Annotated in this window: 61 protein-coding genes; 27 read left to right on the top strand and 34 right to left on the bottom strand. The window is 60.2% G+C overall.

Annotation, left to right across the window (positions count from 1 at the left end):
• The first annotated feature begins 59 nt into the window (after positions 1–59).
• The gene (locus ACODSV_RS16870) at positions 60–350 is read left to right on the top strand and encodes a DUF2782 domain-containing protein (protein WP_024072627.1); all 291 of its coding nucleotides are present in this window, start codon (positions 60–62) and stop codon (positions 348–350) included.
• 56 nt (positions 351–406) lie between these two features.
• The gene (locus ACODSV_RS16865; protein WP_150055254.1) at positions 407–1,360 is read left to right on the top strand and encodes a homoserine kinase; all 954 of its coding nucleotides are present in this window, start codon (positions 407–409) and stop codon (positions 1,358–1,360) included.
• A 64-nt stretch (positions 1,361–1,424) separates the two neighbouring features.
• On the opposite strand, the gene ACODSV_RS16860 is transcribed toward ACODSV_RS16865, so the two are convergent.
• Positions 1,425–2,354 (bottom strand): zinc ABC transporter substrate-binding protein, encoded by a 930-nt coding sequence (locus tag ACODSV_RS16860; RefSeq protein WP_024072625.1) that lies wholly within the window; start codon positions 2,352–2,354, stop codon positions 1,425–1,427.
• Positions 2,355–2,412: 58 nt separating this feature from the next.
• Here ACODSV_RS16860 and ACODSV_RS16855 point away from each other — a divergent pair, with 58 nt between their 5' ends.
• The 4 genes from ACODSV_RS16855 to ACODSV_RS16840 are packed head-to-tail and all read left to right on the top strand — an operon-like array spanning position 2,413 to position 5,218.
• The gene (locus ACODSV_RS16855; RefSeq protein WP_069074946.1) at positions 2,413–2,895 is read left to right on the top strand and encodes a Fur family transcriptional regulator; all 483 of its coding nucleotides are present in this window, start codon (positions 2,413–2,415) and stop codon (positions 2,893–2,895) included.
• Positions 2,895–3,680, top strand: a complete 786-nt coding sequence (gene znuC / locus ACODSV_RS16850; RefSeq protein WP_102624630.1) for a zinc ABC transporter ATP-binding protein ZnuC — start codon at positions 2,895–2,897, stop codon at positions 3,678–3,680. The genes ACODSV_RS16855 and znuC overlap by 1 nt, the downstream gene beginning before the upstream one ends.
• Positions 3,673–4,461, top strand: coding sequence for a zinc ABC transporter permease subunit ZnuB (znuB, locus tag ACODSV_RS16845; protein WP_024072622.1), 789 nt, complete (start codon positions 3,673–3,675; stop codon positions 4,459–4,461). The genes znuC and znuB overlap by 8 nt, the downstream gene beginning before the upstream one ends.
• Positions 4,462–4,498: 37 nt before the next feature.
• Positions 4,499–5,218, top strand: a complete 720-nt coding sequence (locus tag ACODSV_RS16840) for a PA5502 family lipoprotein (protein ID WP_102624629.1) — start codon at positions 4,499–4,501, stop codon at positions 5,216–5,218.
• 109 nt (positions 5,219–5,327) lie between these two features.
• On the opposite strand, the gene katE is transcribed toward ACODSV_RS16840, so the two are convergent.
• Entirely contained in the window at positions 5,328–7,490 is a 2,163-nt protein-coding gene (gene katE, locus ACODSV_RS16835) for a catalase HPII (protein ID WP_263398839.1), read from the bottom strand.
• Positions 7,491–7,734: 244 nt separating this feature from the next.
• Between katE and ACODSV_RS16830 the strand changes: the two genes are divergently transcribed.
• Genes ACODSV_RS16830 through ACODSV_RS16820 form a run of 3 tightly spaced genes read left to right on the top strand, consistent with a single transcriptional unit; the run spans position 7,735 to position 10,237 of the window.
• A complete protein-coding gene (locus tag ACODSV_RS16830; protein WP_150056246.1) occupies positions 7,735–8,742 on the top strand; it encodes a methionine ABC transporter ATP-binding protein in 1,008 nt (335 codons plus the stop codon).
• Positions 8,742–9,416: a methionine ABC transporter permease gene (locus tag ACODSV_RS16825; RefSeq protein WP_024072618.1), complete on the top strand. Its 675-nt coding sequence runs from the start codon at positions 8,742–8,744 to the stop codon at positions 9,414–9,416. The genes ACODSV_RS16830 and ACODSV_RS16825 overlap by 1 nt, the downstream gene beginning before the upstream one ends.
• Before the next feature lie 50 nt (positions 9,417–9,466).
• A complete protein-coding gene (locus ACODSV_RS16820; protein ID WP_150056247.1) occupies positions 9,467–10,237 on the top strand; it encodes a MetQ/NlpA family ABC transporter substrate-binding protein in 771 nt (256 codons plus the stop codon).
• 144 nt (positions 10,238–10,381) lie between these two features.
• On the opposite strand, the gene ACODSV_RS16815 is transcribed toward ACODSV_RS16820, so the two are convergent.
• From ACODSV_RS16815 to ACODSV_RS16795, 5 genes are read right to left on the bottom strand one after another with little or no spacing between them, the layout of a single operon-like run.
• Positions 10,382–11,017, bottom strand: coding sequence for an SCO family protein (locus ACODSV_RS16815; protein WP_024072616.1), 636 nt, complete (start codon positions 11,015–11,017; stop codon positions 10,382–10,384).
• Positions 11,014–11,913: a heme o synthase gene (gene cyoE / locus ACODSV_RS16810; protein WP_024072615.1), complete on the bottom strand. Its 900-nt coding sequence runs from the start codon at positions 11,911–11,913 to the stop codon at positions 11,014–11,016. The genes ACODSV_RS16815 and cyoE overlap by 4 nt, the downstream gene beginning before the upstream one ends.
• Entirely contained in the window at positions 11,901–12,980 is a 1,080-nt protein-coding gene (locus tag ACODSV_RS16805; RefSeq protein WP_024072614.1) for a COX15/CtaA family protein, read from the bottom strand. Before ACODSV_RS16805 ends, cyoE begins: the two co-directional genes overlap by 13 nt.
• 10 nt (positions 12,981–12,990) lie before the next feature.
• The gene (locus tag ACODSV_RS16800; protein WP_024072613.1) at positions 12,991–13,575 is read right to left on the bottom strand and encodes a hypothetical protein; all 585 of its coding nucleotides are present in this window, start codon (positions 13,573–13,575) and stop codon (positions 12,991–12,993) included.
• Positions 13,541–14,305 (bottom strand): SURF1 family protein, encoded by a 765-nt coding sequence (locus ACODSV_RS16795; RefSeq protein ID WP_150056058.1) that lies wholly within the window; start codon positions 14,303–14,305, stop codon positions 13,541–13,543. Before ACODSV_RS16795 ends, ACODSV_RS16800 begins: the two co-directional genes overlap by 35 nt.
• A gap of 45 nt (positions 14,306–14,350) precedes the next feature.
• Here ACODSV_RS16795 and ACODSV_RS16790 point away from each other — a divergent pair, with 45 nt between their 5' ends.
• Positions 14,351–14,554 (top strand): twin transmembrane helix small protein, encoded by a 204-nt coding sequence (locus tag ACODSV_RS16790; protein ID WP_150056057.1) that lies wholly within the window; start codon positions 14,351–14,353, stop codon positions 14,552–14,554.
• Between the two features lie 6 nt (positions 14,555–14,560).
• Here ACODSV_RS16790 and ACODSV_RS16785 read toward each other — a convergent pair whose 3' ends face one another.
• The 4 genes from ACODSV_RS16785 to coxB all read right to left on the bottom strand — a co-directional run bounded on the left by ACODSV_RS16785 (position 14,561) and on the right by coxB (position 18,949).
• Positions 14,561–15,448, bottom strand: coding sequence for a cytochrome c oxidase subunit 3 (locus tag ACODSV_RS16785; protein ID WP_024072611.1), 888 nt, complete (start codon positions 15,446–15,448; stop codon positions 14,561–14,563).
• A 35-nt stretch (positions 15,449–15,483) separates the two neighbouring features.
• The gene (locus ACODSV_RS16780; RefSeq protein ID WP_024072610.1) at positions 15,484–16,035 is read right to left on the bottom strand and encodes a cytochrome c oxidase assembly protein; all 552 of its coding nucleotides are present in this window, start codon (positions 16,033–16,035) and stop codon (positions 15,484–15,486) included.
• A 138-nt stretch (positions 16,036–16,173) separates the two neighbouring features.
• Positions 16,174–17,763 carry a cytochrome c oxidase subunit I gene (gene ctaD / locus ACODSV_RS16775; protein WP_024072609.1) on the bottom strand — a complete coding sequence of 530 codons (1,590 nt, stop codon included), beginning with the start codon at positions 17,761–17,763 and terminating at the stop codon, positions 16,174–16,176.
• Between the two features lie 58 nt (positions 17,764–17,821).
• Positions 17,822–18,949 (bottom strand): cytochrome c oxidase subunit II, encoded by a 1,128-nt coding sequence (gene coxB / locus ACODSV_RS16770; RefSeq protein ID WP_150055201.1) that lies wholly within the window; start codon positions 18,947–18,949, stop codon positions 17,822–17,824.
• Between the two features lie 369 nt (positions 18,950–19,318).
• Here coxB and ACODSV_RS16765 point away from each other — a divergent pair, with 369 nt between their 5' ends.
• Positions 19,319–19,966 (top strand): hypothetical protein, encoded by a 648-nt coding sequence (locus ACODSV_RS16765; RefSeq protein WP_150055200.1) that lies wholly within the window; start codon positions 19,319–19,321, stop codon positions 19,964–19,966.
• 222 nt (positions 19,967–20,188) lie between these two features.
• Here ACODSV_RS16765 and ACODSV_RS16760 read toward each other — a convergent pair whose 3' ends face one another.
• From ACODSV_RS16760 to ACODSV_RS16750, 3 genes are all read right to left on the bottom strand, one after another.
• Positions 20,189–21,736 carry a SulP family inorganic anion transporter gene (locus ACODSV_RS16760; protein WP_150055494.1) on the bottom strand — a complete coding sequence of 516 codons (1,548 nt, stop codon included), beginning with the start codon at positions 21,734–21,736 and terminating at the stop codon, positions 20,189–20,191.
• Between the two features lie 85 nt (positions 21,737–21,821).
• Positions 21,822–22,553 carry a carbonic anhydrase gene (locus ACODSV_RS16755; protein ID WP_024072605.1) on the bottom strand — a complete coding sequence of 244 codons (732 nt, stop codon included), beginning with the start codon at positions 22,551–22,553 and terminating at the stop codon, positions 21,822–21,824.
• Between the two features lie 227 nt (positions 22,554–22,780).
• Positions 22,781–23,839, bottom strand: a complete 1,059-nt coding sequence (locus tag ACODSV_RS16750) for a PA0069 family radical SAM protein (RefSeq protein ID WP_150055493.1) — start codon at positions 23,837–23,839, stop codon at positions 22,781–22,783.
• A 222-nt stretch (positions 23,840–24,061) separates the two neighbouring features.
• On the opposite strand from ACODSV_RS16750, the gene ACODSV_RS16745 reads away from it, so the two are divergent.
• Positions 24,062–24,319: a hypothetical protein gene (locus ACODSV_RS16745; protein ID WP_024072603.1), complete on the top strand. Its 258-nt coding sequence runs from the start codon at positions 24,062–24,064 to the stop codon at positions 24,317–24,319.
• An 81-nt stretch (positions 24,320–24,400) separates the two neighbouring features.
• Here the strand turns inward: ACODSV_RS16745 and ACODSV_RS16740 are convergent, their stop codons facing one another.
• Genes ACODSV_RS16740 through ACODSV_RS16730 form a run of 3 tightly spaced genes read right to left on the bottom strand, consistent with a single transcriptional unit; the run spans position 24,401 to position 28,212 of the window.
• Positions 24,401–25,660: a cytochrome c gene (locus tag ACODSV_RS16740; RefSeq protein WP_150055492.1), complete on the bottom strand. Its 1,260-nt coding sequence runs from the start codon at positions 25,658–25,660 to the stop codon at positions 24,401–24,403.
• A gap of 12 nt (positions 25,661–25,672) precedes the next feature.
• Positions 25,673–27,457 carry a GMC family oxidoreductase gene (locus tag ACODSV_RS16735; RefSeq protein WP_024072601.1) on the bottom strand — a complete coding sequence of 595 codons (1,785 nt, stop codon included), beginning with the start codon at positions 27,455–27,457 and terminating at the stop codon, positions 25,673–25,675.
• A 2-nt stretch (positions 27,458–27,459) separates the two neighbouring features.
• Complete coding sequence (locus ACODSV_RS16730) at positions 27,460–28,212, bottom strand: gluconate 2-dehydrogenase subunit 3 family protein (protein ID WP_150095261.1); 753 nt, start codon at positions 28,210–28,212, stop codon at positions 27,460–27,462.
• Positions 28,213–28,486: 274 nt separating this feature from the next.
• On the opposite strand from ACODSV_RS16730, the gene ACODSV_RS16725 reads away from it, so the two are divergent.
• Positions 28,487–29,143, top strand: a complete 657-nt coding sequence (locus ACODSV_RS16725) for a phosphatase domain-containing protein (RefSeq protein WP_024072599.1) — start codon at positions 28,487–28,489, stop codon at positions 29,141–29,143.
• A gap of 110 nt (positions 29,144–29,253) precedes the next feature.
• Here ACODSV_RS16725 and ACODSV_RS16720 read toward each other — a convergent pair whose 3' ends face one another.
• Positions 29,254–29,526, bottom strand: coding sequence for a YheV family putative zinc ribbon protein (locus ACODSV_RS16720; protein WP_024072598.1), 273 nt, complete (start codon positions 29,524–29,526; stop codon positions 29,254–29,256).
• A complete protein-coding gene (gene prlC, locus ACODSV_RS16715) occupies positions 29,523–31,574 on the bottom strand; it encodes an oligopeptidase A (RefSeq protein WP_150055490.1) in 2,052 nt (683 codons plus the stop codon). The genes ACODSV_RS16720 and prlC overlap by 4 nt, the downstream gene beginning before the upstream one ends.
• 101 nt (positions 31,575–31,675) lie before the next feature.
• Here prlC and ACODSV_RS16710 point away from each other — a divergent pair, with 101 nt between their 5' ends.
• Together ACODSV_RS16710 and ACODSV_RS16705 are read left to right on the top strand one after the other, a co-directional pair.
• Positions 31,676–32,218, top strand: coding sequence for a gamma carbonic anhydrase family protein (locus ACODSV_RS16710; RefSeq protein WP_150055489.1), 543 nt, complete (start codon positions 31,676–31,678; stop codon positions 32,216–32,218).
• Positions 32,215–32,874, top strand: a complete 660-nt coding sequence (locus tag ACODSV_RS16705; protein WP_150055488.1) for an HAD family hydrolase — start codon at positions 32,215–32,217, stop codon at positions 32,872–32,874. Before ACODSV_RS16710 ends, ACODSV_RS16705 begins: the two co-directional genes overlap by 4 nt.
• A 309-nt stretch (positions 32,875–33,183) precedes the next feature.
• On the opposite strand, the gene ACODSV_RS16700 is transcribed toward ACODSV_RS16705, so the two are convergent.
• A complete protein-coding gene (locus tag ACODSV_RS16700) occupies positions 33,184–34,221 on the bottom strand; it encodes an aminopeptidase (protein ID WP_150055621.1) in 1,038 nt (345 codons plus the stop codon).
• 142 nt (positions 34,222–34,363) lie between these two features.
• Between ACODSV_RS16700 and ACODSV_RS16695 the strand changes: the two genes are divergently transcribed.
• The gene (locus ACODSV_RS16695; RefSeq protein ID WP_024072593.1) at positions 34,364–34,786 is read left to right on the top strand and encodes a PA0061/PA0062 family lipoprotein; all 423 of its coding nucleotides are present in this window, start codon (positions 34,364–34,366) and stop codon (positions 34,784–34,786) included.
• Here the strand turns inward: ACODSV_RS16695 and ACODSV_RS16690 are convergent, their stop codons facing one another.
• On the bottom strand, positions 34,787–35,026 hold the full coding sequence (locus tag ACODSV_RS16690; protein ID WP_150055620.1) for a DUF1161 domain-containing protein: 240 nt from the start codon (positions 35,024–35,026) through the stop codon (positions 34,787–34,789). It abuts the gene before it with no gap.
• A 145-nt stretch (positions 35,027–35,171) separates the two neighbouring features.
• Positions 35,172–35,603: an OsmC family protein gene (locus ACODSV_RS16685; RefSeq protein ID WP_024072591.1), complete on the bottom strand. Its 432-nt coding sequence runs from the start codon at positions 35,601–35,603 to the stop codon at positions 35,172–35,174.
• Positions 35,604–35,821: 218 nt separating this feature from the next.
• On the opposite strand from ACODSV_RS16685, the gene ACODSV_RS16680 reads away from it, so the two are divergent.
• On the top strand, positions 35,822–36,823 hold the full coding sequence (locus tag ACODSV_RS16680) for an LLM class flavin-dependent oxidoreductase (protein WP_024072590.1): 1,002 nt from the start codon (positions 35,822–35,824) through the stop codon (positions 36,821–36,823).
• Positions 36,824–36,883: 60 nt separating this feature from the next.
• Here ACODSV_RS16680 and ACODSV_RS16675 read toward each other — a convergent pair whose 3' ends face one another.
• Complete coding sequence (locus ACODSV_RS16675) at positions 36,884–37,105, bottom strand: DUF1161 domain-containing protein (protein WP_024072589.1); 222 nt, start codon at positions 37,103–37,105, stop codon at positions 36,884–36,886.
• A gap of 115 nt (positions 37,106–37,220) precedes the next feature.
• Positions 37,221–37,436, bottom strand: coding sequence for a dodecin (locus tag ACODSV_RS16670; RefSeq protein WP_003214895.1), 216 nt, complete (start codon positions 37,434–37,436; stop codon positions 37,221–37,223).
• Between the two features lie 156 nt (positions 37,437–37,592).
• Between ACODSV_RS16670 and ACODSV_RS16665 the strand changes: the two genes are divergently transcribed.
• The gene (locus tag ACODSV_RS16665) at positions 37,593–37,919 is read left to right on the top strand and encodes an ElaB/YgaM/YqjD family protein (RefSeq protein WP_003170746.1); all 327 of its coding nucleotides are present in this window, start codon (positions 37,593–37,595) and stop codon (positions 37,917–37,919) included.
• An 8-nt stretch (positions 37,920–37,927) separates the two neighbouring features.
• On the opposite strand, the gene ACODSV_RS16660 is transcribed toward ACODSV_RS16665, so the two are convergent.
• Complete coding sequence (locus ACODSV_RS16660; protein WP_069074934.1) at positions 37,928–38,824, bottom strand: LysR family transcriptional regulator; 897 nt, start codon at positions 38,822–38,824, stop codon at positions 37,928–37,930.
• Positions 38,825–38,934: 110 nt separating this feature from the next.
• Between ACODSV_RS16660 and trpB the strand changes: the two genes are divergently transcribed.
• The 3 genes from trpB to ACODSV_RS16645 all read left to right on the top strand — a co-directional run bounded on the left by trpB (position 38,935) and on the right by ACODSV_RS16645 (position 41,548).
• On the top strand, positions 38,935–40,161 hold the full coding sequence (gene trpB, locus ACODSV_RS16655; protein WP_024072587.1) for a tryptophan synthase subunit beta: 1,227 nt from the start codon (positions 38,935–38,937) through the stop codon (positions 40,159–40,161).
• Positions 40,162–40,971 carry a tryptophan synthase subunit alpha gene (gene trpA, locus ACODSV_RS16650; protein ID WP_024072586.1) on the top strand — a complete coding sequence of 270 codons (810 nt, stop codon included), beginning with the start codon at positions 40,162–40,164 and terminating at the stop codon, positions 40,969–40,971.
• 136 nt (positions 40,972–41,107) lie between these two features.
• The gene (locus tag ACODSV_RS16645) at positions 41,108–41,548 is read left to right on the top strand and encodes an anti-virulence regulator CigR family protein (RefSeq protein ID WP_024072585.1); all 441 of its coding nucleotides are present in this window, start codon (positions 41,108–41,110) and stop codon (positions 41,546–41,548) included.
• Between the two features lie 63 nt (positions 41,549–41,611).
• On the opposite strand, the gene ACODSV_RS16640 is transcribed toward ACODSV_RS16645, so the two are convergent.
• The 6 genes from ACODSV_RS16640 to ACODSV_RS16615 form a co-directional block, all read right to left on the bottom strand.
• Positions 41,612–42,916, bottom strand: a complete 1,305-nt coding sequence (locus ACODSV_RS16640) for an MFS transporter (RefSeq protein ID WP_024072584.1) — start codon at positions 42,914–42,916, stop codon at positions 41,612–41,614.
• Between the two features lie 187 nt (positions 42,917–43,103).
• Positions 43,104–44,252 (bottom strand): galactonate dehydratase, encoded by a 1,149-nt coding sequence (gene dgoD / locus ACODSV_RS16635; RefSeq protein WP_010565827.1) that lies wholly within the window; start codon positions 44,250–44,252, stop codon positions 43,104–43,106.
• Positions 44,253–44,312: 60 nt separating this feature from the next.
• A complete protein-coding gene (locus ACODSV_RS16630) occupies positions 44,313–44,933 on the bottom strand; it encodes a 2-dehydro-3-deoxy-6-phosphogalactonate aldolase (RefSeq protein WP_150054302.1) in 621 nt (206 codons plus the stop codon).
• A gap of 1 nt (position 44,934) precedes the next feature.
• Complete coding sequence (locus ACODSV_RS16625; protein ID WP_024072582.1) at positions 44,935–45,900, bottom strand: 2-dehydro-3-deoxygalactonokinase; 966 nt, start codon at positions 45,898–45,900, stop codon at positions 44,935–44,937.
• Between the two features lie 178 nt (positions 45,901–46,078).
• A complete protein-coding gene (locus tag ACODSV_RS16620; protein ID WP_041161068.1) occupies positions 46,079–46,405 on the bottom strand; it encodes a DOPA 4,5-dioxygenase family protein in 327 nt (108 codons plus the stop codon).
• Between the two features lie 31 nt (positions 46,406–46,436).
• The gene (locus ACODSV_RS16615; RefSeq protein ID WP_150054301.1) at positions 46,437–47,387 is read right to left on the bottom strand and encodes a choline sulfate utilization transcriptional regulator; all 951 of its coding nucleotides are present in this window, start codon (positions 47,385–47,387) and stop codon (positions 46,437–46,439) included.
• A 103-nt stretch (positions 47,388–47,490) separates the two neighbouring features.
• Between ACODSV_RS16615 and betC the strand changes: the two genes are divergently transcribed.
• Both betC and choX read left to right on the top strand, forming a co-directional pair.
• Positions 47,491–49,008, top strand: coding sequence for a choline-sulfatase (gene betC / locus ACODSV_RS16610; RefSeq protein WP_150095515.1), 1,518 nt, complete (start codon positions 47,491–47,493; stop codon positions 49,006–49,008).
• Between the two features lie 14 nt (positions 49,009–49,022).
• Positions 49,023–49,937: a choline ABC transporter substrate-binding protein gene (gene choX, locus ACODSV_RS16605; protein WP_024072578.1), complete on the top strand. Its 915-nt coding sequence runs from the start codon at positions 49,023–49,025 to the stop codon at positions 49,935–49,937.
• Between the two features lie 396 nt (positions 49,938–50,333).
• Here the strand turns inward: choX and ACODSV_RS16600 are convergent, their stop codons facing one another.
• Entirely contained in the window at positions 50,334–50,969 is a 636-nt protein-coding gene (locus ACODSV_RS16600) for a LysE/ArgO family amino acid transporter (RefSeq protein ID WP_150054390.1), read from the bottom strand.
• A 22-nt stretch (positions 50,970–50,991) separates the two neighbouring features.
• Positions 50,992–51,798, bottom strand: coding sequence for a 2OG-Fe(II) oxygenase (locus tag ACODSV_RS16595; protein ID WP_150054389.1), 807 nt, complete (start codon positions 51,796–51,798; stop codon positions 50,992–50,994).
• Positions 51,799–52,086: 288 nt separating this feature from the next.
• Between ACODSV_RS16595 and ACODSV_RS16590 the strand changes: the two genes are divergently transcribed.
• Positions 52,087–52,722 carry an NBR1-Ig-like domain-containing protein gene (locus ACODSV_RS16590; protein ID WP_263398847.1) on the top strand — a complete coding sequence of 212 codons (636 nt, stop codon included), beginning with the start codon at positions 52,087–52,089 and terminating at the stop codon, positions 52,720–52,722.
• A 20-nt stretch (positions 52,723–52,742) separates the two neighbouring features.
• Here the strand turns inward: ACODSV_RS16590 and ACODSV_RS16585 are convergent, their stop codons facing one another.
• Positions 52,743–53,030, bottom strand: a complete 288-nt coding sequence (locus ACODSV_RS16585) for a HigA family addiction module antitoxin (RefSeq protein ID WP_041161314.1) — start codon at positions 53,028–53,030, stop codon at positions 52,743–52,745.
• Between the two features lie 283 nt (positions 53,031–53,313).
• Here ACODSV_RS16585 and ACODSV_RS16580 point away from each other — a divergent pair, with 283 nt between their 5' ends.
• The 3 genes from ACODSV_RS16580 (at position 53,314) to ACODSV_RS16570 (ending at position 54,677) form a co-directional block, all read left to right on the top strand.
• Positions 53,314–53,697 (top strand): polymorphic toxin type 44 domain-containing protein, encoded by a 384-nt coding sequence (locus ACODSV_RS16580; protein ID WP_150054387.1) that lies wholly within the window; start codon positions 53,314–53,316, stop codon positions 53,695–53,697.
• A complete protein-coding gene (locus ACODSV_RS16575) occupies positions 53,675–54,094 on the top strand; it encodes a hypothetical protein (protein ID WP_069077205.1) in 420 nt (139 codons plus the stop codon). The genes ACODSV_RS16580 and ACODSV_RS16575 overlap by 23 nt, the downstream gene beginning before the upstream one ends.
• Positions 54,095–54,422: 328 nt before the next feature.
• The gene (locus ACODSV_RS16570; RefSeq protein WP_150095334.1) at positions 54,423–54,677 is read left to right on the top strand and encodes a DUF6124 family protein; all 255 of its coding nucleotides are present in this window, start codon (positions 54,423–54,425) and stop codon (positions 54,675–54,677) included.
• Positions 54,678–54,812: the final 135 nt, after the last annotated feature.

Here is a 54,812-nt window from a genome sequence, read left to right as displayed (position 1 = left end):
TTTCGGCGGGTCAGGCGCTAGAATAGCCGGACCAATGAAAACAAAGGGACAAGGTTATCATGCGTACATTCAATCGCCTGCTGTTGACCGGCTTGTTTGCATTCGCTCCGCTGGCCGCCATGGCGGCAGACACCGCCCCTTCGGGCGACCCGGAAGTCACCATTCGCACGGAAGGCGACCGGACTATCCAGGAGTACCGCCAAAACGGTTTCCTGTACGCAATCAAGGTGACCAAGAAAGGCTTTCCACCGTACTTCCTGGTGCGCGCGGACGGAACCGATGCGAACTTCATCCGCTCTGACCAGCCGGATATGCTGATCCCTTCATGGAAGATCTTCGAATGGAAATGATTTCTTAACTTTAATCGGCGCTGCTCCCCGCAGCGCCCGTAATGGCAGTTTTAACCATGTCTGTGTTCACCCCCCTGGCTCGGCCCGAGCTGGAAACCTTTCTTGCCCCCTATGGGCTCGGCCGCCTGCTTGACTTCCAGGGGATTGCCGCTGGTAGCGAAAACACCAATTTTTTTATCAGCCTGGAGCAAGGCGAGTTCGTCCTGACCCTGGTTGAACGCGGCCCGGTCGCAGAAATGCCGTTCTTCATCGAACTGCTCGACGTGCTCCACGACGCCGACCTGCCCGTGCCCTACGCCCTGCGCACCACCGACGGCGTAGCCTTGCGCGAACTGGCCGGTAAACCGGCGTTGCTGCAACCGCGCCTGGCCGGCAAGCACATCAAGGACGCCAACGCCCAGCACTGCGCCCAGGTCGGCGACCTGCTCGGCCATCTGCACTTGGCGACGCAAGGCGAGAAAGTGCTGGAACGCAAGACTGATCGCGGGCTGAACTGGATGCTCAGCGAAGGCGCGCAGCTGATTTCGCACTTGAACGATGCACAGCAAAGCCTGCTGCAAGCTGCATTGACTGAAATCGAGGCCCACAAGGTCGAGATCCTCGCCCTGCCGCGCGCCAACGTTCACGCCGACCTGTTCCGTGACAACGCGATGTTCGAAGGCACGCACCTGACGGGCTTGATCGACTTCTATAACGCCTGTTCGGGGCCAATGTTGTACGACGTGGCGATCGCCCTGAATGACTGGTGTTCGGATGCCGACGGCGTGATAGATGGGCAACGTGCCCGTGCGCTGCTGGGTGCCTACGCAGGGCTACGGCCGTTCACCGCCAAGGAGGCCGAGTTGTGGCCGACCATGTTGCGCGTGGCCTGCGTGCGGTTCTGGCTGTCGCGACTGATCGCCGCGGAATCCTTTGCCGGGCAGGATGTGTTGATCCACGATCCCGCCGAGTTCCAGCATCGGTTGGCGCAACGCCAGCAGGTCACCGTCCACCTGCCATTCGCGCTCTAAGGACCCACCCGGTCAAAAATGTGGGAGAGGGCTTGCCCCTCCCACATTTGATCTTCGTTAAGGCTTACAACGACTCCAGGCAACCTGCCAGGTCATTCCCCAACTTATCCAACACCTGCTCGTAACCCTGGGCCGACGCCGGGGTGTAGCCGCCCAGTGCATCCAGTTCCGCCAGTTTCACCGGCAAACCGGCCACCAAGGTCTCGGCAAGGCGCGGGCGCAAGGGTGGTTCACTGAACACGCAGGTCTTACCGACTTCCTGCAAACGCGTACGCATCGCCGCCACATGCTGGGCGCCGGGTTGCACTTCGGCCGCGACGCTGAACACACCGGCGTGCTTGAGCCCATAAGCGTCTTCAAAGTAGTCGAAGGCCTCGTGGAACACGAAGTAAGGTTTGGCACTGACGCCTGCCATACGCGCTTTCAGGCGCGCGTCCAAAGCATCCAGGCGGCCATCAAACGCTTTCACGTTGCTCTGATAACGCTCGGCATTCTCCGGGTCGACGGCGCTGAGGTCCGCAGCCATGCGCGCGGCGATGACCCGCGCGTTGACGGTCGACAGCCACAAATGTGCATCCAGGCTGCCCGGGCGGTGATCGTGGTCATGTTCGTCAGCATCATCGGCGTGAGAATGGCTATCTTCGGCGAAACGACGCAATTTCATGCCCGGCAGGTCCTGCACCGCCACGGTTGCCGCCGTACGGCCCTTGAGCACGCGGGGCAGGAAGCTTTCCATGTCCGGGCCGATCCAATAGAGCAAGTCCACCGATTGCACACGCCGTACGTCGGATGGGCGCAAGGCGTAGTTATGGGGCGACGCGCCTGGCGGCAACAGCACCTCTGGAATGGCCACACCCTCCTGCACAGCCGCGGCGATCAGTTGCAGCGGCTTGATGCTGGTCAGCACCTTGACCTCGGCCTGCGCGGCACCGGCAATGAACAAACTGGCGGCAAATACGACAAAAACGGGAAAAAGTCGGGACACGATGACCACTCAATGGCGTAGGAACGGGTAACATAATAACGTCTCTATCAAATGTCTGTCGCCGCTCATGCCTATAACACCGCTTGCCAGCCGTCCCCACGACCACTCTCACTGCGTGCATACCGCGCTGTCGGAAGCCGATACCCTGTGCGCACAGAAGGGCTTGCGCCTGACTGCTTTGCGTCGGCGGGTGCTGGAGCTGGTGTGGCAAAGCCACAAGCCACTGGGCGCCTACGACATTCTCGGCGTGCTCAGCGAGCAGGACGGGCGCCGCGCCGCGCCGCCCACGGTGTATCGCGCACTGGACTTCCTGCTGGACAACGGCCTGGTACACCGCATTGCCTCGCTCAACGCCTTTGTCGGCTGCAATCACCCGGAACACGCCCACCAGGGCCAGTTCCTGATCTGCCGCAAGTGCCACGCCGCCATCGAGCTTGAACAAAAAAGCATCAGCGACGCCATTATCACGAGTTCCGCCGATGTCGGCTTCAAGGTGGAAGGGCAAACCGTCGAAGTCGTCGGTCTCTGCTCCGGTTGCCAGGGGGCTTGATGAGCAATGCGCTAATCCGCCTGGAGCAGGTCGGGGTCACGTTCGCCGGGCAAAACGTGCTGGATAACATCGCACTGAGTGTGGAGCCGGGGCAGATCGTCACCCTGATCGGCCCCAATGGCGCCGGCAAGACTACCCTGGTGCGCGCTGTCCTCGGCCTGCTCAAGCCCGACACTGGCAGCGTGTGGCGCAAGCCCAAGCTGCGCGTCGGCTATATGCCACAAAAACTGCATGTGGACCCAACGCTGCCATTGTCCGTGCTGCGTTTCCTGCGCCTGGTACCCGGCGTGGACCGCACCCGCGCGCAGGCGGCGCTCAAGGAAGTCGGCGCTGAACACGTGATCGACAGCCCGGTGCAAAGCATCTCCGGGGGCGAAATGCAGCGCGTCTTGCTGGCCCGCGCCCTGTTGCGCGAGCCTGAACTGCTGGTGCTCGATGAGCCGGTACAAGGCGTCGACGTCGCTGGCCAGGCCGAGCTGTACAGCCTGATCACCCGCCTGCGCGACCGCCATGGCTGCGGTGTGCTGATGGTTTCCCACGACCTGCACCTGGTGATGAGTACCACTGACCAGGTGGTGTGCCTCAACCGTCATGTGTGCTGCTCCGGCCACCCGGAACAGGTCAGCGGCGATCCGGCGTTTGTCGAACTGTTCGGCAAGAACGCACAGAGCCTGGCGATCTACCACCACCATCACGACCACGCCCATGACCTGCATGGCGCCGTGGTCGACGATCCCGCGACACCTCACACCCACGTTCATGGAGATAGCTGCAAGCATGGCTGATTTTCTGCTCTACGCCCTGCTGGCAGGCTTGGCTCTGGCGCTGGTGGCGGGCCCCCTGGGTTCGTTCGTGGTCTGGCGGCGCATGGCTTACTTCGGCGACACGTTGTCGCATGCCGCGCTGCTGGGCGTAGCCATGGGTTTCCTGCTGGACGTCAGCCCGACCATCGCCGTGACGGCAGGCTGCCTGCTGCTGGCGGTACTGCTCGTGACCCTGCAACAGCGCCAACCGCTGGCCTCCGACACGCTGCTGGGCATCCTGGCGCCGAGCACGCTGTCCCTGGGCCTGGTGGTGCTGAGCTTCATGCATGAAGTGCGCATCGACCTGATGGCCTACCTGTTCGGTGACTTGCTGGCAATCAGCCCAACCGACCTGGCCTGGATCCTCGGCGGCAGCGCAGCCGTGCTGGTGCTGCTGGTGAGCCTGTGGCGGCCACTGCTGGCGATCACCGTGCATGAGGAGCTGGCCACCGTCGAAGGCTTGCCCGTCCCCGCTCTGCGCATGGCGCTGATGTTGTTGATCGCAGTGGTGATCGCTGTCGCGATGAAGATTGTCGGCGTATTGTTGATCACATCGCTGCTGATCATCCCCGCAGCCGCCGCCCAGCGTCACGCCCGCTCACCGGAGCAGATGGCGCTCGGCGCCAGCCTGTTGGGGATGCTTGCGGTATGCGGGGGCCTGGCGCTGTCCTGGTTCAAGGACACCCCGGCAGGACCGTCGATTGTGGTCACGGCCGCCGCCCTGTTTCTGCTGAGTTTTGTCCTGCCCCGTCGAGGGGTGTAGACTTGCTCGCTTTTTGCGCAAATAGAGAGTCGCAGGAATGAAGCCGTTCACCTCCCGTTATCTGCTCCTTGCCGCATTTTCCCTGCTGCTGGGCGCCTGTCAAAGCACACCGCCCGCCGCCCCAGAGGCACCTGACGCGCGCGCTGCGGCCATCGCACAGCTGGAGCAAAACCTCGCCAGCAGTGAGCTGGCCACCGCCGAAGACCAGCTCGCCGCATTGCAGGCCGAGTCGCCCAACGACCCAGCGCTGGAGGCGTACCAGCGCCAATTGGCCGAAGCCTATCTGCAACGCAGTCAAATCGTATTGCAAAAAGGCGATGTCAACGCCGCCGCCACCGCCCTGAGCCGTGCCCGTGCATTGATGCCCAAGGCCCCGGCGCTGACGGGTGGGGTAAACAGCGCCATCACCCACGCCCGCAAAGCCGAGCTGGACAAAGCCGAGGCCGCCCTGAAAGCCGCCGAAACCAAACCCGTCGCCAAGGTCATCGACCCGTCCGCCCAAAGCACTACCGTAGCGCTGAACCTCACCGATATCGAAGAACTGCGCCATCAACTGGACGCCATCGCTACCGATGTCGTGAATTACCAGTGTGAAGTCAGCCTCCAGGTGCCGCGCACCCAGGATTACCCGTGGCTGGCCACGTTGCTGACCAAACGGGTGAAGCGGATTGATTCGGGGTATGACCTGAAGATTCAACGGCAGATTCTGAAGAACATCTCGGCGCAGGTTGTGCTGACTCCGCGTAAGGCGGAATGACGCATCGGGGGCAAGTCGAATCGTCGCACCGTCCCTCCCACATTTGAAATGTATTCCAAATGTGGGAGGGCGCTTGCCTCCGATGACGATCTAACAAACAACCAAAAAATCAGGCCGGGATCGCCTTGGCCTTCGGCTCACGATCCCAAACCCGATGCTGGGCAATCGCGGCAAAAAACGCCTTGAACGCTTTCGCATCCGAACCAACGATCAACCCCGCATCCGCCTCAAGCTTGAGCAAATCCAGAAATGGCTTCGCGTCACTGGCCACCGTGATCGCTTTCAGATGCTTGTAGGCTTCCAGCAGGAAGTGCAACGCCACACCATCACCGCTCAAGGCTTTCACCGAGTCTTTCCCGCCAGGCACGAACACCGCATCAAACGCAATGGACGGCATGCCTTCCATCGACGCATCCACCTTCAGGCGCTTGCCATCAGCCGTCTTCACCGGCGCCGAAGTCGGCCCCAACAGCTTGGCATGGGCACCCTCAGCTTCCAGCGCCTTCTTCAGCGCATCAATCGCTGTGCCATCCACGCCATCAGCGGCAAGGATCGCCACTTTGCGCGTCTTGATATCGCCCGACAGCAGGTTCACCTGGCTCAGCGCCGGCGACTCTTTCAATGACGTCTTGCGTGGCGGTACCGTGCCCTTGGTCGGCGCCGGTAAACCGAGGTTCTGCGCCACGCGCTTGGCCAGTTCCAGATCGATATTGGCCAGAATCTCGTTGACCTGGCGCGCACGGATAAACTCACGCTCCACCTTACCCAACTCGAAGCTGTACGCCGCGATGATGTGCTCTTTCTCATGGTGGCTCATGCTGTTGAAGAACAGCGTGGCTTGGGAAAAGTGATCGCCAAACGACTCACTGCGTTCACGGACCTTGTTCGCGTCGACCCGCTCGTAGTAGGTCTCAAAACCGCCATCCTGAGCAGCTGCCGGGGTTTCTTTGGGCCAGCCGCCGTCAATCGAGTTCGGCTCGTAGGCCGCACGGCCCTTGTCGATCACCGTGCGATGCTGGGCGTCGCGCTGACCATTATGGAAAGGCACTACCGGCCGGTTGATCGGCAGCTCATGGAAGTTCGGCCCTCCCAGTCGGCTGATCTGGGTATCCGTGTAGGAAAACAGACGGCCTTGCAGCAGAGGGTCATTGGTGAAGTCGATACCTGGGACGATATGGCCAGGGCAGAACGCAACTTGCTCGACTTCAGCGAAGAAGTTGTCCGGGTTGCGGTTAAGCACCATCTTGCCCAGCGGGGTGATGGGCACCAGCTCCTCGGGGATGATCTTGGTCGGGTCCAGCAGGTCGAAGTCGAACTTATGCTCATCTTCTTCGGCGACGATTTGTACACCCAGCTCCCACTCAGGGTAATCGCCACTTTCGATGGCTTCCCACAGGTCGCGGCGGTGGTAGTCGGTGTCTTTACCGGCAAGCTTTTGCGCCTCGTCCCACACCAGCGAGCAGGTGCCGACCTTTGGATGCCAGTGGAATTTCACGAAGCTCGACTTACCTTCGGTATTGATCAAGCGGAAGGTATGAATACCGAACCCCTGCATGGCGCGCAGGCTTTTTGGAATGGCACGGTCGGACATTGCCCACAGCACCATGTGTGCCGACTCCGGCTGCAGCGAGACAAAATCCCAAAACGTATCGTGCGCCGAGCCGCCGGTAGGAATCTCGTTGTGCGGCTCAGGTTTTACCGCGTGCACAAAGTCAGGAAACTTGATCGCATCCTGGATGAAAAATACCGGCATGTTGTTGCCCACCAGGTCGAAGTTGCCTTCGTCGGTGAAGAACTTCACGGCAAAGCCCCGCACGTCGCGCACGGTATCGCCCGAACCACGCGGGCCCTGCACCGTAGAAAAGCGCACGAACACCGGGGTTTTATGCTCGGGGTTCCGCAGGAAGCCAGCCTTACTCAGCGCTGAATGGTTTGCATAGGTCTGGAAATACCCATGGGCGCCCGTACCACGGGCATGCACGATGCGCTCCGGGATACGTTCGTGATCGAAGTGCGTGATTTTCTCACGCATGATGAAGTCTTCCAGCAGCGACGGGCCGCGGGCGCCGACTTTCAACGTGTTCTGGTTATCGGAAATCTTTACGCCTTGGTTGGTACGCAGCGCCTGGCCGGTCGCGTCGGAACGGAATGCCTCCAGGGCCTGCAGCTTGGCGTTGGTGTTGCCACGGTCCAGGGTATCGGTACCCGCGAGTTCACTCTTCGGCGGGGTAGCTGGCTTCTTGGTACTCATCAGACAAAACTCCTTATTCAAAGTGGCCAGAGCGGTCCCCGGCTCGTTTGAGCAAAACCCCAGGCACGGCACCTGGGAAATCGCGTTGCTTAAGTAGTGACTGACGCAGTTTTGTACCGTTCCTTTTTTATGACCTTTGATCGCGTTATTGCCAAATCGCTGGATGAATGCGAAATAAATGCTAAGAAACGCTATACGGACAGGCTAAAATGCGCGCCCGGCTAACCGCTGATCCCTTTTCCATGCGCCCCACAAGGTTCGCTACGTGATCGAGTTTCATAACGTCCATAAAACCTACCGCGTCGCCGGTAAGGATATCCCCGCACTGCACCCCACCAGCCTGCGCGTAGAGAACGGCCAGGTGTTTGGCCTGATCGGCCATTCGGGTGCGGGTAAAAGCACCCTGCTGCGCCTGATCAACCGCCTGGAAGAACCCAGCGGCGGCCAGATCAATGTCGACGGTGAAGAAGTCACGGCCCTGGACGCCAACGGCCTGCGTCGTTTCCGCCAGCAGGTCGGGATGATCTTCCAGCACTTCAATCTGCTGGCCTCCAAGACCGTTGCCGACAACGTGGCACTGCCGCTGACCCTGGCCGGCGAATTGTCCCGCAGGGAAATCGACCAGCGCGTGGCCGAATTGCTCGCTCGTGTCGGGCTGTCGGACCATGCCAGGAAATACCCGGCGCAGTTGTCCGGCGGCCAGAAGCAGCGCGTCGGTATCGCCCGCGCCCTGGCGACCAAACCCAAGATTCTGCTGTGCGACGAAGCCACCAGCGCCCTCGACCCGCAGACCACCGCCTCGGTCCTGCAATTGCTGGCCGAGATCAACCGCGAGTTGAAACTGACCATCGTGCTGATCACCCATGAAATGGATGTGATCCGCCGCGTGTGCGACCAGGTCGCCGTGATGGATACCGGCGTGATCGTCGAGCAAGGCTCGGTGGCCGATGTGTTCCTGCACCCCAAGCACGCGACCACCAAGCGCTTCGTGCAGGAAGCCGAGCAGGTCGATGAAGGCGAGCAGCGCGATGACTTCGCCCACGTACCAGGCCGTATCGTTCGCCTGACATTCCAGGGCGAAGCGACCTACGCGCCCCTGCTGGGTACCGTCGCTCGCGAAACGGGGGTGGACTACAGCATCCTCGCCGGGCGTATCGACCGCATCAAAGACATCCCCTACGGGCAACTGACCCTCGCCGTCACCGGCGGCGACATGGAAGCGGCCTTTGCGCGCTTCACCGCCGCAGACGTCCATATGGAGGTCCTGCGCTAATGGAAGTCCTGTTGAGTTTCTTCGCCAATATCGACTGGTCCGAAATCTGGCTCGCCACCGGCGACACCATGATCATGTTATTTGGCTCGCTGTTCTTCACTGTGCTTCTCGGCCTGCCACTGGGCGTGCTGTTGTTCCTGTGCAGCCCGCGCCAGTTGTTCGAACAAAAAGGTGTATACGCGCTGCTGTCGCTGATCGTGAACATCCTGCGTTCGCTGCCGTTCATCATCCTGTTGATCGTGATGATCCCGTTCACGGTACTGATCACCGGCACATCGCTGGGCGTGGCCGGCGCTATCCCGCCACTCGTCGTCGGGGCAACGCCATTTTTTGCACGGCTGGTGGAAACCGCCTTGCGCGAAGTCGACCGCGGCATCATCGAAGCCACCCAGTCCATGGGTGCCAGCACGCGTCAGATCATTACCAACGCCCTGCTGCCCGAAGCCCGCCCCGGCATTTTCGCGGCGATCACGGTGACGGCGATTACATTGGTGTCCTACACCGCCATGGCCGGTGTGGTCGGCGCCGGTGGCCTGGGTGACTTGGCGATCCGCTTCGGTTACCAGCGTTTCCAAACCGACGTGATGGTGGTCACCGTGGTGATGCTGTTGGTTCTGGTGCAAATTCTGCAAACCGTCGGCGACAAGCTGGTGGTGCACTTTTCTCGAAAATAACGGCCATTGCCGGCCCCCGCCGGCACATGCCCGAACAAGGAGCTTGCTGGATGAAAAAACTACTGGTTGCTTTCGCCGCCGTCGCCGCGCTTTCCGCCCACGCCGAGACAATTACCGTCGCTGCGTCGCCGGTACCCCATGCGGAAATCCTCGAATTCGTGAAGCCTGCACTCGCCAAAGAGGGCGTGGACCTGCAAGTCAAAGTCTTCACCGACTACGTGCAGCCCAACGTGCAAGTGGCTGAAAAACGCCTGGACGCCAACTTCTTCCAGCACCAGCCGTACCTTGATGAGTTCAACAAAGCCAAGGGCACTCAGCTGGTGAGCGTCGGTGCCGTGCACCTGGAGCCCCTGGGTGCTTACTCGAGCAAGTACAAAAAGCTGGAAGACCTGCCGGACGGTGCCAACGTAGTGATCCCGAACGACGCCACCAATGGCGGCCGCGCGCTGTTGCTGCTGGCCAAGCACAACCTGATCACCCTGAAGGACCCGACCAACATCCTGTCGACCATCAAGGACATCACCGGCAACCCGAAAAAACTCAAGTTCCGTGAACTGGAAGCCGCCACCCTGCCGCGTGTGCTGACCCAGGTCGACCTGGCGCTGATCAACACCAACTACGCGCTGGAAGCCAAGCTGGACCCATCCAAGGACGCCCTGGTGATCGAAGGCAATGACTCGCCTTACGTGAACATCCTGGTAACCCGCGAAGACAACAAGGATTCGGACGCCGTGAAAAAGCTGGTTGCCGCCCTGCACACGCCTGAGGTGAAGCAGTTCATCCAAGAGAAGTACAAAGGCGCAATCCTGCCGGCGTTCTGATCCGACTCGGTCTCCAACACTCTGGAGATCAAAAAATGTGGGAGGGGGCTTGCCCCCGATGGCGGCAGATCAGTCAGCTTATGCAGCGACCGATACTCCGCAATCGGGGGCAAGCCCCCTCCCACATGTGTTTTGTATTACCTGTTACTTGCGCTGCAACAACCCCGGCAACTGCGCCACCAGCTTCTGGTTGTTCAGCGGCGCGCGGATAAAGCCACGCTGGGTGCCATCCGGGCCAATCAGCGCGAGGTTACCGCTGTGGTCGACGGTGTAGTTGGGCTTGCTGGTATCCGCCGGAATGAACGGAATGCTCACCGCATTCGACACCTTCTGCACATCGTCCACATTCGCGCCGGTCAAGCCCTGGAACTGCGGGTCGAAGTAGCCCAAGTACTGTTTGAGCTGGGTCGGTGTATCGCGGTTCGGGTCGACACTGACCAGGATCACCTGCAACTTATCCACAGCCTCCTTGGGCAGCTCGCTCTTGATCTGGCGCAGTTGGGCGAGCGTGGTGGGGCAGATGTCCGGGCAGAAGGTGTAGCCGAAGAACAGCAGGCTCCACTTGCCTTTCAATTCATTGACCAGCACCGGCTGGCCTTCCTGGTTAGTCATGCTCACCGACGGCAGCTGGCGGCTTTGCGGCAGCAGGATGATGCCTGCGTCGATCAAGGCGGTGGGGTCACCCTGGCCCTTGCCCGAGAGCACCTTGTTGACGGTCAGGCCCATGATCAACGCGACAATGGCCACCAGAATGAAGACAGTTTTTTGAGTTCGAGTCATAGGTTCAACAGTAAGTAGTGATCTACGAGCAGGGCGATAAACAGCAGGAACAAGTACCAGATAGAGTACTTGAAGGTGTTGATCGCCGCGTGCGGCTGAGCGCCACGGTACAGCACCCAGGCCCATTGCAGAAAGCGTGCGCCCAAAACCAGCGCGCACGCCAGGTAGAGCAGGCCACTCATATGGATCACATAGGGCATCAAGCTCACCGCCAGCAGCGCGAAGGTGTAGAGCAGGATATGCACCTTGGTGTAGTGCTCACCATGGGTAACCGGCAGCATCGGGATATCGGCCTTGGCGTACTCCTCTTTGCGATGAATGGCCAGGGCCCAGAAATGCGGCGGGGTCCAGGCAAAGATGATCAGCACCAGCAGCAACGGTTCGGCGCTGATATGGCCGGTGACCGCAACCCATCCCAACAGCGGCGGAGCGGCGCCGGCCAGGCCGCCAATCACGATATTCTGTGGGGTCGCACGCTTGAGAAAACCGGTGTAGATCACCGCGTAGCCGAGCAGAGAGGCCAGCGTCAACCAGGCCGCCAGCGGGTTGGTGAAGGCCAGCAACAGCGCGAGCCCTGCAACCGCCAGAAACAACGCAAAAGCCAACGCCGCAATAGGCGACACGCGCCCTTCCGCCATCGGCCGCTTGTGGGTGCGGGCCATCACCGCATCAATCCGCCGATCCACCACATGGTTGACCGCCGCCGCACCGCCGGCACACAGGGCAATGCCCAGGTTGCCGAACACCAGCACCGTCCACGGCACCCCTGCACGGGTGGCAAGGAACATGCCCACCAGGGAGGTGATGAGCATCAGCACCACCACTTTCGGTTTGGTCAGCTCCAGGTAGTCGCGCCAGACTGCCTGGCCGTGACGCGCGCCGATCAAGGTCGCCATGGCATCTCTCCTTTAAGGGTGGTGAGGCCGGATACCGGCTTGCGCGGAAGGAAGCGCCAGCCGAACGGCAGTTGATGACGCACCCGAACCAGGCTGGTGCGGGCGTGGTAATTGACCAATACCAGGGTCAGCAACAATGCTGCGCCGCCAGCATTGTGAGCGACTGCAACCGGCAGCGGCAGGTGGAAATACACGTTGCTCAGGCCCAGGCTGATTTGCGCCGCCAAAGCGATCAGCAACAGCCCCGCGAGCCGGGTCATGCCAACGACGCGCAACTGCCAGGCCAAGCCCAGCAGAACCAGGGTGACCAGCACCGCACCCACGCGGTGGGTCAGGTGAATGGCGGTGCGCGCGTCGCTGTCGAGCTGCCCGCCGAGATAATTGGGACCGATATGCTGGGTGAGGTGAAAACCATTGGCAAAGTCCGCCGCCGGCCACCACTGGCCATGGCAGGTGGGCAGGTCGATACAAGCCACCGCTGCGTAGTTGGAGCTGACCCAGCCGCCGAGCGCAATCTGCGCGATGACCAGCACCAACCCCGCGGTCGCCCAATATTGCAGGCGCCTGGGCACGATCAGCGCGGGCAGCACGCCGGACAGCCGCAGGGTCAGCAGGAACAACAGACTCAAGGTTGCGAAGCCGCCCAACAAATGTCCGGTCACGACTTGCGGCCAAAGTTTCAACGTGACCGTCCACATGCCAAACGCCGCCTGGGCAAACACCACCGCCAATAAAAACAGCGGCAACTTCACCGGCTGGCCCGGATCACGCCGATGGCTCCAGGCGCGCGCCGCCAGCAACACGATCAGCACGCCCAGGGTGCCAGCAAAGTAACGGTGGACCATCTCGCTCCAGCCCTTTTCCGCCTCCACCGGCGTATCAGGGAAATGCAGTTCGGCATGGGCCAACTGGGCCTCGCTTTGCGGCACGCTGATAAAGCCGTAGCAACCCGGCCAATCCGGACAACCCAGGCCGGCGTGTGTGAGGCGGGTATAGGCGCCGAGCAGCACAACGATCAGTGCCAGCAAGGTGGCAAACAACGCGAGGCGAAATCCAGGTTTGGCCATGACGATGCCCTTATCCGATGTTCGACAGTTTCAACAGGTGGCGCAGGTCGTTGAGCAAGTCCTTGCCCTTGACCTTGGCGTCGTAGCGCAGCACCAGGTTGCCGTGGGGGTCGACGATCCACAGTTGCGCGTCGCCCGGTGCGGCGGCGTTTTTGGTGAACGTCGAGAGATCCAGCGAGTAGCGCTGCAATTGCGGGTATTCGACCTTCAACTTGGCGTCATAGTCGGCACCGACCGGCTGTGCACTGGCCAGGGCATGGCTGGCGCGCGACGCATCGCGCCCGAGGCCGATCTGCAATTGGCGCGCGAGGTACACCAGTTGCTGGCAATCGGCGGCGCAGGCGGCGGGCGCGGTCACCAGCAACTGCCAACGCTGTTCATCGGCCTGCACGCCAATATCGGCGCGGGTCTGACCATTACCGATCAGTTCTCCGTGATAGCTGCGACTGTCCGGCACCCAGAACTGCAGTTTGTACATAAAGGTGGCCAGCGCCATCGGGCCGATCACCATCAGCAGGATCAGCATCAGTTGCCAGCGGCCTTTGCGCCGATCAGGCACCTCAGACATGTTGGGTGGATTCATGGCCGTTCCCATGGGGCTTCTCCTTTGTGGTGTGCCATCCGAGGTAGAGGTAAAGCGCCAGTAGCGCCAGCGCCATGGCGAACCACTGCACCGCGTAGGCCAGGTGTTTCTCCGGGCCCATCGCAACGATGGGCCAGGTGGTTTCGTACGTACCGGGGCCGGCTTCGGTGCGCAGTTCGTAGGCAAAACCGCTGCGTCCGAGCTCAGCCCATAGCGCAGCGGGGTGCAGCGCGGTCAACAGGCGCGGCCATTGCGCGGTCGTGGGGTCTGCATGCAACTGGAATGTTTCGCCGGGCGCGACATACACCCAGGCGTCGAGACTCAAAGGCTGGTCGGGTGTGGTGAAGGCGGGAAGGGTGCGCCGATCCGGCCACGGCAACCAACCGCGATTGAGCAACAGCCACAGGCCGCTGGCCTGGTCATGAAAGGGTTGCAGTAACTCGACACCGGCCTTCCCGTCGCGCATGCGGTTATCCAGCAACACACTGTGCTCGGCATCGAATTGCCCGCGCAGATGCACGCGGCGAAAGGCCGGGTCGGCCATGTCAGCGAGCTGCACACTGCTGATCGGCTCAGCCACGCGGCGTTCGGCATAGCTGTCCACCAGCAACTGCTTCTCATGGCCGCGCGACAGTTGCCAGAAACCCAAGCCCACCATCAACGGCAGCAGAATCATCACCACCAAGGTCGGTGCGATACCTGGACGAAAGCGTTTCATGGCGCTGGCTATACTTGTTTTCATTGCCCGCCCATCCCCTCAATGCCCACCGAAGCCAGGAACCAGACCATGCTCAAAGCCGCCATTGTCCTGATGCTGATCGCGACCGTCGTGAGCCTGTTCAGTGGCTTGTTCTTCCTGGTCAAGGACGAAGGCAACTCCAACCGCCTCGTCACTGCCTTGACCGTGCGTGTCGTACTGGCCGTGATCACCGTGGCATTGATCGCCTGGGGCTTTTTCAGCGGCCAACTGGTGTCTCACGCGCCTTGGTAAGTCGCCTCACAGCACATAGACGAAGAAAAACAGCCCGATCCACACCACATCCACAAAGTGCCAATACCAACTGGCCGCCTCGAAACCGAACTGATGCTCGGCATTGAAGTGCCCGCGCAGGATGCGCATCAGCATCACAAACAAAATGATGGTGCCGATGGTCACGTGGGCACCGTGAAAGCCCGTGAGCATGAAGAAGGTCGCGCCGTACACGCCCGAGCCCAGGGTCAGGCCCAGCTCTTTATAGGCATGGATGTATTCCTCGGCCTGGAACCCGAGAAATCCCAACCCCAACAGTACGGTGATCGCCAACCAGAGCTTCAGCGCGCCACGGTGCCCTTTACGCAAGGCATGGTGGGCAATGGTGATGGTCACGCTGGAGCTCACCAGCAGGATGGTGTTGACCAGCGGCAGGCCCCACGGGCTGATGGTGCCCTCGGGCGCGGGATACAGCTTGGGATCAGGGTTATTGAGCAACGGCCAGGTGAACTCGAAGTTCGGCCACAGCATGTGCGCGATGCCCTTATGACCTTCGCCGCCCAACCAAGGCCCGGACATGTGCCGCACATAAAACAACGCGCCGAAGAATGCGATAAAGAACATCACCTCGGAAAAGATGAACCAGGTCATGCCCCAACGAAACGAGCGATCCATCTGCGCGCTGTACAGCCCGGCACGGCTTTCCTTGATCACTGCACCAAACCAGCCGAACAGCATGTAGGCCAGCAGCAGACCACCGACGAAAAAGATCCACGGGCCGTGGGATTCCGGGCGGGCGGCCTTCAGATCGTTGAACCACACGGCCAGGCCATACACGGTGACCAGCATGCCAAGGGTGGCAATTATCGGCCATTTGCTTTGCGCCGGTACGTAGTACGTATCATGAGTCGACATGTATTCGTTCTCCTGATTAAGCGGGCAAACAGTAGCTAGCCGCCGCTATGGACAGCCACCGGTGGTTGGCGCGCAGTGATATCGAACAGCGTGTACGCCAGGGTCAAATGCTTCACATCCTTGGGCATATCGCGATCGACGATAAAGCGTACTGGCATCTCGATGCGCTGGCCTGGCTGCAGCACTTGCTGGGTGAAGCAAAAACATTCGGTCTTGTGGAAGTACATCGCCGCTTCGGCCGGGGAAATACTCGGCACCGCCTGGGCCGTCATCGGTTTGTCAGTGGGGTTGTAGGCCACGAACAGCATCTCCGTCACAGCACCGGGATTGACCACCACCTCGTCTGCCTTGGAGTGGAACTCCCAGACCATGTCGATGGCATTGGTGGACAGGAACTGCACCCGCACCTGCCGCGCAGGGTCGACAATCTGTTCGCCCTCGTATTGCCCGGCCGTCTTGCCGTTGATACCGAACGCCTTGCACATCACGTCGTAGATCGGCACCAGGGCAAAGCCGAAGGCAAACATCGCCACCACCAGGATCAGCAGGCGGGTGACCAGGCGCTTGAGCGGTACGGAGTCAGCCATGTCGCCCACCCAGCGTGAATGAGGTCAATGTGGGTGGGGGCTTGCCCCCAATGGCTGTTTTATAACCAAGGATGATGTCAGCGGACACACCGCCATCGGGGGCAAGCCCCCTCCCACAGGGGATCATCGGGGACCTGTTCATTTGACCTCCGGTGGCGTGGTGAAGGTGTGGTACGGCGCGGGCGAGGGCACGCTCCACTCCAGGCCTTCGGCGCCATCCCACGGCTTGGCCGGCGCCGGCGGGCCGCCGCGGATGCACTTGATCACGATAAAGAGGAAGAAGATCTGCGTGGCGCCGAACATGAACGCGCCAATCGACGAGACCATGTTGAAGTCGGCAAATTGCAGGTTGTAGTCCGGCACCCGGCGCGGCATGCCGGCCAGTCCCACGAAGTGCATCGGGAAGAACGCCATGTTCATGCCCACGAAAGACAACCAGAAATGCAGCTTGCCCAGGGTTTCGTCGTACATGTGGCCAGTCCATTTCGGCAGCCAGTAGTAGGCCGAGGCAAAGATGCCGAAGATCGCACCGGGCACCAGTACGTAATGGAAATGCGCCACCACGAAGTAGGTGTCGTGGTACTGGAAATCCGCCGGGGCAATCGCCAGCATCAGCCCGGAGAAGCCGCCGATGGTGAACAGGATCACGAACGCCACCGCGAACAGCATCGGTGTTTCGAACGTCAGCGAGCCTTGCCACATGGTGCTGACCCAGTTGAACACCTTCACGCCTGTGGGCACCGCAATCAGCAACGTGGCGTACATGAAAAACAACTCGCCGACCAACGGAATGCCCACCACGAACATATGGTGCGCCCACACGATAAACGACAGGAACGCGATACTCGCCGTGGCGTACACCATCGACGTGTAGCCGAATAACGGCTTGCGCGAGAAGGTCGGGATGATCGAGCTGACGGCACCGAACGCCGGCAGGATCATGATGTACACCTCGGGGTGGCCGAAGAACCAGAACACATGCTGGAACAGCACCGGATCACCACCGCCGGCCGCACTGAAGAAGCTGGTGCCGAAGTGAATATCCATCAGCATCATGGTCACACAGCCCGCCAGCACCGGCATCACCGCGATCAGCAGGAAGGCGGTGATCAGCCAGGTCCAGACGAACAACGGCATTTTCATCAGGGTCATGCCGGGTGCGCGCAGGTTGAGGATGGTGGCGACCACGTTGATCGCGCCCATGATCGAACTGATGCCCATCAAGTGGATGGCAAAGATGAAGAACGTCACGCTTTCTGGCGCGTAGGTGGTGGACAGCGGGGCGTAGAAAGTCCAGCCGAAGTTTGGCCCACCGCCCGGAGTGAACAGGGTCGAAACCAGCAGCAGGAACGCCGCCGGCAGCAGCCAGAAGCTGAAGTTGTTCATGCGCGGCAGGGCCATGTCCGGCGCGCCGATCATCAGCGGGATCATCCAGTTGGCCAGGCCGACAAACGCCGGCATCACCGCACCGAACACCATGATCAAGCCGTGCATGGTGGTCATCTGGTTGAAGAACGCAGGCTCCACGATCTGCAGGCCGGGCTGGAACAACTCGGCACGGATCACCATGGCGAACGAGCCGCCCAACAGGAACATGGTGAAGGCAAACCACAGGTACATGGTGCCGATATCTTTGTGGTTGGTGGTCAGCACCCAGCGCATCAAACCCTTGGCGGGGCCGTGGGCATGGTCACCGGCGTGGCCATGGTCATCGATCACAGCGCTCATGGCCGTTCTCCTGCAAGCGAATGGGCGGGGCGGTTCGGGGCATATGCAATGAATGAAGTCATTTGCTTTCCGCCTGCTTGACGGCCAGCACGTCTTTAGGCGTGACCATGTCGCCTTTGTTGTTACCCCAGGCGTTGCGCTCGTAGGTCACAACCGCAGCGATATCCACCTCAGACAGTTGCTTGCCGAACGCCGCCATGGCGGTGCCGGGCTTGCCGAAATAGACGCGGTGCAGGTGGTCTTCCTTGGTGCCGGTGGCAATCGGCGAGCCCTTGAGCGCCGGGAACATTGGCGGCAGGCCCTGGCCTTCGGCCTGGTGACAGGCCACGCAGGTGGTGTGGTAGACCTTATCGCCACGGGCCACCAGCTCTTCAAGCGTCCACTCCTTGGAGGTCAGCTCCTTGAGCTTGGCGGCTTCGGCCTTGCGTTCGCCGAGCCAGGTGTCGTAGTCGGCCTTGGACTTGACCTCGACCACGATCGGCATGAAGCCGTGGTCCTTGCCGCACAGTTCAGCGCATTGGCCACGATAGATGCCGGGCTTCTCGATACGGGTCCAGGCCTCGTTGACGAACCCGGGGATGGCGTCGCGCTTGACCGCAAAGGCCGGTACCCACCAGGAATGGATCACGTCGGCGGCCGTCACCAGGAAGCGCACCTTGGCCCCCACCGGCAGTACCAACGGCTGATCGACCTCCAGCAGATAGTGTTCGCCCTTGGTCGCCTGGTTGTGGATCTGCTCGGCGGGCGTGGCCAGGTTGCTGAAGAACTCCACGTCCTGGCCCAGGTATTTGTAATGCCACTTCCACTGGTAGCCAGTAACCTGGATATCGATATCCGATTCACTGCTGTCGTAGATGTTGATCAGCGTCTTGGTCGCCGGAATGGCCATGGCCACCAGGATCAGCAAGGGCACCACGGTCCAGAGGATTTCCACGGTCGTGCTTTCGTGGAATTTGGCCGCGACCTGGCCCGTAGAGCGGCGGTGGAGGATCATCGACCAGAACATTGCGCCAAACACAACAATGCCGATTACCACACAGATCCAGAAAATGGTCATGTGCAGGTCGAACACAGCGTGACTGACTTCAGTCGCCCCTGGCGCCATATTCGTTGTCCAGGCGGCGTGCGCCTGACCGAATACTGACCACAACAGAAGGCCCATCCAAACGTGTGGATGTCGCGTCATTGCGGGTTCCCCTTATCGTTCTTGTTATCCCGCCGGTTTGCACCTGCGTCGAAGGGAGCGGCTTCCATACTGCTTACAACCGCTTAGCCTCACCTGCTTATGCAGTCTGGCGTCATCAGCTAATTGCGTACAAACCCGAGTATAGACAGGGTCTGCAACCCCGCAATGTGTAGGGGCAAATGAGCGAAAATGAGCCGCCAAAGCCAATAAAACCGGGGAGCGGAATCGTTTATCCGACAAACGATGGCAATTCGATATAACGTGGGCGCATAACCATGAAATAATTATGACAAATGCGTCTTAGGGTCTCGTATAAACGAGCTACCTTATGCTCTCCCTATTCCCAATGCCTGCATCACTGGAGCTTTCATGAACACCGCCGCATTGCGCGAGCAGATTTCCCGTGCCCATCAACATGAAGCCAGCACTGGCCAGCTTGCCCAGCAGCTGGAAAAACAATTGCCGCACCTGCATTCGGCCATCTCCCTGGCTGACGGTGATCGCAACATTGTCATGACCCGCTTTGTCACGGCCTACATCGAACTTGTCCCCGACTTGCTGGACGCTGCCCACGATGTGGCCCGCGAAGCCGGCATCGAGAGCCAGATCAAGCCAGTATTGAAGATCGCCGAACAATTCTTCCTGCAACCGCCCGCGATCCTGGCTGGCCATGAAGGACTCGACGGCCTGTTGGACGAGGCCTACCTGGCTCATCGCCTGGTTGAAGAAGTCAATGATCTGTATATCAAGCATTTTGGCCAGCCACTGATTCCGGCAGATACCACCGTGGCTAACGTGATTGCCCATCAGTTGATCGGCGAAGCATTCGCCAACCAGCTGGACGAAGCGGTGCACCTGGCAGTGGATGAAATGCTCAACGAAGACAGCTTTGCGCTGGAGTCAGTCGAGGCGTATCGCGAACAGCTGAAAAGCCCATACACGGAAGCCGCGTGGAAACGCTGGCCGTGCCTGTCCCGCAAGCTGGGGGTTGAGTTGGCGTTGGATCAGCCGGCTTAAACTTTCAGGCTGACATTAAGCGTACATCGCCTTCTGTAGGAGCGAGGGGGACGCCTAGTTCTTGCTCGCGAAAAACGTCAACGATAACGCGTGTTGCCTGAATGAACGCGGCGCCTGTGAGTTCTTCGCGAGCAAGAACTAGGCATCCCCCTCGCTCCTACAAAAAAGCCTTAACTGACCGGCATTAGGACTTGCCCCCTCCCACGTTTTGATCCGGCTCCCTCAGCCGATCGATGGCGCCGAACCTATCCCCGTCGTCGTCCTGACCCGGCCTTCCAACCGGCGCTTCAACCCGCGTGCCTCGATCATCAGCTTCGAGCCCTTGGCCGCGTTGGCCCGACCCCATTCCTCCAGCAGCTCCAGGCAGGAATGGTCGATATAGCTGAGGTTACTCAGCGGCACATGCAGCAGGGTCCCGGCAGGCACGGTCGACAGTACCTGGGTCAACGCCGGCACTTTCAGGAAGGTCGCCGCCCCCACCAGGCGCAGTTCCATTTCACCGTCCCGGGGCAGGTCGACCAAGCTGATTTTCAGGCGCGAAGCCTTGAATGCCAGCTTGACCAACGTCAGCCCGAAGCCCACCAGCACACCGGTCAGCAGGTCGGTGAAGATGATCGCCAACGCCGTGGCCGCATAGGTAAACATCGGCATACGCCCATAACGCCCCAGAGCCCGAAATGCCTTGATATCCACCAGCTTGATCCCGGTGTACACCAGTACACCCGCGAGGCTCGCCACAGGAATGCTCTGCAACACGCTCGACAGCAGCAACACGAACCCCAGCAGCCATACGCCATGGAGCATCGCCGACAGGCGTGTGGTGGCACCCGCCTGCACGTTCGCCGAACTGCGCACGATCACGCCAGTCATCGGCAGGGCGCCGACCAGGCCACAGAGCATGTTGCCCACCCCCTGGGCAGACAGCTCCTTATCGAAGTCAGAACGCTGGCCGCTGTGCATGCGGTCGACGGCTGCCGCAGAGAGCAGGGTCTCGGCACTGGCAATAAACGCAACGGCGAACGCAGCAATCAACAACTGCGGATCAGCCAGGTTCAGCAGGTCGCCGGGCCGCAGCCAGTCGATGGCGTCGGCGAGGTTTTCCGGCACTTCCACACGCTTGACCTGCAACGCCAGCACCAGGCTGGCGACCGTGGCCAGCCCCACGCCCAGCAAGGCCCCCGGCACAAACCGCAGCGTCTGCGGGCGGAATTTGTCCCACAGGTACATCACCAGCATGGTGGATAAACCGAGCAGGCCGGCCTGCCAGCCGAGCCCGCCACCCAGGGTTGGAATCGCCTCGCCCAAGGCTGCCGGGAAACCCACCAGGTTATCCAGACCCGAGGGCTTGGGCGCGCCATCGAGCATCACATGAATCTGCGATAGCACAATCAGCACACCGATCCCCGCCAACATGCCGTAGACCACCGCCGGCGCCGTGACACGGAACCAGCAGCCCAGGCGCAAGCGCCCGGCCACCAGTTGCAGGAAGCCCGCCAGCAAAAGGATCGGCCCAAGCATCGCCATGCCGTGCTGGCGTACCAGTTCGAATACCAGCACCGCCAACCCTGCTGCCGGGCCGCTGACCTGCAGCGGTGACCCCGCCATCCAGCCCACCACCAGGCCACCGATAATCCCGGTGATCAAGCCCTTGGCCGGTGGCATGCCGGAAGCGATCGCGATCCCCATGCACAAGGGCAGGGCAACCAGAAACACAACCACGGAGGCGAGGAGCTCCCGTGGCAATACAGCTTTCAATTGAGCAGCACGCATGATGACTCTCCCGAGGCATTCGCCGGGCGCGGCAAAGCCTGGCTGCATCCATGGCAGCCACCGCTTTACCCGGCAGGGAAGTGTGTTAGAAGCGCGCTTTAGGCGTCGCGGATGGAATCGGCTCGGTGCCGTTCAAGGGTCGGAATGCCGACTGTTCCGCATCGTAGGCCCGGATTTCGCTGGTCTCGATGTCGTAGATCCAGCCATGGATAAACAAATGACCATTGGCCATGCGCGAAGCCACGGAAGGATGAGTACGCAAATGTTGCAACTGGGCGATGACGTTTTCTTCGGTCAGCACTTTCATGCTCTCGCCTTCATTGGCGCAGTCGCAGTTGTCGTGGACCATGGCCTTGGCGACCTCGGCATGACGCAGCCAGGCCTTGACCGTCGGCATCTTCTCCAGGCTCTGGGGGTTGAGCACCGCGCGCATCGCGCCACAGTCGGAGTGCCCGCATACGATGATGTGCTGCACGCCCAGGGCAAGCACCGCGTACTCGATGGCGGTGGAAACGCCGCCGTTCATCTGCCCGTAGGGTGGCACCACGTTGCCGACGTTACGGGTCACGAACAGGTCGCCGGGGGAGCTTTGGGTGATCAGCTCGGGCACGATGCGCGAGTCGGCGCAGGTAATGAACATCGCCCGTGGGCTCTGGGCCGTGGCGAGTTTCTTGAAGAGTTCTTCCTGCTGGGGGAAGACGTCGTGATGGAAATGCAAAAAGCCGTCAACGATATGCTTTAGCGCTGCATCGGCGGATTCCGCCACCTGAGGGGCTGAAGCCGACGCAGCCAACGGCTGTTTATCCTTGTCACTCATGATTCATCCTCTTGATTAATGCAGGGGAGTTGTCAGGTCAGTTCGACGCGCGTTCAGTGGATTAGTTGAAAAATCCCACAATGATAGGCGCCGACTCATCAGTCACTCGCTGAACAAGGTAACCGCCAAAACTTAACTCAAACTGAATGAACCGCTCTAGATCGCGGGTTTCAGTGATGTCAAAACGCGACTATTCCTACAGGAAGAGTGCATTCTTCTTTATCATTCTACAACAACACCATTTGTCTGCCCGGTGGGCAGAACGCCGTGCAATCGAGATTAAAGCCTTCCCGACGATTGAGGCCCAGGCGCTTGATCGCCTTGGCAAAACGTTGCGCCAGCAGATCGGCGAACGGCCCCTCGCCCCGCATGCGCACGCCGAACCGGCTGTCATACACCTCGCCGCCGCGCACCTGGCGCACCAGGCTCATCACATGGGCCGCGCGCTGCGGGTAATGCGCCGCCAACCATTCCTCGAACAAAGGCGCCACCTCCAACGGCAAGCGCAACATCATGTAGGCCGCACTTTGAGCACCTGCGGCGTGGGCCTCGGCCAACAGGCTTTCGAGCTCGCTGTCATTGATCATCGGGATCATCGGCGAGCACAACACCCCCACCGGGATACCGGCCTCGCGCATCACCCGGATCGCCCGCAACCGCGCCTTGGGCGCTGCCGTGCGCGGCTCCAGGATGCGCTTGAGCTCGTCATCCAGGCTGGTGAGGCTGATCATCACCGCCACCAGCCGCTGCCGGGCCAGTTCGGTCAGCAGGTCAAGATCGCGCAGGATCAGCGAGCCCTTGGTGATGATGGTCACCGGATGCCGATAACGCAGCAGCACTTCAAGGGTTTGCCGGGTGATCTTGTATTCGCGCTCGATGGGTTGGTATGGATCGGTATTGGAGCCCAGGTTGATCGGCGCGCATACGTAACCCGGTTTGGACAGTTGCTGCTCCAGCACCTCGGCCGCGTTGCTCTTGGCAATCAGCTTGGTCTCGAAATCCAGCCCTGGCGACAGGTCCCAATAGGCATGGCTGGGTCGCGCATAGCAGTAGATGCAGCCATGCTCGCAGCCACGATACGGGTTGATCGAGCGATCGAACGGCAGGTCTGGCGAGTTGTTGCGGGTGATGATGGTCTTGGCCGTCTCGATGCGCACTTCGGTGCCCTGGGTCGGCGGCACTTCCTGGTACCAACCGTCGTCCTCGGCCACGCTGACGGTGGGCGCAAAGCGGTTGTGCAGGTTGGTGGCCGTGCCCCGGCCACGGGGCGGTAGGGGGGAATTCATGGTCATACCTCAATACTGTATCTACATACAGTATTTCAACCCGGTGTTTCGCGCCAGCACCGTTGAGCAGGAAGTCGCCAGGCAATTTACTTACATCTTTAAGTGCAAGGTATTACATGTGAGTTTTCAAGTAACAAATCGCCACACTTAGTTCATGGATTAAGCTTTCAGCATGCACTTATGATCCTGTCCCAACTTAATAAATACCAAAAGGATATAAGTATGTCTCAGGACGAAATACGTTTGACTTGTGAAGACTTTGAGAAAGATAACAGCCCGGAAATTTTACTCGAGCGTTTTACCAATGGGGATCTTTCGTACGCTATGTATGCCTCTTCATCCAAGAAAGATGGGCATTACGACACGACCTCCAGCCCAACGGACCTGGACAATGACGGCGACTTCGATAACGAAGACAAGGCAATTTTCCTGACTATGGCCAATGCCTTCGCGAAGACCTGCCAGCGAAAGTCAAATTAAACGAAGCGTTCCAAGAAATAGAAAACGCCCAACTTATATAAATCACCCCATATAAGTTGGGCGCGCGACACCCGAAACTATTTAGTTCTTATCGCCCTGTTTTTTACGCAACTCCGCAACTTGCGCAGCACTTGTTGCAACACCTTTATTACCCCAGCTACCCCGCACGAAACTGACCACATCCGCCACTTCCTGGTCCGACAGCCTCCAGGCGAACGCCGGCATGGTGAAGGTGGACGGCGCTGTGTGCGTTGCCGGCAAGGTCCCACCGTTCAACACAATGTTGATCAGCGACGTGGCATCCGCCGTCTGCAACACCGGGTTACCCGCCAGCGCCGGGAACACCCGCGTATAACCATGGCCGTCGGTACGGTGGCAGGCCGCACAGTTGTCTATGTACACCGACGCGCCCGGCTTGCTGTCATCACCTTTCCATAGCGCTTCAGCCACCTGCTTGTCGTACTGGTGCGGTGCGTCGTTGGGATCGACCGCGGGCAGGCTCTTGAGATAGCGGGCGATAGCAGTCAGGTCGTCTTGCGACATGTACTGCATGCTGTGGACGACCACATCGCTCATGCCACCAAACACGGCACTGCGATCACTGCGGCCAGTCTTGAGGAATTGCACCAGTTGCGCCTCGCTCCAGCTGCCGAGGCCGTCCTTGTGGTCGCCGCGCAGGCTCTTGGCGATCCAGCCTTCCAGCGGCGCACTGCCGGACAGGAACGCGTTGCCGTCAGTGGCACTCAGGGCTTTTTCCTGCATGGTCAGGGCACGCGGCGTATGGCACGCGCCGCAGTGGCCAAGCCCTTCCACCAGATAGGCACCCCGGCTGATCACCGGGTCAGCACCCGTCGCCTGGTCGTGCGCCACCTCAGGCGCGAACATCCAACGCCACGCCGCCAGCGGCCAGCGCATGCTCAGCGGCCAAGGAATATCGCTGTCTTTGTTCTCCTGCGCGACGGGCTCCACGCCTTTCATGAAGTACGCATACAACGCCCGCATATCGCTCTCGCTGACACGGGCGTAAGACGGGTAGGGCATCGCCGGGTAAAGCGTACTACCACTCTTGGCGACGCCATGGCGCACGGCCTTGTCGAAGTCCTCGAAGCTGTAGCCACCCAGGCCGGTCTGGTCCGGGGTGATGTTGGTGGAATAGATCACACCAATGGGGGTCTCCATCGGCAGGCCACCCGCGAACGGTTTACCACCCTTGGCCGTGTGGCAGGCCACGCAGTCTCCGGCGCGGGCCAGGTATTCGCCCTGCTGGATCAGGTCGGTTTCGGCTGCGCTTACCGAACAGCTGCTGAGCAACGCCAGGGAGGCGATAACAAGTGCTTTCATGGTCATCGCTCCTTATGCCTGAACCAGCGGGCCGGGGTTTTTCAGGTACTGCTCGCGGATCGCCCGGGCCGACCAATAGGTCAGCGCTGCCACCAGGCCTGTGGGGTTGTAACCCAGGCCTTGTGGGAAAGCGGACGCACCCGGGACAAATACGTTGTGGACATCCCAGCACTGCAGGTAGCGGTTCAAAGCGCTGGTTTTCGGGTCGGTGCCCATGATCGCGCCACCGTTAAGGTGGGTGGTCTGGTACGACGCGGTATTGAAATGCTCCCCGACCTTCTTGCCCAACACGGCAATGGCCTTGGGGTTCATCGCTTCGGCAATCTTGCCCATTTTCTCGACCATGAAGCGGTTCATCTTGATGTCGTTTTCCTGCCAGTCGAACGTCATGCGCAGCAGCGGCAGGCCGTAGGCATCGCGGTACACCGGGTCCAGATCCAGGTAGTTACCCCGGTAGGATTGATGGGCGCCGTGGGCGTCCATCGACACCTGGTGGGTGTAGTAATCAGCCGTAGCGCGTTTCCAGGCGCTGCCCCAGGCCGGAGTGCCCGGAGGGTTGGAGGTGCCGGCGATCGGCCGGCTGCCGGCCTGGTTGACCCACATCGGCGAGCCCCCGACAAAGCCATGAGGCCCGTGGTCGAAGTTGTCCGCATTGAAGTCGTCGATGGCCACGCCATTGCCACCAGCCCCGATGAAGTTGTTGGTGTGGGTGTCCTTGTCGAAGAACGCCTTGATGGTAGCCATGTTCTGATAGGCGAAGTTGCGACCCACCACGCCTTCGTTGGTCACCGGGTCGTAGGGCTTGCCGATACCGGACAACAGCATCAGGCGCACGTTGTGGAACTGGAACGCGCCGAGGATCACCAGGTCCGCCGGTTGCTCGCATTCCCGGCCCTGGGCGTCGATATAGGTCACGCCGGTGGCCTTGCTCTTGGTGCTGTCGAGGTTGACCTTGAGCACATGGGAGTTGGGCCGCAGTTCGAAGTTAGGCACCTGGCGCAGTGCCGGCAGGATGTTCACGTTCGGTGACGCCTTGGAATACATGTAGCACACGTAGCCACTGCAAAAACCGCAGAAGTTGCACGGGCCCATCTGTGCGCCATAGGGGTTGGTGTAGGGCCCCGAGGTGTTGGCTGACGGCAGGTTGTAGGGTTTATAACCTACGCTGGTGGCGGCCTTCTGGAACAGTTGGGCCGACACGGTATTTTTTTGCGCTTCCAGCGGGAACGGGTTGGAGCGGTCGGGCGCGTAGGGGTTGCCGCCACGGCCTTCGCCGACCAACTGGCCTTTGACGGTCCAGGCCTGGCCAGAGGTGCCGAAGACTTTTTCCGCATAGTCGAAGAACGGTTCCAGCTCTTCGTAGCTGACGCCGAAGTCCTGGATGGTCATGTCCTTGGGAATGAAGTTCTTCCCATAGCGCTCTTCGTAATGGCTGCGCATGCGCAACTCGATAGGGTCGACGCGAAAATGCACGCCTGACCAATGCAGGCCGGCACCGCCCACGCCATTGCCCGGCAGGAATGCCCCCAATTGGCGGTTGGGCAGGGCGATGTCGTTCACGCTATGGCGAATCGTCACCGTCTCCTTGGAAATGTCCTGGAAGAGTTTCTTTCGCACGCTGTAGGTCAGTTCATCGATGACCTGGGGATAGTTGCCATCCGGATAGGTGTCCTGCATCGGGCCGCGCTCCAGCGCGACCACATTCAGGCCAGCTTCCGTCAGCTCCTTGGCCATGATCGCGCCGGTCCAGCCGAAGCCGACGATCACCGCATCCACTTTCTTCATGATGGTCGCCACGTTTATGCCCTCTCGCCGCGAATGGAAACAGCCGGGAAGGGGTATTGCTCGTTGCGTTCCACCCAATCCATGAAGTCGGCGCGCGCGCCGGGGAAGCCGATCATGGTCCAGCCGACCATGCCCTTGTTGCCGCCGTGGATCGGGTCGCAGAAGAACCCTTCCTTGGTGTTTTGCAGCAGCAGGTTGAAAAACATCTTCGGCGGTACCGCGTCGAAATGCGCGGTCACTTCGCTGCCGCCGGCTTCCAGACGGTGGAGCATATCGTCCTGGGTAGCGCTGTCTTGCGCGGCAAAAACCTTCCCGTTGAACGCTTTCGACCAGGCATCCGTGGCGGCAATACCCAGCCGGTAGATCTCTTTGGGCACCAATTTGCTTTGCCAGCCCATCTCCGGCGCGGCGTCGGCGTTGAACGGCCCTTGCATGAACCACAGTGCGCCGCTGGCGTAAGGCGTGTTCATCTGACGGTCGATGTATTCCGGCGCGCCCGCTTCCAGGGCGCCCGGGCCTTGTGCATCGGCGGGAATCAGGCGCGCGACAGCAGCGTTGATAAACGCCCACTCTTCAGCGGTGAAATAGCTCGGCTCATAGGCCTTGCCGCTGGCCGCAGGCTGGGCCGGCGCGGCCTGGGCAGGCTCGGGCGTAGCCATCAGCATCGAACCGCCAAGGCCGGTGCTGGCAACCGTGACCACCGGGATCAAGGTCAAGGATTTGCGCAGGAAGTCACGCCGGGGGTTGTCTTGATCTTGATCAGACATGGGGCACCTCATCATGGGGTCACGGGTTTATCAGCCGCTTCTAGGGAGCAGCTTGAAGTTAGCGGCAGCAAGTTGGATCCAACCGATCCAAGGAGATAGAACGCAGCGGCAATCAATAGTTACAAATGATAGCAGGCTAAGGATCAGGAGAATCGGTTCATCAAGAAAAGAACATTGCTTCACGATTCTTTGACAGCCGCCTCACGCCCTGTTGACCCCTGTTCATCGACTCTGGGCGCCATCAACCTACTTCCCCCATTCGGTCACGTCGCCCATGTTCAAGCCACAATTACTGCCAGCCCTTGGTCTTGCATTCATGGCCTTGTTCGCCACGGCTCACGCCCACGCCGATGAAAACTCGTCCATCCGTTCGCCGGAGTGGGCGCAACCCGTGGGCGACCAGTACAACCTGCACCAGATGACACCCACGCTCTACCGCAGCGCGCTGCCGGACAGCAACGCGGCGCCCCTGCTCGAAAAACTCAAGATCGGCACCGTGATCAACTTCCTGCCGGAATCCGACGCCAGCTGGCTCAAGGCCCCTGGCATCCGGCAGGTGCAGTTGGCTTATCGCACCAACCATGTCGATGACACCGACGTGCTGGCAGCGCTCCGCGCGATCCAGGAGGCCCAGGCCAATGGCCCGGTGCTCATGCACTGCAAGCACGGCTCGGACCGCACCGGCCTGATGGCGGCGATGTATCGCGTCGTGGTTCAGGGATGGAGTAAGGAAGAGGCGTTGAACGAAATGACCCTGGGCGGGTTCGGTACCAGCAACGGCTTCAAGGATGGCATTCGCTACATGATGAAAGCCGATATCGACAAGTTGCGCACAGCCTTGGCGAAGGGCGATTGCAGCACCAGTGCCTTTGCCCTGTGTTCGATGAAGGATTGGATTACGACCTCCGGCAAGCCAGAGGAAAAACTGTAGGCGCAAGCTCGCGAAGAGCCTCAACGACGCCGCGGGTATCCTGAATGCCCGCGGCGTCCTCGCGTTTTTTCGCGAGCAAGCTCGTTCCTACAGGGGCTTGCGTGGGTGCGTCAGTCTTTCTTCAGCTTCGGATTAGGAAAAAACTGTACCGCCTGCACCTTCGGATCCGGCGCTTTCAACGCCGACGTATTGACCCGCGTGCCCAACTCCTTGGGCACCGACAAACCTTGATCATTCAGCGTATCGGTATACCCGCAAGCCACGCATTCGCGGTGCGGGACGCTGTCCTCGGTCCACATCTTGAGCTTGTCCGGCTCGCTGCACGCCGGGCAAACCGCCCCGGCGATAAATTGTTTTTTGGTGATCACAGGCCCGTCACTCATGCTGCCGCGCCCTCACTCAGGCCGCTGTGGCGCAAGAGTGCGTCAATCGACGGCGCGCGTCCGCGGAAGTCGACGAACAGCACCATCGGTTCCTGGGAGCCGCCACGCGCCAGGATGGCTTCGCGGAATGCGCGGCCGGTCTCGGCATTGAGCACGCCTTCTTCTTCGAACTTGGAGAAGGCGTCGGCCGACAGCACCTCAGCCCACTTGTAGCTGTAGTAACCCGCGGCATAACCGCCAGCAAAAATGTGCGCAAAGCTGTTGGGGAAACGGTTGTAGGCGGGTGGACGCATCACCGAGACCTCGTCGCGCACCCCTTCGAGCACCTGCGCCACACTGCGTCCGTCGCCATGTGTCGCATGCAATTCGAAGTCGAACAACGAGAACTCCAACTGTCGCACCATCATCAGGCCGGACTGGAAGTTCTTTGCCGCCAGCATTTTTTCCAGCAGGTCCTGGGGCAGCGGCTCACCGGTTTCATAGTGGCCGGAGATCAACGCCAAGCCTTCCGGCTCCCAGCACCAGTTTTCCATGAACTGGCTCGGCAACTCCACCGCATCCCAGGCCACGCCGTTGATGCCGGAAACGCCGGCGTGCTCAACGCGGGTCAGCAGGTGATGCAGGCCGTGGCCGAATTCGTGGAACAGGGTGGTCACTTCATCGTGGGTCAGCAGGGCCGGCTTGCCGCTGTCGGCCGGGGTGAAGTTGCACACCAGGTTGGCCACCGGGCTCTGCAGCACACCGTCGATGGTACGACGGCGGTCACGCGCGCCGTCCATCCAGGCACCGCCACGCTTGTTGGCGCGGGCGTACAGGTCGAAGAAGAAGCGACCGACATGCTGGCCGTTCTCCTTGATTTCGAACAGGCGCACGTCCGGGTGCCAGGTGTCGAAGCCTTTCTGTTCGGCGATTTCAATGCCGTACAGGCGCTGCACGATGGCGAACAGGCCGCTGAGCACTTTGTCGATCGGGAAGTAGGCGCGCAGGGCTTCCTGGGACACGCTGTAGCGTTGCTCACGCAGTTTTTCGCCGTAGAACCCGCTGTCCCAGCTTTGCAAGTCAGCGCAGCCTTGTTCGGCGGCGTAGGCCTTGAGCTGTTGCAGGTCCTGGGCGGCAAACGGTTTGCTGCGCTTGGCCAGGTCACGCAGGAAACTCAACACCTGGTCGCTGGACTCGGCCATCTTGGTGGCCAGGCTCAGTTCGGAGAACGAAGCGAAACCCAGCAGCTTGGCCAGTTCCTGGCGCAGGTCGAGGATCTGTTCCATCACCGGGCCGTTATCGTTCTGACCGGCATTCGGGCCTTGGTCCGACGCCCGGGTGCAATAGGCGGCGTAGACTTCTTCACGCAGGGCGCGGTCCTGGGCGTAGGTCATCACCGCGTAATAGCTGGGGAACTCCAGGGTGATCAACCAGCCGTCGAGGCCTTTGGCCTGGGCAGCGGCGGCCATCTGCGCCTTGGCCGAGTCGGTCAGGCCGGCGAGCGTGGCTTCATCGGTGATGTGTTTGGTCCAGGCCTGGGTGGCATCCAGCAGTTGGTTGGAAAATTTGCTGCCCAGTTCGGAAAGTTTGCTCTGCACTTCGGCGTAACGTTTTTGCTGCTCGGGCGGCAAATCGATACCCGAGAGGCGGAAATCGCGCAGGGAGTGCTCCAGGATAGTTTTTTGCGCCACGTCGAAACCGGCGGCTTCCGGGCTGTTGGCCAGCGCTTCATAAGCCTGGAACAGTTCACGGTTCTGGCCCATCTCGGTCGAATAGGCACTCAATGCCGGCAGGCATGCCTCGTAGGCTTCACGCAGTTCGGCGCTGTTGCATACGGCATTCAAGTGGCTGACCGGGCTCCAGGCGGCGCCCAGGCGGTCGTTGAGTTCGTCCATGGCCAGGACCAGGCCGGCCCATGTCGGATTTTTCCCCTGGCTTTGCAGGATGCCTTCGATGGCAACACGGTTGTCCGCGAGGATCTGTTCAATGGCCGGCTGCACGTGCTCGGCACGGATCGCCGAGAACGGCGGCAGGTCGTAGGACTGCAAAAGAGGGTTGTTCGCGCTCACGGTTGGCACCTTGGCTGAAGAAACGGGTAAGACAAAGATGGGGCCATCTTAATTACAATCAACGCCCACCGCAGCTATCAGCAGAAGAGAGAGAGGCTATCGTGACCCTTCGCACCTATCAGAACCACACGCCAACCCTGGGCGCCGGGGCTTTTGTCGACGTTTCGGCAGTGGTGATCGGCGATGTCGAAATCGGCACCGACAGCTCCGTTTGGCCGCTGACCGTGATCCGTGGCGACATGCACCGCATCCGCATCGGTGCGCGCACCAGCGTGCAGGATGGTTGCGTACTGCACATCACGCACGCGGGGCCGTTCAACCCGGAGGGTTTCCCCCTGCTGATCGGCGACGACGTGACCATCGCCCACAAAGTCATGCTGCATGGCTGCACCGTGGGCAGCCGTATCCTGATCGGCATGGGCAGCATCGTGATGGACGGCGCCGTTGTGGACGACGATGTGATCATCGGCGCTGGCAGCCTGGTGCCACCGGGCAAAAAACTGGACAGCGGTTTTTTGTATGTCGGCAGCCCGGTCAAGCAAATTCGCCCGCTGACGGACAAGGAGCGCGCCTTTTTTACCTACAGCGCCGCGAACTACGTAAAGCTCAAAGACCTGCACCTGGCAGAGGGGTTCGACCAGTGAACCTGCACTATCCGACCGTTTTATTCGACCTCGACGGCACCCTGACCGACCCACGCGAAGGCATCACCCGTTCGATCCAGTACGCCCTCGGCAGACTGGGGATCGATGAGCCTGACTTGACCAAACTGGAACACTTTATCGGCCCGCCGTTGCTGCAAGCGTTCATGCAGTTCTACGGTTTCGACGAGGCGAAGGCGTGGGAGGCGGTGAATTTCTACCGTGAGCGCTTCAAGGTCACCGGGCTGTATGAAAACCGGGTGTTCGACGGGGTTATGCCGTTGCTGGAAGAATTGAACGGCCAGGGACGCCAACTGTACGTGGCCACGTCCAAACCGTGGGTGTTTGCTCGCGAAATTGCGCGGCATTTCGATTTTGCCAGGCACTTCAAAGTGATCTACGGCAGCGAACTGGACGGGACACGCACCAACAAGGTCGAGTTGATTGCGCATTTGATCAGCGAAGAAGGCCTGGACCCGGCGACCACCCTGATGATCGGTGATCGCAAGCATGATCTGATCGGCGCACGCAGCAATGGGCTGGATTCGGCGGCCGTCGGTTATGGGTTTGGTAGTTTCGAAGAGTTGAATGCTGAGGCGCCGACCTGGCATTTTGAGACGTTGGCGCAGATGCATCAGGCGTTTTTGCAGCGGCCCTGAGACCGCCATCGGAGGCAAGTACGCCGATCAAATGTGGGAGGGGGCTTGCCCCCGATGAGCATGGGTATCTACGCAACTTTCAGACCTTGAGAACTCTCCCTGTGGCGAGCGGGCTTGCCCCGCGTTGGGCTGCGCAGCAGCCCTAAAACCTCAGTCCGCGGTCTATCTGAAACAGCGCGGTGATCTTAGTGGGGCTGCTTCGCAGCCCAACGCGGGGCAAGCCCGCTCGCCACAACAGCCCTGTCTGCCGGGGGGGCAGCGTTGAGCCTAAGTTGTGTAGATACCTATGCCCCGATGAGGCCTTACAGATCAACCCCCTTCCAACTGCCTCAACGCAGCCTTGCGCTGCCCCACCGGCAACTCGCCCAGCTTCTCCACCGCCGCATAGAACTTCAGCCAATCCCCGCCTTCCTGCCGAAACAACGCGGCAAACGCCGGCACCCATTGGTCATACAGCCCGAACGGCAACAACCGCGCGTTGTTCATGGGTTGGTTGATCCAGGCGTCATAACGCTTGTCGCCGCCCCACTGGCTGTCGCGCATGCGCTGGTAGTCACTGCGCAAGCGCTCAAATTCCGCCGCTTTGGCCCGCCTCATCAACGCAGCCGACAACGGCTGTGCGTACAAGGCCTCCAGGCGTTTGCGGGTATCAAGAATCAGGCGGATAAACTGATCGCGCTGTTGCAGCGCTGCATCGCTCAAAGGCGCCAGGCCACGGGCGGCGCGCCATTGTCGCGTGCCTTCCTGCTCGACGAAGTTGGCAAAGGACTCATTGAATTCGGTGTCGTCCTTCACATAGAAGCGCTGGTGCGCGAGCTCATGAAAGATCAACGTGGCCAGGCGCTCGTCCCCCCAATTCATCATTGAACTCATGATCGGGTCATTGAACCAGCCCAAGGTGGAATAGGCCTCGACCCCTCCGATCGATACATCCATGCCCTGTTGCTTGAGCAACGCCGCCTCGCCCCGTGCCGCGCCCTGGCTGTAATAGCCGCGATAGGCCACGCAGCCTGCAATGGGGAAGCAATGGTTCTGGGGGGAGAGGGAAAATTCCTCGGTGGCGAAGACATTCCACACGACATAGGGCCGGCCAATATCGGCGTACAGGCGGTAACTCTGATTGTCGGGCAGGTGCAGATGCTGGCTGGCGAAGGTGCGGGCCTTCTGCGCTTGTGCAAGGCGGTCGCGCAATGATTGCGGGCGAGAGGGATCAGCAATGACCTGCGCCACCGGCTCCCGGGCCTGCAATAACTGCCACTGGCCAGTCGCCAACTGGCTGTAATAACTGACACTGGAGCAACCGCTGAGCAGCCCCACCAACAACCCCGGAAGAAAACGCCTGACCATGCCCCGACTGCTCCTGGGTAATTTGCTCGCCAGCCTATCGCGCCAGCACGGAATTTTTCCATGCCTGGGCATGTTTATACTCATGGGGAGTCTGTTGCCATCGACAGCAGGCTCATACCTTTTCTTTCGTTGAGTGCCTGCCATGCGTCCGCTATTGCTTACCGTCGCCGCCCTGTTTCTCAGCGCCTGTGCCTCGACGCCCATCCCGCCGGTCGACCCCAAACAGGCCTGGGTCGATTTCGCCACGCCGACACCGGGCGCAAAACTGGTGATGGCCCAGCGACTGGACGGCAAGAACCTTCCGGACGGACGCTTCTTCCAGGTGCCGCCGGGCAGTCATGAGTTGATGGTGCGCTTTGATTTCGAGGTGCCGACCGGCGGCAGCCTCAATGGCTTTGGGCAAACGAGCGACCGTACCTGTTTCATCACCCTGCAGTATGACCATTTCGAGGCCGGCCAACGTTATCGCCTGGAAGGGCGCTCATTGGCCTTCACGCCGAATATCCGGCTGTATAACGCCGCTCGCCAATTGCTGGCTGAAGAACGCAGCGTCAACTGCCTGTGATCAGTCGTTATTTTTCTGATAGATGATGCGCTTGGTGCCGTTTTCGCACTTACCGACAATCATCGCGCTGTCATGATTCTTGGCTTCTTCGGCGGTGATGATTTCCAGGGTGTAGGACGGAATCGCCTTGGCCTGGATATTCACTTCGATCTCTTTCCTGAGCTCTTCACAATCTTTTGGAGCGGCCACGGCCGATGTGGCCAGCACAGCGCAGATGATCGCCAAGGCAAAACGTTTCATGTGTGAAGCTCCCTGAATGCATGCGCACGGGTGTGCGCCTAAGGCTGCATAGGCTATAGGACCACATCGGGGAAACACGAGTTCTGATTTAACGCACAACTGAATGTGGGAGGGGGCTTGCCCCTCTCACATTTTTAAGACGGTGTCAGTTGACCAGCGTGGCATCCAGGCTGATTTTCGCATTCAGCACCTTGGACACCGGGCACCCTTCCTTGGCCTTTTTGCTCAATTCATCGAACTGCGCCTGGCTGGCGCCGGGGATCTTGGCCTTGAGCACCAGGTGCACGGCGGTGATCGCAAAGCCGCCCTCGACCTGGTCCAGGGTCACTTCGGCCTGGGTGTCGATGCTGTCAGCCTTGAGCCCGGCGTCGCCCAGGATCATGGAAAAGGCCATGGAGAAACAGCCGGCGTGGGCCGCACCAATCAGTTCTTCAGGGTTGGTGCCCTTGCCGCCTTCGAAACGGGCCTTGAAGCCGTAGGGCGCTTCGCGCAGTACGCCGGTTTCCGTAGAAATGGAACCCAAGCCAGTCTTCAGATCACCTTCCCAATGCGCGGATGCTTTTTTAACGATACTCATAGCTGTCTCCTCGAACGTGGTTTTGCGTCAGTAAGGGTTCTGAGGATAGTCGCCCCTGCAAAGTTCATCTTGTCGGAGAAACCTAGCGATTTAGTAGGAAATTTCACCCTCGCTATTGAATCTCGGGTATATGCCCTCATTGCATAGAACATGCACATGAAGCGGCAGGTTTTGGTTCGTCTAAAAAGCCTGCGCCCCCCATTTGGAGAAGCAGGCTTATGAAATCGCTGTCCGACGTGAAGTTCTCAACCCTCGACCTAGTGCCCGTACGGGCCAACGGCAGTCCGGCGCAGTCACTGCGCAACTCCCTGGACCTGGCCCAGCACGTGGAAAAATTCGGCTACCACCGTTTCTGGGTGGCGGAACACCACAATATGGACGGTATCGCCAGTTCGGCGACCTCGGTACTGCTGGGCTACCTGGCCGGTGGCACCTCGACCATCCGCGTCGGCTCCGGTGGCGTGATGCTGCCCAACCACGCGCCGCTGGTGATCGCCGAGCAGTTCGGCACCCTGGAAAGCCTCTACCCCGGGCGTATCGACCTGGGCCTGGGCCGCGCTCCCGGCTCCGACCAAATGACCGCCCGCGCCCTGCGCCGTGAGCGCTCCGGCAGCGCCGACGACTTCCCGGAAGATGTGGCCGAACTGATGGCCTACCTGGGCCCACGCACCCCCGACCAACGGGTGATCGCCGTACCGGGCACCGGTACCAACGTGCCGGTCTGGCTGCTGGGTTCCAGCCTGTTCAGCGCGCAACTGGCGGGGGAGCGCGGTTTGCCCTACGCCTTCGCCTCCCATTTCGCACCGCGCCTGATGCATGAGGCGATTCGCGTGTACCGCAACCACTTCAAGCCTTCCGCCGTGCTCGACAAGCCCTACGTGATGCTCGGCATTCCGCTGGTGGCCGCGGATACGGATGAACAAGCCGATTACCTGGCCACTTCGGTGTACCAGCGCATCCTGGCGCTGATGCGCGGGCAGAGCCTGGTGCAGCGCCCACCGGTGAAAACCATGGATGGCCTGTGGCTGCCCCATGAAAAAGACGCGGTCGGCAGCTTCCTCGGCCTGGCGATGGTGGGCAGCCCGGCGAAGATCCGCGCCAAACTGGAGGTGTTGATCGAACAGACCGGCGCCGACGAATTGATCTTCACCTGCGACCTGTACGAGCACGCCGACCGGATTCATTCCTACGAACTGCTGGCGCAGTTGATGAAGGGCTAAACCCCAGGCGAAAAAAAAACCGACGCACCTGCGTCGGTTTTTTATGTCCGGAGCACGGGATTAACCGCGCTTGTAGACGATTTCCTTGGTGCCACCTTCGCAGGTGCCGACCACTTTTTCGGACGAGGCGCCTTTATCCACCACTTCCAGCGAATAATGCTGAACGCCTTTCGCATCCAACTTTGCTGCAATCTCGCTTTTCAGCTCTTCACAAGGCTTGCCCGCCGCCAGGGCTGTGCCCGCCATGCTCAACAAACCTACCGCCAACAGGAACTTCTTCATCCGTTACTTTCCTTGCGCTGATCGAAAAGAGCATGCCGATGCTTGTCGCATCGGCCCCCATTGTTTGTAGCGCAGGTTATGGCAATCGGCCAGCCGGCAAGTTCAACCGACTCGATCAACTACTGGCAATTCGGAACCCCACCTTCAGCGTCACCTGGAAGTGCGCGGCCTTGCCGTCCTTGATATGGCCACGGGTTTCCGTCACCTCGAACCACTCCAGGTGCTTGATGCTCTTGCTGGCTTCGGCCAGGGCGTTGTTGATCGCATCTTCGATGCTGGTGGTCGACGAGCCGACCAATTCGACTTTCTTGTAGGTGTGGTGATCAGACATGGGGTTTCTCCTGAGAATGGTCAATAAAGCCTAGCAGTCAATGTTCATACTGCTTCTGGCGACCATTACGGCCTGAAAGTTCAGATTTACTGCACTTTCTGAAACCGGCGCAGTCGGTATCTACACACGCCACTCAATCACTTCAGGAGAGTCCACATGGCCAACACTTCTTTACGCAAAGCGTCGCTGGAAAGCATGGAAGCCGAGATTTCGAGCCTGCTCAAGTCCCTTGAGAGCCTCAAGGATGATGCGTCCGATGAGTCGCGCAAAACCCTGAAGGCCCTGAAAAGCAACGCCGAGAATGCCCTTAAGCACTCGCGCCACCTGATCAGCGACGCCTACGAAGAAAGCAAAGTCAAAATCCGCGAAACCGGTGTCGCCACCCGCGACTACGCACAAGAGCACCCATGGACCACCGCCGGCGTTGCCGTTGGCGCACTGGGCCTGCTGGCGGCTTACCTGCTGTGCAAGCGCGGTGACTGATACGCCGGCTAGCCCGGTTGGCGCAACAGCTCAGCCTTGAGCCACTGCGCCAGCTGCCGAGCGCGCCCGTCTGCGGCGCGCTTGGGCAGCCACAATGCCAGGTGCGCCGGGGTTTCACTGAACCCCCACGGCGCTACCAGGCGACCCGCTCGCAGGTCCTCTGCCACCAGCGGTTGCGGCGCAATGGCCACCCCCAGCCCAGCCACTGCCGCCTCCAGCAAATAATACAAATGCTCAAACCCTTGCCCGAGCTTCAATGCTCCTGGCTCGATGCCGTGCTGCTGCGCCCAACTCGGCCAGGCTTGCGGGCGCGAGGTGGTGTGCAACAGTGCTTCACCGCACAGCGCCGAGGCGGGCGCTTGGCGCAAGCGCTCGTAACCGGCGAAACGCGGGCTCATTACCGGGCCGATGCGCTCGCTGGCCAGCTCATACACCTGCATATCCGCCGGCCACGGTGGCTCGGCAAATACCAATAGGGCGTCCAGCCCGGGCCGCCGCGGGTCGAGATCGCCTTCGCCGGCCGACAAATGCAGGCGCAAGTCGGGCAGGTCGGCATTCAAACGGCCCAAGCGAGGAATGAACCAGCGCGCCAGCAAACTGCCGGAACAGCCGAGCACGAACGGGGCATCGGCGCTGCTTTGCGTGAGTTCGGCGCACACATCCCGCAACCGCTCGAACGCCTCGGCACTCGCATCCCGCAGGCGAACACCGGCATCTGTGAGTTTGAGGCCGCGTCCATCCTTGACGAACAGGCTGACACCCAAATGTTCCTCCAGCACTTTCAGCTGACGGCTGACCGCACCGTGGGTCACATGCAACTGCTCGGCCGCCTGGCTGACGCTGTTGAGGCGGGCGGTGGCTTCGAATGCGCGCAAGGCATTGAGGGGGGGGAGGTCTCGGCTCATCTGTGAGTTTTCCTGACAGGTTGCGTCGATCTTATCGGTTTTCAGCGTCAGGCGTCAGGGGTAGAGTGGCCGTCATTGTTTCTTACACACCTTCTTTCCAGGAGCGTCCCATGACTCAGTCCCAGACCGATCTGCGCAACGGCCCCGACGCCAATGGCCTGTTCGGCGCATTCGGCGGCCGCTACGTGGCCGAAACCCTGATGCCGTTGATCCTCGACCTGGCCCGCGAATACGAAGCGGCCAAGATTGATCCGGCGTTCAATGAGGAATTGGCCTACTTCCAGCGCGACTACGTGGGCCGTCCAAGCCCGCTGTATTTCGCCGAGCGCCTGACTGAGTTCTGCGGCGGCGCCAAGATCTACCTCAAGCGCGAAGAGCTGAACCACACCGGCGCGCACAAGATCAACAACTGCATTGGCCAGATCCTGCTGGCGCGGCGCATGGGCAAGAAGCGCATCATCGCCGAGACCGGCGCCGGCATGCACGGCGTGGCCACCGCCACCGTGGCCGCGCGCTTCGGCCTGCAATGCGTGATCTACATGGGCACCACCGACATCGAGCGCCAGCAGGCCAACGTGTTCCGCATGAAACTGCTGGGCGCTGAGGTGATCCCGGTGGTCGCCGGCACCGGCACCCTGAAAGACGCGATGAACGAAGCCCTGCGCGACTGGGTCACCAACGTCGACGACACCTTCTACCTGATCGGCACCGTGGCCGGCCCGCACCCCTACCCGGCGATGGTGCGTGATTTCCAGGCCGTGATCGGCAAGGAAACCCGCACCCAGCTGCAAGCCCAGGAAGGCCGCCTGCCCGACAGCCTGGTGGCATGCATCGGTGGCGGCTCCAACGCGATGGGCCTGTTCCACCCCTTCCTGGATGACACCAGCGTCGAAATCATCGGCGTCGAAGCGGCCGGCCACGGCATCGAAACCGGCATGCATGCCGCCAGCCTCAACGGCGGCGTACCGGGCGTGCTGCACGGCAACCGCACGTTCCTGTTGCAGGACGACGACGGCCAGATCATCGACGCCCACTCGATTTCCGCCGGCCTCGACTACCCCGGCATCGGCCCTGAACATGCCTGGTTGCACGACATCGGCCGCGTCCAGTACACCTCGGTGACCGACCACGAAGCGCTCGACGCCTTCCACAAATGCTGCCGCCTGGAAGGGATCATCCCCGCCCTGGAAAGCGCCCACGCCCTGGCCGAAGTGTTCAAGCGTGCGCCAACCCTGCCCAAGGATCACCTGATGGTGGTCAACCTGTCCGGCCGTGGCGACAAAGACATGCAGACCGTGATGCACCACATGGAACAGTCCCAGCAGGAGAAACACTAAATGAGCCGCCTGCACACTCGCTTTGCGCAACTCAAGGAACAAAACCGCGCCGCCTTGGTGACCTTCGTCACCGCTGGCGACCCGGGTTATGACACCTCCCTAGCGATTCTCAAGGGTTTGCCGGCTGCCGGCGCCGATGTCATCGAACTGGGCATGCCGTTCACCGACCCGATGGCCGACGGCCCCGCCATCCAACTGGCCAACATCCGTGCGCTTGAGGCCAAGCAGAATCTGGTGAAAACCCTGCAGATGGTGCGTGAGTTCCGTAAAGACAACCACGACACTCCGCTGGTGCTGATGGGTTACTTCAACCCGATCCACAAATATGGGGTGCCGAAGTTTATTGCCGACGCCAAGGAAGCCGGTGTGGACGGCCTGATCGTGGTCGACATGCCGCCTGAGCATAACGGTGAGCTGTGCGACCCGGCTCAGGCAGCAGGCATCGACTTTATCCGCCTGACCACGCCGACCACCGACGACGTGCGCCTGCCCACCGTTCTCAACGGCAGCTCCGGCTTTGTGTACTACGTGTCCGTGGCCGGTGTGACGGGGGCTGGCGCCGCCACCCTGGAACACGTCGAAGAAGCCGTGACCCGCCTGCGTCGGCATACCGACCTGCCGATCAGCATCGGTTTTGGTATCCGCACGCCGGAACAAGCCGCGGCCATCGCGCGCCTGGCCGATGGTGTAGTGGTGGGCTCAGCGCTGATCGATCACATCGCCAACGCCAGCAACGATCAACAAGCGATCGATGGGGTATTGAGCCTGTGCGCGGCGCTGTCGGAAGGTGTCCGTAACGCCCGTAAGTAAACGCCATGTAGCCAGAGGTAAAGTTCCTGATACAGAGGAATCAACGCGCGCAATCACGGCCTAAACAGCAAGACCAAGGGATTTCGAACCTCGTTCGAGATCCCTTTTTTTGTATGTGTGCCCTGAGGAATACCCGATGAAAATGCCTAAATCCGTGATTGCCGGTCTTGGTGTGCTGGTGCTTGGCGCCAGCGCCCTGGTGCACGCCGCACCGCCCGACCAGCGCGATGACGACCGTGGCGGCCCGCAAGGCCAGCACGAGCAGCGTGGCGATGACCATCGGGGCCCACCGGACGATCGACGTGGCGGCCCGCCCCGGGACTTCGGCCCCGTGCGCCAGATCATCCATGACAACCACGGCCAGTTCTCCCGGGGCGCGCCGCCGCCGCCCAACGTGCGCCTGGTACGCGGTCAGCCGCTGCCCCGTGGGTACTACGGCGAACGCCTGGACAACCGCGCCCTGGCACGCCTGCCGGTCTACCCAGGTTATGAATGGCGCCGTTCAGGGCCGGATGTGGTGTTGATTGCCGTAGGGACAGGCATCGTCTACGAGATTCTGGACGGTGTGCTCAACTAAGCCTTTCCACAGCCCACTGTAGGAACTAGGCGTCCCCCTCGCTCCTACAGTTAAACGGTTGCGTTAAAGCTCGATGCGTTCGACTTTGCCTACGAGCAATATGTAGGAAAGTGCCCCAAGCAACGCCAGCACCGCGATGTAGGTAATCGCCGGTGCAAACGAATCCCCGCTGGCCAGGAAGCCAATTACGATCGGTGTGGCAATCGCCGCCAGGTTGCCGATGAAGTTAAATACCCCACCGGTCAGCCCCAACAAGCGCGCAGGTGCCAGGGTCGACACCAGCGACCAGGTAATCGACGCCAAGCCATTGCCAAAGAACGCCACCGCCAGGAACGCAATCACCCACGCCGTCGAATCCACATAGTTGGCGCCAATGATCGCCGTGGAAATCAGCAGCCCGCCAATGATCGGCAATTTGCGTGCAAACCCTACCGACGCCCCCCGGCGAATCAGCCAGTCGGAAAAAATCCCGGAACACAGCACACCCACGAACGCCGCCAGGAATGGCAACGACGCGAGCAGGCCGGACTTGATGAAGTCCATACCGCGATATTTCACCAGGTAGGTCGGGAACCAGGTCAGGAAGAACCACAACGTGGAGTTCAGGCAGAACTGGCCGAGGTAGATGCCCCAGAGTTTGCGCTTGCTCAGCACAATCCCCAGGTCGACCCAACTGAACGGTGCCTTGACCGCTTTCGCCTGCATATCCACCAAACCGCCGCCTTCACGGATCAGCTCGATCTCGGCCACGTTGGCGCCTTTAAAATCCTTAGGCTCGCGATACACCGCGTACCAAACCAGCGCCCACAGAATGCCCACGCCACCGGTGGCGACAAACACCATATGCCAGCCGAATGCGTGCTGCAGCCAGGCCAATACCGGCGTGAGGAACGCCAGCCCGACAAATTGCCCGGAGGTATAGACGCCAATCGCAGTGGCCCGCTCGCGCTCAGGAAACCAGGTAGTGACCACGCGGCTGTTGATGGGATACGCCGGGGCTTCCAGGGCACCCACCGCCATGCGCAGGACGAACAGCGCGATAAAGCTGGCGGCGAAGCCCAGCATCACGGTGGCAATCGACCACAGCAGCAGGGCCGCCGTGTAGAGAATGCGCGGCGGCACGCGGTCGACCAACCAGCCGCCGGGGATCTGCATGGCGGCGTAAGTCCAGCCGAACGCGGAGAAAATCAACCCGACATGCACCGGGTCGATGCCCAGCTCGCTGGTCAACGCCGGGGCGGCAATCGACAGGTTGCTGCGGTCGAGGTAGTTGATCACCACGGTGATAAACAGCAGCACCATGATGAAAAAACGCTTTCTGGTAGGCGTGACTAAAGAAGCCTGCCCGGTGAAGGATTCAGGGTGCATGGGGGTTGCCTCTTCTTATGTTTATTGAGGACTGAAACTGAGCTGACTGAAGAAATCGGATCAACATGTGGGAGGGGGCTTGCCCCCGATAGCGGTGTGTCAGCTAGCACATCCATAGCAGGCAGACTGCAATCGGGGGCAAGCCCCCTCCCACATTTTTTGATCGCATTGATTCAGTCAGAGGCTGTTACCACTCGGCAAAGCTGCCATCGGCATGACGCCAGATCGGGTTGCGCCAGCGGTGGCCGATGGCCGCGCGCTCGATCACGTATTCCTCGTTGATCTCGATGCCCAGGCCCGGCCCGTTGGGGATCTTCACGAAGCCCTGGTCATAGTCGAACACGCCCGGATCGCGCACGTAGTCGAGCAGGTCGTTGCTCTCGTTGTAGTGAATGCCCAGGCTCTGCTCTTGGATAAACGCGTTGTAGCAAACCGCGTCCAGTTGCAGGCACGCCGCGAGGGCTATCGGGCCCAACGGGCAGTGCAGGGCCAGGGCCACGTCGTAGGCTTCGGCCATGTTGGCGATCTTGCGGGTTTCGGTAATACCGCCGGCATGGGAAGCGTCCGGCTGGATGATGTCGACATAGCCTTCGCTGAGCACACGCTTGAAGTCCCAACGCGAGAACAGGCGCTCGCCCAGGGCAATCGGCGTGCTGGTCAGCGGTGCGAGTTCTTTTAGCGCTTCATAGTTTTCGCTGAGCACCGGCTCTTCGATAAACATCAGTTTGTACGGGTCCAGTTCCTTCATCAGCACCTTGGCCATGGGCTTGTGCACGCGGCCATGGAAGTCGACGCCAATGCCCACGTTAGGGCCGACGGCATCGCGCACGGCGGCGACGTTGGCCAGGGCCAGGTCGACCTTTTCAAAGCTGTCGACGAACTGCAATTCTTCGGTGCCGTTCATTTTCACCGCAGTGAAGCCACGGGCCACGGCTTCTTTGGCGGCGCGGGCGGTGTCGGCGGGGCGATCGCCGCCGATCCATGAATACACGCGGATCTTGTCGCGCACCTGACCGCCCAGCAGGTCGCTGACCGACACCCCCAGGGCTTTGCCCTTGATGTCCCACAGCGCCTGATCGATGCCGGCCAAAGCGCTCATATGCACGGCGCCGCCGCGATAGAAGCCGCCGCGGTAGAGCACGGTCCAGATGTCTTCGATATTGCGTGGGTCCTTGCCGATCAGGTAATCGGACAGTTCCTCGACCGCCGCCGCCACGGTGTGGGCGCGGCCTTCGACCACGGGTTCGCCCCAGCCGGTCACGCCTTGGTCGGTTTCAATCTTGAGGAAGCACCAGCGCGGTGGAACGATAAAGGTCGTCAGTTTGGTGATTTTCATCTTCTTATCTCTCTTGTCGATGCAGCGCCAAGGCGCAAAGCTTGCGATCAGTTCAGGGCATCAATTCAGCGCGTTCCAGGCCGCGACATAGGCTTGGGCACTGCTCGCCACCTGGTCCACGGACATGCCCGGCTTGAACAACCCCGAGCCGAGGCCAAAGCCCCTGGCGCCTGCGTCGAAATACACCTGCATGTTGTCCGGGGTCACGCCACCTACCGGCAGCAACAGCGTGTCCGCCGGCAAGACCGCCAGCCACGCCTTGATCACCGCCGGCCCCATTTGCTCGGCCGGGAACAGCTTCAACACATCCGCACCTTCGGCCAGCGCGGCAAACGCCTCGGTCGGGGTCGCAACGCCGGGCGACAGGTACAGGCCCGCGGCTTTCGCGGCGCGCAGCACCTTGGCATCGCTGTGCGGCATCACGATCACCTGGCCACCGGCGGCCTTGACCTGTTCGACCTGCTCGGGCGTCAACACCGTGCCGGCGCCGATCAGGCAATCGTCGGGCAGGCTGTCGCGCAGGGTGCGGATGCTGGTGTAAGGGTCGGGTGAGTTGAGCGGAACTTCGATTACCCGGAACCCGGCCTCGTACAGCACCTGGCCGACCGCCTCGGCTTCGTCTGGGCGCAGGCCGCGCAGGATGGCGATCAAACCGTTGTGTGCAAGTGCTTGCTTGAGCATGTCAGGCCTCCAGGGCAGGTTGAATGAGCCCCGCCGCCAGCGCCAGTTGCCATAGGCCGCGCTCGGTGGCTTCCTGCGCCAGGCTGACGTGGGCGAAGTCGCAGAGCGCGAGGGCGCGTTGATAGCGGGCACAGAGTGGCGCGGCACCGACGAGGATGATCGGCGTGTGTTTGGCGCCAGCCGGCAAGCCAGCGAGTTCATGACCGATCAGCAGGCCGGAGAGGTAATCGGGTTGCTGCTCTGCGCCGAGTTCAGCGGTCAGCCCCAGGGTGCGTGCACTGAACAAGGTCGACAGCACCCCGCGCTGACCGTCCGACGAGCGCGCAACCTGCACACCTCGGTCGAAGGCGTCGGCCTGGAAATGCTCGGGGGTCTTCTGGGTGCGGCCGAGAATGCTGTGCTTGCTCAGCACCGCGAACAGCTCGCCGGTCATGAAGGTGTCGAAGTGGGTGATGCAGCCGTCGGCGACCTCGACCCATTTGGAATGGCTGCCGGGCAGGCCGATCAATAACTCACCACCGGCCCGCAGGTTTTGCAGCACGCCCAGCACCTGGGTTTCTTCGCCGCGCATCACATTGGGCAAGCCGACCTGTTCGATAACGCCGGGCACGATATACACATCGACACCGCGCAGGCTGCGTACGCGGTGCAATGCCTGGCCCAGGCTGGCGACATCGACAGGGGTATTGCGATAGGCCGCCTCGCTCCAGCCCTGGGCGCTGCCGACCATGCCACAGGCAATGACCGCAAGGGTCGGTTGAGCATCGAGCCAATCACCGCAGGCGGCATCGAATGCCAACTCGAAGCCATTGCTGCAGCGTGTGCCAGCGATGTCCCGTGGCTCAACGGGCAAGTGCATGATCCCGAACGCCAGCGAGCGCTGTTCGAGCACGACGCCAGCCGGGCCAAGTTTATAAGCACGAAGGGAGCTGGTCCCCCAGTCGAGCGCGATCAATTGCGCCTGCATCGCTTCACCTGAAATGAGTGGGTGCTGAAAAAAGCAGATGGGGCGAATATAAACCTATGCTGGCGAATATCTCAATATATAAATATCAGTCCCATATAGTGAGACGAAGCAATGTGAATCCCAAGACTTCCGCGCCTGGTAACAAGCAGGAAGAAATCGGTTTATCGGGGAAGGGAAGTTAAAAACCCGACAGATCCAGCTCGCGCATCGCGCCCATCCAGATCGCGTAGTCGGTGTGGTCCTTCAGGTCATTGCCGGTGTCCGGGTGCAGGAACACCACCAGGCCATTGCGATTGAGCGCCAGCCACGGCAGCACCACACCGATGTATTCCGGGTCGAACGCCAGTTGGCAGCTCCAGTCCGGGTGCGGGCCGACCGGCCGCTCATGCACACGGCCCATGTGCAGCGGGAACAGCCTGGCGGCGTCCTCACAGAACTGGCGCGCCTGGTCAAGGGTGCTGGCGTCGAAGTAGACATGGGCGTGGTAGCCCTTGATACGTTGCATGGCGAAATCCGCGTCCAATGTGCGGCAAATCCTAGACCGCAATCGACGGCAGGGCCAGCCCGGTCAACGACTGTGCGCTGCTCGCCTGTTCCGCCAGCAACCAGTCGACAAAACGTTCCACCAATTGGCCCCGTCGTTTGCGCTGGGGTTGCACCACGTAATAGCCGAAGCGCGAGATCACCGTGTCGCTGATCGGCCGGCACAGCCACTTCTGTTCCAGCAGGTTATCGACCAGGTGACGCCAGCCGATGGCTACTCCCTGGCCAGCAATCGCCGCCTGGATCAGCAGGGTGTAGTTATCAAAGCGCAATTGGCCAGGGGTCGGAGCGCGGGTAATGCCCAGCTCGCGAAACACGCCGCTCCAGTCGAACCATTGGCTGTTGTTTTCCTGGCGCAGGTGCAGCAGGGGATAGTCCGGCAAATTCTGCACCGTCAATGGCGTGGCCTGGTCCCTGAGCCACTGCGGGCTGCACACGGGGAATACTTCTTCGTTGAACAGCCACAGGCTGTCGCCCTGCTTGAAACGGCCATCGCCGAATAACACTGCCACGTCGATGTCGCTACGCAGGGTCGCATGGTTGCGCTCACTGGTGACCAGGCTCACATCCACCTGGGGGTTGGCCGCGTGGAAGCGATGCAGGCGCGGCATCAGCCAGTAGGCGGCGAAGGCGAAGTCGGTGGCCACTTGCAGCACTTCATGCTGGTCCTGCTGGGTGATCAGGCTCAGGCCGTGATTGATGGCTTGCAAACCGCCTTGCACATGCTCGAACAGCAGGGCGCCGGCATCGGTCAGTTCGATGCCACGGTAGATGCGATCAAACAGGCGGATCGCCAGTTGTTCTTCGAGACGCTTGATCTGTTGGCTGATGGCGGGCTGGGTAGTGCCCAGCTCTACCGCGGCAGCAGTAAAGCTGCGATGGCGCGCCGCCGCCTCGAACGCACGCAGCAGGTCGAGGGATACATCGCCGAGGGCTTCATACATAAGCTGTGCTTATCCTAGACATTGCCTTTCATGGGCTTTACCCCATTTTGCATGGGCTGCATGCTCATTCGCATAAACACCGCCTATGGAATGCCGAAGACCCATGAAGCGCAAGAACATTCTTTTCATCATGGCCGATCAAATGGCCGCGCCGCTGCTTCCGTTCTACGGATCTTCCCCGATCAAACTGCCGAACCTGAGCCGCCTCGCGGCGCAAGGCGTGGTGTTCGACGCCGCCTATTGCAACAGCCCGCTATGTGCACCGTCGCGCTTTACCCTGGTCAGCGGCCAGTTGCCGAGCAAGATTGGCGCCTATGACAACGCGGCCGATTTTCCCGCCGATGTGCCGACCTACGCCCACTACCTGCGTCGCCTGGGCTACCGCACCGCGTTGTCGGGCAAGATGCACTTCTGCGGCCCGGACCAGTTGCACGGCTACGAAGAGCGCCTGACCAGCGACATCTACCCGGCCGACTATGGCTGGGCGGTGAACTGGGACGAACCCGACGTACGACCCACCTGGTACCACAACATGTCATCGGTGCTGCAAGCCGGCCCGTGTGTGCGTACCAACCAGCTGGATTTCGATGAAGAGGTGGTGTTCAAGGCCCAGCAGTACCTGTTCGACCATATCCGCGAGGCCGGTGACCAGCCGTTCTGCCTGACCGTGTCGATGACCCATCCTCACGACCCGTACACCATTCCCAAGCCGTTCTGGGACCTGTACGACGACAGCGACATCCCTTTGCCTGCGACGCCCGCCCAGGCCGATCTCGACCCGCACTCCCAACGCCTGCTCAAGGTCTACGACCTGTGGGACAAGCCGCTGCCGGTAGACAAGATCCGCGACGCGCGCCGTGCTTATTTCGGCGCATGCAGCTACATCGACAGCAATGTCGGCAAGCTCCTGCAAACCCTGGAAGACACCGGGCTGGCCGACGATACGATCATCGTCTTCTCCGGCGACCATGGCGACATGCTCGGCGAGCGCGGCCTCTGGTACAAAATGCACTGGTTTGAAATGGCCGCGCGCGTGCCGCTGCTGGTCAGTGCACCGGGGCAGTTCGCGGCGGGTCGCGTGACCCAGGCTGTCTCCACCGCCGACCTGCTGCCAACCCTGGTGGAACTGGCCGGTGGCGAACTGGACGCGCGCTTGCCGCTGGATGGCCGCTCACTGGTCCCGCACTTACAGGGCAAGGGCGGGCATGACGAAGTGTTCGGCGAATACATGGCCGAAGGCACCATCAGCCCGCTGATGATGATTCGCCGTGGCGCGTACAAATTCATCTACAGCGAAGACGACCCCTGCTTACTGTTCGATGTGCAAAACGACCCGCACGAGCGGAAAGACCTCAGCCAGTCACCGGAACACCGACCACTGTTCGAGGCGTTTTTGAGTGAAGCGCGGGCCAAATGGGACATCCCGGCGATCCACCAGCAGGTGCTCGCCAGCCAACGCCGTCGTCGCCTGGTGTTCGAGGCGCTGACCCAAGGCAAGCTGAAGAGCTGGGATCACCAGCCACTGGTCGACGCCAGTCAGCAATACATGCGCAACCATATCGACCTCGATGACCTGGAGCGCAAGGCACGTTATCCACAACCCTGCCAAACCAATAAATAGACAGAGGGAAGGCCATGCAAAAGTTGACTGCGGTAGTGGGCATGTTGGTGCTGAGTAGCGCCAATGCGTATGCGGACACCAGCTGTGACACGGTAAAAATGGCCGATCCGGGCTGGAGCGACATTGCCGCCACCAATGCCATCACTGGTTTTCTGTTGAACGGCATGGGCTACAAGGTCAAGGTCGACACCCTGGCAGTGCCGATTACCTTTGGCGGGCTCAAGGACGGCCAGGTGGATGTGTTCCTGGGTAACTGGATGCCGGCGCAGCAGGGCTTCTATGACAAGTTCGTGGCCAATGGCGAGGTGGTGCAACTGGCGAAAAACCTCGACGGTACCGAGTTCACCCTCGCCGTGCCGGACTATGTGTGGGACGCCGGGGTGCATGACTTTGCCGACCTGAACAAATTTGCCGACAAGTTCGACAAGAAGATCTACGGGATCGGCTCCGGTGCGCCGGCCAATATCTCGTTGCAGGAAATCATCAAGAAGAATGACTTCGAGCTGGGCCAGTGGAAGCTGATCGAGTCCAGCGAACAGGCAATGCTCGCCGAAGTGTCACGGGCCGTGAAGAAACAACGCTTCGTCACCTTCCTCGGCTGGACACCACACCCGATGAACGTGCAGTTGAAAATGCACTACCTCAAAGGCGGCGAGAAATACTTCGGTGACACCGGCAGCGTGTATACCCTGACCCGTAAAGGGTATGCACAAGCCTGCCCGAATGTTGGAAAGCTGCTGACCAACCTGAGTTTCACCCAGGAGATGGAGAACAGCATCATGGCTGAGGTAGTCAACAACAAGGTCAGCAACGCGGATGCGGCGAAGACGTGGCTCAAGACCAACCCGGCAGTGCTGGAAAAGTGGCTCGATGGCGTGAAAACCGTAGATGGCCAGGATGCGTTGCCAGCGGTAAAAGCCAAACTCTAGATGACACCTCCGCCCTTTGGAGAGGGGTCCCGTGACAGGCTTGCTTGCTCTGACAGGCTGACTTTCTGTGGCAAACGAGCTTGTTGTGGTGATCGGGCTTGTTGTGGCGAGCGGGTTTGTTGTGGCGAGCGGGCTTGCCCCGCGTTGGGCTGCGCAGCAGCCCCAAAACCTGGCAACTCGGTTTGCCTGAAGCGGCGCATTTATCTTGCTGGGGCTGCTTCGCCGCCCAACGCGGGGCAAGCCCGCTCGCCACAGCAAGTGCTTTTCGCTTGAAAGGTGTGACCAGCCTTCTGATTCTTCCTGCAAGATTTTGGGCTGTGCATGAATTTGTCGCTTGCCGCCCGCACCAAAACACCCCCTCAGTTCACACCGAAGGTTAGACCGGGTTTGCTCCGCTTAGAGAGGATGCAGCACCAGAAAATCAGCAATCAGCATTCCCGCCAGATACACCATCAAAATCGCCACACCCGCGTCCAATAAACGCCAGACCTTCGCCGAACGAAACAGCCCCGTCAACATTTGACATCCCAACGCCAAAACCACAAACCACACCAGCGACGCGGTCATCGCTCCGCTGGCAAAGGATGCTTGTTGGCTGACGGGCTTTGCCGCGCCAATAGAGCCAATCAGCACTACGGTATCAAGCCAGGCATATGGGTTGGCAAATCCAAGTATCACCGCCGTGCGCAGCAATCCCCGTTGTGAGGTGAGGTTGCTTTGAGTATCTGGCATCGACTGGTTACGCACGCAAGCCAATAACCGCTGCCAACCGAACCACAGCAGATAGGCCGCTCCCGATAGCAGCAGGAGCGCCACTAGACCTGGCTGGCTGCCGAGCAATGAACCCAACCCCATGACCCCAAGACTGATGAGAATGATATCGGCGAGCACACATACCGCCACCACCCCCCAGACACGACCTCGACTGACACCCTGGCGAATGACCAGGGTGTCCTTTGGCCCAGGAGCGGCGAACAGTCCGATGCCCAAGAGCAGACCTTCGAGATAAAGGGCGTTGAGGTCAGGAATCATGAAGTGCTCGGCCGCCTGAGTATCAGGTCAATTGAAGGGGGTGATTACCGAAACCGGTATGGCGGGCATTGGCGGCGGCTTTCAAGTCGATCGGCTGGTGGCGGAAAAAACCTGTCAGCTCCTGCCCCGCATCAGGGTTGACGAAGTAAATAAGAGAGCTGCGTGGCACTGGTCTTCTAGGAGCCAGAACGGCGTGGTATGCAGCGGGAATCGCGTAGTCTGAGAGCTCAGTCAGTAGCGATCCAGCCAAGATTGCAATCTCATTCTCCAAGAGTCGTACCGGCTCCAGCGAGCTGCCTCGAACCAGAACGAGGCCATCACGAGTAGGTTTGATAAACGACAACAAATGACCATCCTCGTGAGGATCCTGAGCAAACTGGCGCTTATCAGGCCCGTAATTAGCTCCATAGACACACAGTTGCAGATAGGACGCCGCACGCAAAGAGGTCAACGAAGTGGCCCCAAACTCCGCGCAAACCCCGTTCATCAGTTCCTGTGCAAGCTCGCTGATCTGTCTCTCAAAAGCATCAACGGCAACAAAAAACTCACTTCGCGTGAACTCAAAGGATTTTCGTTTTGATGAGTGCGCAGGCCAGTAGCAAAAGCGCTCACACAGATCAGGCTGAGCCTCAATGCTCGAGTACTCTTCGCCAAAGGGGAAAAATCCATCGGTGTCTTTCGCGAAGGAAAACGAGGCCTTGGTGGCTGGTGATATTGCGGAGTATCCATCAACGATTTTTTTGTAATCCAGCAGCATTGCTTCTGATATTTTCAGGGTGCCAAAGCCTGTTTGAGCAACTGATTCACAGCACGCTTTAATGTGGTTCATGGCTATATCCAAAGGTAGATGTAAAGGAATGCAACAAACACTAGGTTCGCAAGCATGCGAGAAACTACGACACTGGATATGACCGGCTAAAAGGGTGCCATCCATGTCCTTCACAACATCGCCAGCAGGTGGCGAGTGTGCATGGTTCAAGACACGTGGCGGCGGACAGGTTGTCTTTTTTGGCGGACAAAGAAATGACGTTCACCTAAAAACGGGAACCGCAAACTTCGTATGAATATAAGAACGCGAGATACCCTCAGGTCACTGGTTGCACGGCGCAGCCGCGAGTTGGGCAAGCCCCTGACTGCGCTGGCCAAGGAAGCAGGAATTTCCAGAACCTACCTGTACGGTCTAGCGGCTGGAGCGTCCAGGGACCCGTCGGTACGCACGCTGATCAAGCTGGCGAAGGCATTGCAGGTTTCTCCCTTGCTGCTGTTTCGCTACTTCGCTGACCTGACAGGCGCGCCCGCTAATGCGTGCTCAATGGCTACCACCAATCGGGCTGCAGGTATTGATGATCCGGAGGACGTTGCGGTGTTCAATGCCGATGTCACGACGCCTGATCAAACCGTCGTGTTGCCAGGGGAAGTTTTTCAGAAAACCTGGGAGATTCAGAACCTGGGCACACGACCCTGGCGCGGGCGACGACTGGTGCGTGTTGATGGGGAATATGTGATTGCCCGCCGCGCAGATCCACAAGGCCAGTTGGAGGTAGTGATGGACATTCATTTGCGTAGCCTGCACAGCGAGCTCCCTATTGCCGATACGCTGCCGGGCCAGCCGGTGCATATCAGTGTGGAGTTTGCAGCACCCAAGGAGACCTGTACGGTGGCTTCAGTCTGGAGAATCGAGGATGAGCAGGGGAAACCTTGTTACGGGCCTGCGTTCATTTTGCATGTGGTGGTTAACGTCATGGCGCGTTGAGCGTCCGGTCGGATTTTTCCTTAGTCAATCCGCGCAAACCGCTCAATCATTGGCTGCTCCCGATGCTCGGCCTGCCACAAGTCGTAGGCGCTTTGCATCGATAGCCATAGCTGCGCAGTACTTACGCCGGCTCTCTCCAACCGGACGGCAAGGTCCGGGCTGACGGGGGCGTGGCCATGCAAGATCCTTGAGAAAGTTTCGCGGGCGAAGCCGAGGCGTCGTGCCATTTCGGTGATAGTAATACCGAGGGCCGGGACTACATCTTCAAGCAGAATTTCGCCCGGGTGAGGTGGGTTGTGCATGGCTATATTGGGCTTAGTGTTCGGACTCATCATGTTTGCCCGTGGTGGGATTTGGACGAAAAAGGCTATAAGAGGCGAGTTCCGAGCAACAACCTGAAAAGCCTGTCGGAGCATTCTGTTCTGCCTGTCGGTAACTTCTGGATCCTACAAACAGTCCTGTCTTGAGCCCCGTATACGTAAGGCTTGGATCGAATGGTTGTCTGAAATTTCTGTAAGTACGGACTCAGCACTTTTGCTGATTGTTGAGTGCTAGCTTTTGACGCTCAACCCCATCAGCAAGGATTCGCAAATGGCCGTCCCTCCCATGCCCCCAGGCGTTTCGCTGCAAGACAATATCGCCCAGGCCAACAACCGCAGGATGCATTTGAAGCCCGGTTCGGCGTTCACCTATTCATGGTTTTATTCACAGGTCAGAGGACGTGGCCCTTGGGATTACAAACAGAAAAGTCGTGAGTACGAGTCGTTCGGTAACTTCAACTATGGCGTTACCGGTACGGTGTTGGGGATTCCGGAAAGCGTGTTATTGAGAGCGGCCGGTGCTGCGCAAAAGGCGGCGGGGACATCTCGAACGGAGTTTGGAGACTGGTGGGGGGATGCGCCTTATGGCGATGACCATAGCGACCAGCACTGGATCAAGGAGGGCATCGAATATGCCAGAGCTCAAGGGTATTAAGTGGTCGGTCCAGGTCTTGCTCAACGGGCTGCTGGTGGTGTGTCTCGGGTACTTGGGCGTTGGTTGGTTGATGAGTCCCGGTACACCAGAGTTGGATGAGGTAGTACTCAAGCATTCCTTGAGTAACGGCAACTCTATTTATGGGGTGCGGAATAGCCAGGGCGGCGCGACAGTGGGCTTTTCCTACAGGTACTACGTCCATAAGGATCTGGGTAATGATCACGAAATACTCACGACATTGGTGTCTACACATCCATTTCTAAAAACCAAGGAGCCTGATGTCCAAGTGAACCAGGTGGATGGAGTCATCCACCTCATTGTTCGTGGGGAGGTTTATGAGTATCGCAGCTACCCGCTTGACGCTTTGGGGGCTGTGAGCATAGACATGAGGCTGTAGGCCTGCTGGCTTCGGATTTTTCCTGCAAGATTTTGGGCCGTGCATGAACTTGTCGCGTGCAGCCCGCGCGCCTAGTCTTCGTCCCGTCATCGCAAAAAACGGTGACACGGACGTGCAAGTCCGACGAAACTGTTTAGGCGTACAAACGCCCTGCCAACCAACGGGCGTTTTTTGTGCTCGCTGCTTTATGGCGGCTGCGCGCAGGAGGTCTTCGGACCTGCTGGGTGTCCTAAACAGGCCCGGTCTTGCACACCTGCGCACGGTCGCCACCCTCATTCGCGTGCAAGCGAACAGTGGCGCTCCTTACTGACTGTTTAGGAGTTTCATCATGATCAAACCTACCCCTAATCCGCCTCTCTTCACCGTAAACCCCCACCAAAACACCGAAACCCTGCTGGTCAACGCCAGCGAAACCCTGTCCTCCCTCAACGCACTCACCTGCAACCTGGCCTTCGACCTGGACACTTCCCAGCGCGCCATCATGCTCGGGATCCAGCAAATGGCCGAGTTGGGGCAGTTGTTGGTGGATCGGGCGCTGGAGCAGGTCAGCCCTTCGCTGGAAAAGGTCCCAAACAGGGACTGATTATTCCCTTTTGGGACCGCTATCTAACAGACACCAATGAGCAAATGTGGGAGGGGCGGTGCGACGATTCGACTTGCCCCCGATGGCTTATTCGACAGTTGGTACATCACTTAGCTGACCCACCCTCATCGGGGG

This window comes from Pseudomonas sp. FG86, assembly GCF_057808775.1.
Note: the sequence above shows the minus strand (reverse complement) of the source record. Positions and strands in the feature narration are given on the sequence as shown.

Bases quoted from the DNA above. Each gene is read 5' to 3' on its own strand.
- ACODSV_RS16870 (WP_024072627.1), top strand. From the start codon at position 60: ATGCGTACATTCAATCGCCTGCTGTTGACCGGCTTGTTTGCATTCGCT.
- ACODSV_RS16865 (WP_150055254.1), top strand. From the start codon at position 407: ATGTCTGTGTTCACCCCCCTGGCTCGGCCCGAGCTGGAAACCTTTCTT.
- ACODSV_RS16855 (WP_069074946.1), top strand. From the start codon at position 2,413: ATGCCTATAACACCGCTTGCCAGCCGTCCCCACGACCACTCTCACTGC.
- znuC (WP_102624630.1), top strand. From the start codon at position 2,895: ATGAGCAATGCGCTAATCCGCCTGGAGCAGGTCGGGGTCACGTTCGCC.
- znuB (WP_024072622.1), top strand. From the start codon at position 3,673: ATGGCTGATTTTCTGCTCTACGCCCTGCTGGCAGGCTTGGCTCTGGCG.
- ACODSV_RS16840 (WP_102624629.1), top strand. From the start codon at position 4,499: ATGAAGCCGTTCACCTCCCGTTATCTGCTCCTTGCCGCATTTTCCCTG.
- ACODSV_RS16825 (WP_024072618.1), top strand. From the start codon at position 8,742: ATGGAAGTCCTGTTGAGTTTCTTCGCCAATATCGACTGGTCCGAAATC.
- ACODSV_RS16820 (WP_150056247.1), top strand. From the start codon at position 9,467: ATGAAAAAACTACTGGTTGCTTTCGCCGCCGTCGCCGCGCTTTCCGCC.
- ACODSV_RS16815 (WP_024072616.1), bottom strand. From the start codon at position 11,017: ATGACTCGAACTCAAAAAACTGTCTTCATTCTGGTGGCCATTGTCGCG.
- cyoE (WP_024072615.1), bottom strand. From the start codon at position 11,913: ATGGCGACCTTGATCGGCGCGCGTCACGGCCAGGCAGTCTGGCGCGAC.
- ACODSV_RS16805 (WP_024072614.1), bottom strand. From the start codon at position 12,980: ATGGCCAAACCTGGATTTCGCCTCGCGTTGTTTGCCACCTTGCTGGCA.
- ACODSV_RS16800 (WP_024072613.1), bottom strand. From the start codon at position 13,575: ATGGGAACGGCCATGAATCCACCCAACATGTCTGAGGTGCCTGATCGG.
- ACODSV_RS16795 (WP_150056058.1), bottom strand. From the start codon at position 14,305: ATGAAAACAAGTATAGCCAGCGCCATGAAACGCTTTCGTCCAGGTATC.
- ACODSV_RS16790 (WP_150056057.1), top strand. From the start codon at position 14,351: ATGCTCAAAGCCGCCATTGTCCTGATGCTGATCGCGACCGTCGTGAGC.
- ACODSV_RS16785 (WP_024072611.1), bottom strand. From the start codon at position 15,448: ATGTCGACTCATGATACGTACTACGTACCGGCGCAAAGCAAATGGCCG.
- ACODSV_RS16780 (WP_024072610.1), bottom strand. From the start codon at position 16,035: ATGGCTGACTCCGTACCGCTCAAGCGCCTGGTCACCCGCCTGCTGATC.
- ctaD (WP_024072609.1), bottom strand. From the start codon at position 17,763: ATGAGCGCTGTGATCGATGACCATGGCCACGCCGGTGACCATGCCCAC.
- coxB (WP_150055201.1), bottom strand. From the start codon at position 18,949: ATGACGCGACATCCACACGTTTGGATGGGCCTTCTGTTGTGGTCAGTA.
- ACODSV_RS16765 (WP_150055200.1), top strand. From the start codon at position 19,319: ATGAACACCGCCGCATTGCGCGAGCAGATTTCCCGTGCCCATCAACAT.
- ACODSV_RS16760 (WP_150055494.1), bottom strand. From the start codon at position 21,736: ATGCGTGCTGCTCAATTGAAAGCTGTATTGCCACGGGAGCTCCTCGCC.
- ACODSV_RS16755 (WP_024072605.1), bottom strand. From the start codon at position 22,553: ATGAGTGACAAGGATAAACAGCCGTTGGCTGCGTCGGCTTCAGCCCCT.
- ACODSV_RS16750 (WP_150055493.1), bottom strand. From the start codon at position 23,839: ATGAATTCCCCCCTACCGCCCCGTGGCCGGGGCACGGCCACCAACCTG.
- ACODSV_RS16745 (WP_024072603.1), top strand. From the start codon at position 24,062: ATGTCTCAGGACGAAATACGTTTGACTTGTGAAGACTTTGAGAAAGAT.
- ACODSV_RS16740 (WP_150055492.1), bottom strand. From the start codon at position 25,660: ATGAAAGCACTTGTTATCGCCTCCCTGGCGTTGCTCAGCAGCTGTTCG.
- ACODSV_RS16730 (WP_150095261.1), bottom strand. From the start codon at position 28,212: ATGTCTGATCAAGATCAAGACAACCCCCGGCGTGACTTCCTGCGCAAA.
- ACODSV_RS16725 (WP_024072599.1), top strand. From the start codon at position 28,487: ATGTTCAAGCCACAATTACTGCCAGCCCTTGGTCTTGCATTCATGGCC.
- ACODSV_RS16720 (WP_024072598.1), bottom strand. From the start codon at position 29,526: ATGAGTGACGGGCCTGTGATCACCAAAAAACAATTTATCGCCGGGGCG.
- ACODSV_RS16700 (WP_150055621.1), bottom strand. From the start codon at position 34,221: ATGGTCAGGCGTTTTCTTCCGGGGTTGTTGGTGGGGCTGCTCAGCGGT.
- ACODSV_RS16695 (WP_024072593.1), top strand. From the start codon at position 34,364: ATGCGTCCGCTATTGCTTACCGTCGCCGCCCTGTTTCTCAGCGCCTGT.
- ACODSV_RS16690 (WP_150055620.1), bottom strand. From the start codon at position 35,026: ATGAAACGTTTTGCCTTGGCGATCATCTGCGCTGTGCTGGCCACATCG.
- ACODSV_RS16685 (WP_024072591.1), bottom strand. From the start codon at position 35,603: ATGAGTATCGTTAAAAAAGCATCCGCGCATTGGGAAGGTGATCTGAAG.
- ACODSV_RS16680 (WP_024072590.1), top strand. From the start codon at position 35,822: ATGAAATCGCTGTCCGACGTGAAGTTCTCAACCCTCGACCTAGTGCCC.
- ACODSV_RS16675 (WP_024072589.1), bottom strand. From the start codon at position 37,105: ATGAAGAAGTTCCTGTTGGCGGTAGGTTTGTTGAGCATGGCGGGCACA.
- ACODSV_RS16670 (WP_003214895.1), bottom strand. From the start codon at position 37,436: ATGTCTGATCACCACACCTACAAGAAAGTCGAATTGGTCGGCTCGTCG.
- ACODSV_RS16665 (WP_003170746.1), top strand. From the start codon at position 37,593: ATGGCCAACACTTCTTTACGCAAAGCGTCGCTGGAAAGCATGGAAGCC.
- ACODSV_RS16660 (WP_069074934.1), bottom strand. From the start codon at position 38,824: ATGAGCCGAGACCTCCCCCCCCTCAATGCCTTGCGCGCATTCGAAGCC.
- trpB (WP_024072587.1), top strand. From the start codon at position 38,935: ATGACTCAGTCCCAGACCGATCTGCGCAACGGCCCCGACGCCAATGGC.
- trpA (WP_024072586.1), top strand. From the start codon at position 40,162: ATGAGCCGCCTGCACACTCGCTTTGCGCAACTCAAGGAACAAAACCGC.
- ACODSV_RS16645 (WP_024072585.1), top strand. From the start codon at position 41,108: ATGAAAATGCCTAAATCCGTGATTGCCGGTCTTGGTGTGCTGGTGCTT.
- ACODSV_RS16640 (WP_024072584.1), bottom strand. From the start codon at position 42,916: ATGCACCCTGAATCCTTCACCGGGCAGGCTTCTTTAGTCACGCCTACC.
- dgoD (WP_010565827.1), bottom strand. From the start codon at position 44,252: ATGAAAATCACCAAACTGACGACCTTTATCGTTCCACCGCGCTGGTGC.
- ACODSV_RS16630 (WP_150054302.1), bottom strand. From the start codon at position 44,933: ATGCTCAAGCAAGCACTTGCACACAACGGTTTGATCGCCATCCTGCGC.
- ACODSV_RS16625 (WP_024072582.1), bottom strand. From the start codon at position 45,900: ATGCAGGCGCAATTGATCGCGCTCGACTGGGGGACCAGCTCCCTTCGT.
- ACODSV_RS16620 (WP_041161068.1), bottom strand. From the start codon at position 46,405: ATGCAACGTATCAAGGGCTACCACGCCCATGTCTACTTCGACGCCAGC.
- ACODSV_RS16615 (WP_150054301.1), bottom strand. From the start codon at position 47,387: ATGTATGAAGCCCTCGGCGATGTATCCCTCGACCTGCTGCGTGCGTTC.
- betC (WP_150095515.1), top strand. From the start codon at position 47,491: ATGAAGCGCAAGAACATTCTTTTCATCATGGCCGATCAAATGGCCGCG.
- choX (WP_024072578.1), top strand. From the start codon at position 49,023: ATGCAAAAGTTGACTGCGGTAGTGGGCATGTTGGTGCTGAGTAGCGCC.
- ACODSV_RS16600 (WP_150054390.1), bottom strand. From the start codon at position 50,969: ATGATTCCTGACCTCAACGCCCTTTATCTCGAAGGTCTGCTCTTGGGC.
- ACODSV_RS16595 (WP_150054389.1), bottom strand. From the start codon at position 51,798: ATGAACCACATTAAAGCGTGCTGTGAATCAGTTGCTCAAACAGGCTTT.
- ACODSV_RS16580 (WP_150054387.1), top strand. From the start codon at position 53,314: ATGGCCGTCCCTCCCATGCCCCCAGGCGTTTCGCTGCAAGACAATATC.
- ACODSV_RS16575 (WP_069077205.1), top strand. From the start codon at position 53,675: ATGCCAGAGCTCAAGGGTATTAAGTGGTCGGTCCAGGTCTTGCTCAAC.
- ACODSV_RS16570 (WP_150095334.1), top strand. From the start codon at position 54,423: ATGATCAAACCTACCCCTAATCCGCCTCTCTTCACCGTAAACCCCCAC.